This window comes from Streptomyces sp. NPDC031670, from assembly GCF_055580545.1.
The window spans coordinates 55,933-102,940 of the sequence record NZ_JBVILC010000027.1 but is presented as its reverse complement, the minus strand read 5'-3'; the positions used below and the strand labels follow the sequence as shown (position 1 = coordinate 102,940).

Sequence of the window (47,008 nt, the reverse complement as noted above, 5' to 3'; positions counted from 1 at the left end):
CCGAAGGGCCGGCACACCCGCTCCGGGGTGTGCCGGCCCTTCGGCAGGGACGGGTCCGCCGCCCGTGCGGTCCTACGGCGCGGTCACCGTCCGGGACGGTGCCGCGCAATTCATACGCCCCGTCGTGCGGCGGCACAGCGCGCCTCTTGCAGTGTGGGCGACCCGCGGCCAGGGGCAGAAAACGTGAGCGCCGCCCCGGCCATCGGGCCGAAGGCGGCGGACGCGGTGTGCGGCGGCCGGTCGTCAGCTACGGCTCGCGACGAACTCCTTCACCGAGGACACGACGTAGTCGACCATCTCGTCGGTGATGGCAGGGTAGACGCCGACCCAGAAGGTCTGGTCCGTGACGACGTCACTGTTGGCCAGGTCGCCCACGACGCGATGCGGCTGGTCCTGGTAGGCCGGGTGGCGGGTCAGGTTTCCGGCGAACAGGCGGCGTGTGCCGATCTTGCGCCCCTCCAGGTGATCGACGAACTCGGCGCGGCTGAATGGCGCGTCGTAGTCCACGGTGAGGGCGAAGCCGAACCAGCTCGGGTCACTGCGGTCGGTGGCCTCGGGCAACAGCAGGTGCGGGACGCCGTCGAGCCCCTCGCGCAGACGGCGCCAGTTGCGCCGGCGCGCCTCGCAGAAGTCGTCCAGCTTGGCCAACTGGGTCAGACCGAGCGCCGCCTGGAGGTCGGTCGCCTTCAGGTTGTAGCCGACGTGAGAGAAAATGTACTTGTGGTCGTAGCCCTCCGGCAGGTTGCCCATCTGGTACTTGAAGCGCTTGAGACACTTGTCGTTCTCGCCCGGCTCGCACCAGCAGTCACGGCCCCAGTCGCGCAGTGACTCCACGATTCTGGCCAGCGCCAGGTTCGAGGTCAGCACGCAGCCGCCCTCCCCCATCGTGAGGTGATGCGCGGGGTAGAAGCTCACCGTGGCCAGGTCGCCGAAGGTGCCAGTCAGCCGCCCGTCGTAGGTCGAACCGACCGCGTCGCAGTTGTCCTCGATGAGAAACAGGCCCCGGTCGGCGGCCAGCTGGGCGACCTCGGCGACCTCGAAGGGGTTGCCCAGCGCGTGCGCGATGATGATGGCGCGAGTGCGCGGGCCGATCGCCTGCTCGACGCGCGCTGCGGTGGTGTTGTAAGTACCGAGTTCGACGTCGACGAAGACCGGGGTCAGGCCGTTCTGCAGGATCGGGTTGACGGTGGTGGGGAAGCCGGCGGCGACAGTGATCACCTCGTCGCCGGGCCGCAGCCGCTCGTCCTCCAAGACGTGCGAGGTCAGCGCGGACATCGCCAACAGGTTCGCGGAGGAACCGGAGTTCGTCAGATGGGCCTTGCGGCGCTTGAGCTTGCGGGCGAAGGCCGACTCGAACTTGCGGGAACTCACCCCCGCGGCGATCCGCATCTCCAGGGCCGCCTCGACCAGCGCCACACGGTCCTCCTCCCCGAGGACGGCGCCGGAGGGCCAGATCTCGGTGACGCCGGGAACGAAGCCGCCCTGCGACTGCGCGTCCTGGTGGAACTTGCGGACCTCGTCGAGCACGAGGTTCTTGTGAGCGCTCACGTGCGCTTCCTTTCCCGCTCCGGCAGCCGCACGGCCGCGAGCAGATCTGCCAGTGATGTGTCCAGGTCCACGGCTGGCCGCCAGCCCAGAAGGCGCCGCGCGCGAGATATGTCCAACTGCTGCCACGTCAGGTCCGCGCGCAGCCCGCGGGCTTCCTCGCCCGGCCCGTCCCCGCCGGACTCGGGCGCCGGTTGACGCTCCGTCAGCTGTACCGGGACGTCCGCCAGGGCGATGAGCCGCTCGACGACGTGGCGTACGGGCACAGCCTCGCCACGGGCGACGTTGATGACGCGGCCGGTGACCTCGCCGGCCGGGGCCGTCGCCGCGAGCACGGCGCAGGCGGCGACGTCCCGGGCATCCACGAAGTCGCGCCAGGCGCGCAGGGGCGCGAGCCGCAGCTGTGCGGGCGCACCCTCGCCGCGGGGGGCGGCGGTGGCGAGGCGCTGCGCGACGGTTCCCAGCAGGCTGCCGGCGGGGACTCCGGGGCCAGTGGCGTTGGCGACCCGCAGCACCACGGCTGTCAGGCCCGTCTCCCGAGCGGTGCGCAGCACGGCTTCGGTGCCGGACAGTTTGGTTTGCCCGTACACGGAGACAGGCTCACAGAGGGCTTCCTCGGCGGTACTGCTGCGGGGGGCGGCGGCCCCGTACTCGTGCGAGCTGCCCAGCTGGACCAGGCGGGGCGGGCCCGGCAGCGCCGCGGACGCCCGGGCGACCCGCCGGGCGAGGTGGGCGTTGAGGGACCACATCCGGTCCTCGTCGGGCTGCCACACCGCCCCGGCCGCGTTCACCACCACCGTCGGCGCCACGTCCGCGAGCAACGCCTCCATCTCCCCCGCCGCCCCGGTGAGATCGCAGTGGACGTGCCGTACGTCCTCGTCACCCGGTTCCCGCAGGGGCCGGCCGCGGGAGACGCTGACGACGCGGTGTCCCGCGGCGCGCAGTGCGGCGCAGATGTGTCCGCCGAGGAATCCGGTGCCACCCAGCACCATGGCGGTGGGGGTCATCCGCGTCCGTTCCCCTTCAGCGGCTTCCACCAGGCGGGGTTGTCGCGGTACCACGCGAAGGTGTCGGCGAGCCCCTGCTCGAAGGAGACGCGGGGGGCGTAGCCCAGCTCCTGCCGGATCTTGGTGTCATCCAGTGAGTAGCGCAGGTCGTGGCCGAGGCGGTCGGCCACCCGGCGTACCACGGAGGAGTCGGCGCCGGCGAGTTCGACGAGACGGTCGGCGATCTCGCGGTTGGTCCGCTCGTTGCCCCCGCCCACGTTGTAGATCTCACCTGCCCCCCCGTTCAGGAGGACCAGGTGGATGGCCCGGCAGTGGTCGTCGACGTGCAGCCACTCGCGGATGTTCGAGCCGTCACCGTACAGCGGCAGCGGCAGTCCCTCGACGAGATTGGTGACGAACAGCGGGATGAGCTTCTCCGGGTGCTGGTACGGCCCGTAGTTGTTGGAGCACCGGGTGATCGACAGGTTGAGGCCGTGGGTGCGCCAGTAGGCGCGCGCGATCAGGTCGGAGGCGGCCTTGGAGGCGGCGTAGGGGGAGTTGGGCAGCAGCGGTTCCCTCTCCGTCCAGGAGCCGGAGTCGATGGAGCCGTACACCTCGTCGGTGGAGACGTGGACGACCCGCTCCACCGCGGCGCGCCGGCATGCCTCGAAGACGTTCTGGCTGCCCTCGGCGTTGGTGCGGACGAACACGTTCGCATCATTGATGGAGCGGTCCACGTGCGACTCGGCGGCGAAGTGCACCGCCGCGTCGTGCCCGGGCAGCAGGTCGAGCAGGAGCGGCAGGTCGAGGATGTCGCCTTGAACGAAGTCGAGGCGCGGGTGGCTCACGGGCAGGTTGGCGCGGTTGCCGGCGTAGCTGAGCGAGTCGAGGACGGTGACCCGGCTGCCCTCCAGCCCGGGGTAACCGTCCTGGAGCAGCGTGCGCACGAAGTGCGAGCCGATGAAACCGGCGCCGCCGGTGACGAGCAGCCTCACCGCTCCCCCTCCCCCGCGACGGCACAGTATCGGCGTCGGTCTGCGTTCATGACTACACATCTCCTCGTCGTGGATGGACCGTGGGGTGGCGCTGCGGAGCCCTCGGGCCGGCACCGGCGCGGGGTGAGGAGCGCGCCGTGGCGCGCTCCTCACCCCGGTGGGCTCGGTGGCCCGGCTCAGCGTGCGGTGAGCTTCTCCAGGGTGTGCGCGACCTCGGAGGGCGCCGGAAGCGCGCCCATCTCCTGGGAGAGGACGCGTGCCCGCTCGGTGTACTGAGCGTCGAGGAGGATTTCCCCGCAGGCCTCGGCGATCGCCTCCGTCGAGTCCGGCTCCTGCGTCGTCACGGTGAGTCCGGCACCGAAGTCGGTCAGGGCTCCTGCGACGATCTGCATGTAGGAGGCCTCGGGGGTGATCAGCTGCGGCACCCCGGCATTCATGGCGGTCATGGCGGTGACGCCACCGCCGTGGTGCACCAGCAGATCACAGGTGGGGACCACCACGTCCAGCGGGAGCCAGCCGATGCGGACGTCGCCGAGCTCCGGGGCGAACTTCTCGGTGACCTGCTCCGGAGCCGCGATCAGTACCTCCGCCCCAGTCCCGGCCAGCCGCTCCACCAGGCGCCGCATCTCCTGGGCGGACTGGAAGGCGAGGGCCCGGGTGCCCGTCGTGATCACCACGCGCTTGCCCTGCGCAGGGCGGGTGTACATCCACCGCTCCAGGCGGCGCTGGCTGTTGCCGGGCAGCCAGTGCATCGGCTGCGCCCCGTCGACGTGGCCCGACGCGAGGTGCGGGCGCAGCGACGGCGGACATACGTCGATCGTCAGGTCGGCGACCGGCAGCCCCGTCAGCCCCAGCCGTTCCAGCTCGGGCCGGAGCTCCTCCTCGGCGCCGGGGTCCGCCTCCGTGGTGGGCACGACGTCCCAGGCCTGGCGTACGTACGGGACGCCGAGCTCGGTGGCGAACAATCCCGCGCCGTAGGTCATGGACCCGCCCACGACCACGTCGGGCCGCCAGTGGCGGGCGAGGTCGCGCAGCGCGTCCAGGCCGGCGACACCCATCCTGGCGAAGGACCGGCCGGTGTGGAGCATGTTCTCCACGTGCCCCTGGGGCGGAACGATCTGGTTGCCGGCACGGTCGAACCGCATGAAGTGCCAGACCGGCTCGGGATTGATGGAGACCGAAGGGAGACCGACGCTCGACGCCGTGTCGGTCAGCGGTTCGTTGGCGGCCACGAGCACGTCGTGTCCCGCGTTGCGCAGGGCCGTTGCCAATGGAGCGATGGTGAAGACGGTCGCCGAGCTGCCGCCGGCGATGAACAGGAATTTCATGGAGTTTCGACAAGCTTCCCGTGAGACGACGTGAGTTCACGTACGAGGGTCAGGCGGCGTCCTCAAGACGCACCGCGCCGGTGCTGAGGCAGGAAAGAAGCGTCCGGGCCTGGACGTTGACGTAGTGCCCGTGCGCGGTGAGCGCGCTGAGCTGGGCCGGGGTGCACCACTGGAATCCGGCGGGCGGCTCCAGCGGCGCCGTGGCCTCGTCGGCCTCGACGAACAGGTAGCGGCTCTCGGCGTACAGGAAGCGCCCTCCCTCCTCCGAGTGCACCGCCTCGTAGCGGACGCGGTCGCGGGAGGCGGCCAGGACCTCGTCCAGGAAGGGGGGCCGCCGCGCGGGCTCCACCCGGTCCCAGTTCCCGGGGGTGCACTGCACGGTGGGGCCGAGCTCGATGGTGTCCAGGAAGCCCGCCTCCGCCCTGGCCCGCACCAGAAGGTGTATGACGCCGCCGATACGGCGGAACAAGAGCGCCGTGACGCCCGTGCCCCCGGGCTCGAAGAGGGGCTGGGACCAGGCGGGCACCTCGCGGCTCCCCGCCTGTACGCGGACCGCGACCACCCGGAAGAACCGGCCGTCCGGCCTGGCGAGGGCGTCCTCGTCCAGCTCCCAGCCGGCGATGCCCGACAGGGGGACGAGCCGGGCCTGAAGGTCGTGGCCCGAACGTTCGACGGTGATCCATGACTGGAACTCGGCGTCCGTGCGCAGCGCGTCCCCGCCGGGGTCACCGATGGGAAGACCGGCGAGCACCGTCCGGGCATCCATGTTGATCACGTTGTCCCGGTGCAGCAGCTCGCCGATCTGGCCCAGTGTCAGCCAGCAGAAGTCCTCGTGCTCCTCCACCTCGCCGACGGCCTCGACGAGCATGTTGCGGTTGGCTTTGCGGTAGAACCACGAGCCGTGTTCGGACTGGCGCACGTCATACAGGACACGCCCCCGGTCCGGCCGGGTGAAGTGCTCCAGGTACCTGACCTGCGCGCCCTGGTGCACCCGGGAGTAGTTGCTGCGCGTAGCCTGCACGGTGGGCGACAGCTGGAGCAGGTTGCGGTTTCCGGGCTCCAGCTTCGCCTGCATCAAGAAGTGCAGTACGCCGTCGAACTCCTTCACCACGATGCCGAGTATCCCGGCTTCGGGCTGGCGGATGATCGGCTGCTCCCAGTGCCTGAACGGCTCCTCGGAATTGGTGACGGACAGGCCCTCCACCGAGAAGAACCGGCCGCTCTCGTGCACCAGGTTCCCGGTGTCCTCGGCGAAGGACCAGCCGTCCAGCTTGCCGAAGGGGATCCGCTCCACGGCAAAGTGATGGGCCCGCGTACGGCTTTCGAGCCACCCGGCAACATCCCGTGTCCGCATGCCGTGCCCGGCGTCCCGCGCGTTCGCCGACCTCGCCAGCCGGTGTGCCAGGTTCTGTTCCATCCGCGGGCGAAGCCGCGTCGTCGCGCTCATTTCCGTGCCCTCCCCGAGTCCGGTGGACAGCGGCCTCATCCGGAGAGGGCCACTTCCATGACGTACTGGCCGTAGGGCGACTTCGCGAGCCGGCTGCCGAGGCGGTAGCAGGCGTCGCGGTCTATGTACCCCATACGCCAGGCGATTTCTTCGAGGCAGGCGAGCCTCACACCCTGCCTGTGCTCCAGGATCTGCACGTATTGCCCCGCCTCGGTGAGGGCGTCGTGGGTTCCGGTGTCCAGCCAGACGAAACCGCGCCCCAGCGGTATCAGCGTGGCCTTGTCACGTTCCATGTAGATCCGGTTGACATCGGTGATCTCCAGTTCTCCGCGCTCGGAGGGCCGCAGTCCCCTGGCGATGTCCACCACGTCGTTGTCGTAGAGATAGAGGCCCGTGATCGCCGTGTTGGTGCGCGGCGCGGCCGGCTTCTCCTCGATCGAAATCAGCTTTCCCCGCTCGTCCACCTCGCCGACCCCGTAACGCTCGGGGTCGCGGACCGGGTAGCCGAAGAGGACACAGCCGTCCACGTCCTGGACGGCCCGGTGCAGCAGGCTGCCGAAGTTCGGCCCGTGGAAGATGTTGTCGCCCAGAATGAGGGCGACGGAATCGTCCCCTATGTGGTCGGCCGAGACCAGGAACGCGTCCGCGAGCCCCCTGGGCTTGTCCTGCTCGGCGTAGCTGAGGGAGATGCCGAGTTCCGATCCGTCTCCCAGCAGGTTCCGGAAATTATTGAGGTCTTCGGGAGAGGAGATTATTTGTATGTCGGTGATTCCCGCGAGCATCAGAACCGAGAGCGGATAGTAGATCATGGGCTTGTCGTAGACCGGAAGCAGCTGCTTCGACGCGCCGAGCGTGATTGGATGCAGCCGGGTACCATGCCCGCCGGCCAGGATAATTCCCTTCACACCGCATCTCCCTTGCTTTCCGTGTCGATTCAACAGACATCGACCATAAGAATCATCTGCCGGCGATGCACTTTCAAGCGGCGTCAGGTCACATGATCGTCAATTCCGTCAGATCTTTGCAGGTCTGTCATCGGGGTTCATACGCGCAAATCGGCGGGGCTTATCGACCCTCATGGGCGGTCTGACCCCCAGGCCGGCCCCGGATACTGCACCTCACTGGGTGACGTGACGAATTCCCAACCCGGCCGAGCCAGTGAGAAGGCTCCGGTCGCCCTCCGTCCATGCGGCGGAAGAGAACGTCCCGGCCATCGGGGACGGGAAAACCTTGGCCGCGGATTCTAAGATCTCACCTTAATTGCATACGCTACTGAAATCATCCGGAATGTCCCATTTCACATCTTGTCCGCCACTACACCCAACCATTCTCCCGTCGCCGCCAAGAATCTCATACGGAAGCATGTCGGTGCGGAGTGTGTTCAACTGCGAGAAACCGCGCTTGAACACTGGTGACCATGAACCATTGCATGATCGGGCTGCTTGCGATCATAGTCGTGGACATCGGTGGAGGGGCGTCCGTACCGAAAAGGGATTGGGTATCGAGCTATGCCGGATGACGCAGATCGCGATCCCCACCGACCTCGCCGTGATTGCCGCAAACCCATCACCCGCGCCTGTCCGACGCGCGGGCCGAGCACAAGGAGGGCCAGCCCGTGAACAGGCCACTAGTGGCGATCACCGCGGATGCGGCTTCAGCGACTTGGGGTGTCTGGGGCACCATCCCGGCCGCCGTACAGCCATGGGCCTACATGGCCAAGGTGACCGAGGCGGGCGGCGCGCCCCTGCTGCTGCCGCCGGTACCCGAGGCCGTCGAGGACGTGATGGCCGCCGTGGACGCGCTCCTCATCACCGGCGGCGCGGACATCGACCCCGCGCGGTACGGGGCCGAGCGTGACCCGCACACGTTCCCGCCCGACGAGCTGCGCGACACCACCGACTTCGCCGCCCTGGCCATCGCGGAACGGCGTGGTATCCCGGTCCTCGGCATCTGCCGGGGCCTGCAGGTCATCTGTGTCTCCCGGGGCGGGAAGCTCCACCAGCACCTGCCCACACATGGTCCCTCCGTCCCGGGGCGCCACACGGTGCGCGACCTCAGGGTCGCGCCCGACTCCGTCCTAGGGACCGCCGTGGGCTCCTCGACGACCGGGCACTGCCACCACCACCAGGGCGTGGCGGAGCTCGGCGACCGGCTGGTCGCCACCGCCTGGGCACAGGAGGACGGTGTCGTCGAGGCGGTCGAGGACCCGTCCAAGCGCTTCCTGATGGGATTCCAGCCGCACGCCGAGGAGGGCGGCGCCGACATCACGGGCTTGTTCAAGGCTTTCGTCGGCGCGGCGTACTGAGCTACAGCTGCCGCCGGCCACGCGCCTGTGGTGACGATTCGCGCCCGTCCTGGCGATACGGGTGGCCGCCCTGCGGGGGCGCGCTAGGCAGCGAGCCGCTCTCCGTCTGGCGATACGGCTGCGCGACCGGCTTGCCCGGCGTCGACCTGTATGAGCCCGCCGTCGGGGCGAGTGGACGGCCGCCCCCTCCGCCGTGGCCGCCCGTTCATGGCGTCCATCCCGGAGTCGGCCCCGTCACCGGGTCTGTACGACGGCAACTGCGGGGCCTCGCTCACCTCCGGGCCTACTCCGGCCCCCGCCTCTCAGGGCCGGTCCGGTACCGGCACCGAACAGAGCGTCGCGTCCGGTGCGAGGGTTGTGAGCAGGGGGCGGCCGTCCGGGGTCAGGGCGAGCGACGGGCCCGTGACCGTTCGGCTCGGCAGCGTCGACCAGCGGGGTTTCGCCGGGCCGTCGCCCAGGCGTGCCCAGCTGACGGTGCCCGCGTTGTTGCGGCCCGCCAGGAGCACCCCGCCGCCCACCGCAAGCAGCGCGAACGCCCCGTATCCCCGGCCGGGGACGGCGGAGGAGGGCTCGGGCCGCCAGGTGCCGTCGGGGGTGAGCCGGCGCAGGAGCGGGCGGGCGGTGACCGGTTCGCGGAGGACGAGCAGGACCGAGCCGTCCGGCTGGGCCAGCGCGGTCGGCGGGTCCGCCGACGCCGGGAGGCCGGTGGGGAGTTCGGTGAGGGCGTCGCCCGGGGTTTGCTGGGTCCAGTGGTGGACCGTGTCGCGGCCCGTGGCGAAGACATGGACGCGGCCCCCGGTGTCGGTCACCGCTGCCACGCCGTCCTGGAGAGGCGGTACGGGTGCCGTCGTGCCCAGCGGGGTCCAGGGGCTCCAGCTCCCGCCGGGGCGCCGGACGCGGGTGGCGAGGCCGCGCTCCCAGTTCCGGGCGAAGAGGTGCAGGGTTCCGTCGGCGGCCCGGGCCACGGCCGGGGTGCCGACGCGGCGGCCCCGTTCCGGGTCGCGGTCGGGGGTGCCCAGCGACGTCCACGCGCCGAACGCGGTGCCGGGCCGGGTCTGGTGGGTGTACGCGAGGTCGCGCCGGTTGTCGCGGGGGTGCGGCCCGAGCCCCGTGATCCGTGGCGCGAACAGGTGCCAGCAGCCCTGCGGGTCGAGCAGCGCGGTGAGTCCGGGCAGTATCCCGTCCCCGCCGACCGGTATGGGCGCACCCCATGTTCCGCTGCCGCGTGTGGTCTCATGCCACATCACCGCCTGCCCGGAGAGCACTCCGAAGGCGTGGAGCCGCCCCGTCGCGTCCGGTGCGACCCGGGGCGCGGCGAACGGCTGGCGCGGGCTGGTGCGCTGCACCCAGCCGGTGCCCAGGGAGTTGTCGTGGCCCACGTCGTAGTCGCCGCATCCGGCCGCGAAGCCGCACGAGCCCGGGGAGCCGCCGTACACGTTGAGGATGTCCGCCTTGCGGCGGACCAGTTGCTTCGGCAGGTTCTGCGGCCAGCGCTCGTTGTAGTACCCCCGGTACGGCACGACCGCCCAGGGCGGCGCGGACCGGCCTCGGCGGTGGCGTTCCAGCGCGGCGAAGGTGAACAGCGCGGTGGCGGTGTGGTCGGGGTGGTCGGAGTAGCCGGGCTGGTCGTGGTGGAGGCGGTTCACCTGGTCGCGGCGCCCCGCCGCGCCCTCGCGGTCGCTCCCGTCACCGCCGCCGGGCGGGTCGTGGGGCTGCCGGTCCGGATCGGGGTCCATGGTCCGTACGAGGGTCGGCGCGTACCGGTCGAGCAGATGGACCAGGGCGTCGATGAGCCCGGCGCGGGTCACGGCGTACGGGCGGGCCACGGGTGAGCCGGTGCTGACGCGGGTCCGGGTGACGGCCGAGGGGTCGGCCCACAGCCGGGGCAGCACCCAGTCCGGGCCGTACTGCTGTATGCCGAGGAACACCAGCTGGACGTGGTCGTGGCCCTCCAGCGTGTCCAGCTCGGCCTCCAGGCCGCCGGGCAGGGCGAGCGGCCCGGTCCGCCAGGGCGCGTCGGGGCGGCCGGTGACCATGTACGCGTACGCCTGCCGAAGCCCCTGGCGCCGGGCCCCGGCGTAGCGCGGCTCGTCGGGCCGGGAGGCGGCCCCGCGGCCCGGGACCTTGTTGACGCCGTCCTTCTCGCCGCAGTTCAGATAGACGCTGACCAGCCGGTCGCCCACGGTGAGCGACTGCTCCAGGTCCGGGTTCATGAAGTACAGGTCGTCGTCGGGGTGGGCGACGATCTGCAGGACGGTGGCGGCGCCGCGCGGGCCGCCCGTGGGGGAAGCGCCGCCGCCGCGCCCGTCCGGGTCGGAGGCGTTCCGGCGGCCCGGCACACACCCCGCCGCGGCGACGGCGACGGTCCCGGCGAGCACGCTCCGGCGCGCCGGCCCCCGGCTGGGCTGCGGTATCAAGGTCTCCCCCTGGCAAGACGAACATACGGGCGCCCCCGGCCCGGCCCCGGCACACCCGCCCCGGTCAGTGGCGGGCCCATCCGTCGACCCGGCCAAGATACCCGGCGGGGGGTGGGGGGTGCGGGGTGGTTTGGCGGGTGGGGGGGGTTGGCCCCGCGCGCCGCCCGGCCGGCAGCCTGACGCACCGACTTTGGCCGTATCCCCCGCCGACGTTAAGGTGTGGCGCCGTACTCGGCGGATCGCTCCCCTGAGGGAGGTGGGAATGGGGGGCTCATGGCTGCGGACCATGTGGGGCTGGTCGTCGCGGCGCAGGCCGGGGACGAGCGGGCGCGCGAGGAACTCGTCGCCGCCTACCTGCCGTTGCTGTACAACATCGTCGGCCGGGCGCTGAGCGGGCACGCCGATGTCGACGACGTCGTCCAGGAAACCCTGCTGCGGGTGGTGCGCGATCTGCCCGCGCTGCGTGCTCCGGAGAGCTTCCGGTCCTGGCTGGTGTCGATCACGATCCGCCAGATCGGTACCCACCGGGAGCGGCAGCGCGCCGTCACGGGCCGGACCGCGGTTCTCGACGAGGCAGACGCGATAGCGGATCCCTGCGCCGTGCCCGAGGACATGACGATGCTGCGTCTGCACATGTCGGACGAGCGCCGTCAGGTCGTCGAAGCCGGCCGGTGGCTCGACCCGGACCACCGCGTGCTGCTGTCGCTGTGGCTGCAGGAGGGCGCCGGTCTGCTGAGCCGCGACGACATCGCCGCCGCGACGGGGCTCACGGTCGCCCACGTCGGAGTACGGCTGCAACGTATGCGCGAACAGCTGGAGCTGAGCCGGGCCATCGTCACCGCGCTGGCGGCCGACCCGCGCTGCCCGCGGCTGGACGAGACCGTCGCGGGCTGGGACGGCGGGCGTACGTCGGTGTGGCGCAAGCGGATCGCGCGGCACACCCGCGCCTGCCCGGTCTGCGCGGCGACGACCCTCACACGCGTCCCGCCCGAGCTGCTGCTCCTCAGCTTCGCGCCGCTCGCGGTCCCGGCCGGGCTCGTCGCCGCGCTGGCCGCCAAGGGCCTGCTGTCGGGTACGGCCGTGAGCGCCGCCGGACTGGCCGCCGCCCCCGTCGCCGCCGGGACGGCGGGAGCCGGGACGGCCGGGGCCGCGGCCGGGACGGGCGGTCTGCACGCCTCGCTGCTCGGCAAGCTCTCCGCCGTGACCGCGCATCCGCTGCTCGCCCTCGCCACCGGCGCGGTCCTCGTCACCGGGACCGCCGTCTACGTCACCTGGCCCGAACCCGCGCACCGGGCGCCCGGCGTCAGCGCCGCTCCCACGGCCGGCCATCCCGCGCCCGCCTCCCCGCGCCCCGCCCCACCGGCCCCGGCGCACACCACCGCCACGCCCGGACCGTCCCCGGCGAGTCCGTCCGCCCCCGCCGGCACCGTTGCGCTGGGCGCGTGGTCGCTGGAGTCCGTGGACGCCCCCGCCCGCTACCTCACGTACTCCGGCGACTTCGCGACCCTCGGCCGGGTCTCCGCGTCCAGCGACGCCCGGACACGGCGACGGGTCACCTTCACGGTCGTCAGGGGGCTGGCCGACAGCCGGTGCGTCACCTTCCGCGCCGACGACGGCCGCTATCTGCGCCACCGTGAACTGCGGCTGCGGCTGAGCGCCGACGACGGCAGCGCCCTGTTCCGGGAGGACGCCACCTTCTGCGCGAGCCCCGGTTCGGTCGCCGGGTCGGTGACCCTGCACGCGCACAACTACCCGGGATCGGTTCTGCGCCGACGCGACGGCGGTATCTGGCTCGACGGCTCCGACGGCACCCGCGCCTTCGCCGGGCAGGCCTCCTTCGTCCTGCGCCGGGCCTGGGCCTGACAACCACTCCCGGCAACCACTCCTGACAACCGTTCCTGACAACGGTTCCTTGTGCAGGGGCGACGACGGTTGTCCGGCCGTGGCCGCCACCTGCCTGACGGCAACGCGCCCGCGCGGGCCGCACGCGCCCCCTTTTGCCGGGACGACCGGAGCGCACGGCCCCACGTAACGCTTTTCTCCTGCGAGATGCATCACCGGGTCATCGTCCGGGCGGCGCGGAATTTTCGTTACGGGGGTGCGAGTTCGGCGGCCTCCATGTGTGTGGGGTGTTCTTCCCGCCGCTCGCCACGGTGTGCCGGCGGGCCGGATGCCCCGACTCACCGTTGACGTTTCTCCTGAAGAAAGACGCTTCCATGACGCGACACATCCACGACCCGCGAGGCAAGTCATGAAGGGCATGCACCGGCTCAGCCGGCGCCGTCGGGCGGGAGTGATCGGTGTGACGGCCGCGGCGGTGGTCGCCGGTGCCATGACGCTCCTGCCCGGCTCCGCCGGAGCCGCCGCGCTGGGTACGCAGGCAGCCCCCTCGGGCCGGTACTTCGGTACCGCCCTGGCCTCCGGCCGGCTCGGTGACCCGGCGTACACCGCGATCGCGGACCGGGAGTTCACCATGGTGACCCCGGAGAACGAGATGAAGTGGGACGCGATCGAGCCGTCCCGCGGCACGTTCACCTTCGGCGCCGCCGACCGGATCGTCAGCCACGCCCAGGCGCAGGGCCAGCGGCTGCGCGGCCACACCACGGTCTGGCACTCGCAGCTGCCCGCCTGGGTCCGCTCCATCCACGACGCGAACACGCTGCGCGGCGTGATGAAGAACCACATCACCACCGAGATGACCCACTACAAGGGCAAGATCTACGCCTGGGACGTGGTCAACGAGGCGTTCGCCGACGGCTCCGGCCGGCACCGTGGTTCGGTGTTCCAGGACGTGCTGGGCGACGGCTTCATCGAGGAGGCGTTCCGCACCGCCCGTACGGCAGACCCCTCGGCCAAGCTCTGCTACAACGACTACAACATCGAGAACTGGACGGACGCCAAGACCCAGGGCGTCTACCGCATGGTCAAGGACTTCAAGTCCCGCGGCGTGCCGATCGACTGCGTCGGGTTCCAGAGCCACTTCGGCCCCGGCGGGCCGCCGCCCAGCTTCCAAACCACCCTGTCCGGCTTCGCCGCGCTCGGCGTCGACGTACAGCTCACCGAGCTGGACATCGCCGGGGCGTCCCCCACCCACTACGCCACCGCGGTCAACGCCTGCCTGTCGGTGGCCCGGTGCAACGGCATCACGGTGTGGGGCGTCCGTGACCGCGACTCCTGGCGCGGCGGCGAGAAACCCCTGCTGTTCGACGACAACGGCAACCCCAAGCCCGCCTACACCGCCGTCATGAACGCCCTCAAGGCCGCACCGGGCCCCACCCCCGGCGGGTCGGGCACCACGCCGGGCGAGCCCGGCTCCGGCGGTGAGATCAAGGGTGCCGCCTCCGGCCGTTGCATCGACATCAACGGCTTCTCCACCGCCAACGGCACCCAGGCGCAGCTGTGGGACTGCAACGGGCAGACCAACCAGCGCTGGACCCACACCGCCGCCAAACAGCTGATGGTGTACGGCAACAAGTGCCTGGCCGCCGGGAACAAGGGCACCGCCAACGGCACCCCGGCGGTCATCTCGGACTGCGACGGCAGCGCCGACCAGCAGTGGAACGTCAACACCGACGGTACGATCGCCGGCGTCCGCTCCGGGCTCTGCCTCGACGCCGTGGGCGCTGCCACCGCCAACGGCACGAAGATCCAGCTGCACTCCTGCTGGTCCGGCGGCAACCAGAAGTGGACCGGCCCGTCCTCGGCGCCGGCCCCGACCTCGCCCGCGCCGACGGGCGGCACCTGCGCCCTCCCGTCGACGTACCGGTGGTCCTCGACGGGTGCGCTGGCGCAGCCGGCCAACGGATGGACCTCGCTGAAGGACTTCACCACCGTGACGTACCAGGGCAAGCACCTGGTCTACGGGTCGAACGTGTCGGGTTCGTCGTACGGCTCGATGGCCTTCGCGCCCTTCACCAACTGGTCGGACATGTCCTCGGCGCGCCAGACCGGGATGAACCAGAAGGCGGTGGCGCCCACGCTGTTCTACTTCGCGCCCAAGAAGATCTGGGTGCTGGCCTACCAGTGGGGCGCGTGGCCGTTCATCTACCGCACGTCGAGCAACCCCGCCGACCCCAACGGCTGGTCCGCGCCGCAGCCGCTGTTCACCGGGAGCATCCCGGGCGGCGCCCCGATCGACCAGACGCTGATCGGCGACGGCCAGAACATGTACCTGTTCTTCGCCGGTGACAACGGCAAGATCTACCGGGCGAGCATGCCGATCGGGAACTTCCCCGGCAACTTCGGCTCCTCGTACACCACGGTCATGAGCGACACGGTGAAGAACCTGTTCGAGGCGCCGCAGGTCTACAAGGTCAAGGGCCAGAACCAGTACCTCATGATCGTCGAGGCTCGGGGCGCCAACGAGCAGCGCTACTTCCGCTCGTTCACGGCCTCCAGCCTGAGCGGTACGTGGACCCCGCAGGCCGCCAGCGAGAGCAACCCCTTCGCGGGCAAGGCCAACAGCGGTGCCACCTGGACCAACGACATCAGCCACGGTGACCTGGTCCGCGACAACCCCGACCAGACCATGACCGTCGACCCCTGCAACCTGCAGCTCCTCTACCAGGGCAAGTCGCCCACGGCGACCGGCCCCTACGACCAGCTGCCGTACCGACCGGGCGTCCTCACCCTGCGCCGCTGACCCCGGCCCACACCACCACGGGGGAACCCCAGCCGTACGTCCGGCTGGGGTTCCTCCCGTTCAACCCTCAGCGCACCCGCTCCACCCGGCGCTCGTCCCACACCGGTTCCGAGCTCTCGCGGACCACGCCGTCCGAGCCGAAGACCAGGTAGCGGTCGAAGGAGCGGGCGAACCAGCGGTCGTGGGTGACCGCCAGCACCGTGCCCTCGTACGCCTCCAGGCCCTCCTGGAGGGCTTCCGCCGACTCCAGGTCGAGGTTGTCCGTCGGCTCGTCCAGGAGCAGCGCCGTGGTGCCGGCGAGCTCCAGGAGCAGGATCTGGAAGCGGGCCTGCTGGCCGCCGGAGAGTTTGTCGAAGGGCTGGTCGCCCTGGCGTTCCAGCTCGTAGCGGCGCAGGGCCGACATCGCGCCGCCCCGGTCCTTGGCGTGCTCGGTCCACAGGATGTCGACCAGGGTGCGGCCGATGAGTTCGGGGTGGGCGTGGGTCTGGGCGAAGTGGCCGGGGACGACCCGGGCCCCCAGCTTCCAGGTGCCGGTGTGCCGGACGTCCTCGCCCGCGAGGAGCCGCAGGAAGTGCGACTTGCCGGAGCCGTTGGAGCCGAGCACCGCGACCCGTTCCCCGTAGAAGACCTCCAGGGAGAACGGTTTCATCAGGCCCGTGAGCTCCAGGTCCCGGCACACCACGGCCCGTACGCCGGTCCGGCCGCCCGCCAGGCGCATCCGGATGTCCTGCTTGCGCGGCGGCTCGGGGGGCGGGCCCACCTCCTCGAACTTGCGCAGCCGGGTCTTGGCCGCCTGGTAGCGGGAGGCCATGTCGTCGCTGCGCGCGGCGTACTGCTGGAGGTCCTGCACCAGGCGCTTGAGCTGCGCCCGTTTCTCGTCCCAGCGCCTTCGCAGTTCGTCGAAGCGGGCGAACCGCTCCTCGCGCGCCTGGTGGAAGGTGCCGAAGCCGCCGCCGTGCACCCACACATCCGATCCGGCGGGGCCCGGCTCGACCGCGACGATCCGCTGGGCGGCCCGGGCCAGCAGCTCCCGGTCGTGGGAGATGAACAGGACCGTCTTGCGGGTCTCCGCGAGGCGCTCCTCCAGCCACCGCTTGCCGGGGACGTCCAGGTAGTTGTCGGGCTCGTCCAGGAGCAGCACCTCGTCGGGGCCGCGCAGCAGCGCCTCCAGGACCAGGCGCTTCTGCTCGCCGCCGGACAGGGTGCGCACCTCGCGGAACTGGGCCCGGTCGTACGGTGTGCCGAGCGCGGCCATGGTGCACATGTCCCAGACGGTCTCGGCCTCGTATCCGCGCGCCTCGGCCCAGTCGCTCAACGCCTGCGCGTACCGCATCTGCGCGCTCTCGTCGTCCACCGTCAGGATCAGGTGCTCGGCGGCGTCGACGGCCGCCGCGGCCTCTCTGATCCTCGGCTGCGCGACCGACACCAGCAGGTCGCGCACGGTGCGCTCGTCGCGCACCGAGCCGACGAACTGGTGCATGACGCCGACGCCGCCGCTGGAGTTCACGCTCCCGCCGTGCGGGCGCAGCTCGCCGCAGAGCAGCCGCAGCAGGGTGGTCTTCCCGGCGCCGTTGGCACCGACCAGGGCCGCGACCGTGCCCTCGCCCACCCGGAACGAGGCGTCACCGAGCAGCACCCGTCCGTCGGGCAGGTAGTACTCCAGGTGCGAGGCTTCGAGATGTCCCATGGTTCACCATCCTCGGGGCGGCGCGGTGGGGGCACAACGTGTTTTCCGGGGGGCGGCGGGACCTTCCGCGGGCTGCCGCGCGAGGGGTTCCGGACCGCTGGGCCCAGACGCGTGAGTACGTGTCACGGCGCCGGCCGCCGCGCGGGCCGCGCGGGCTGAGTAGGGGCCCGCGCGAGAGATGAGTAGGCGCGCGCATGCCCCGGCGGTGCCCCGGCGCAAGGATCGTCCCGGACCCGGAAACCGAGGCGACGGAAAAGGAAACCCCCGTGAACCCCACCACTTACGCGACCCTGTACGGCCCCTACCGGCCGCCGCGGCCCCGTCCCCGCCCCGGACAGGCCGTCGTCATCGGACTCGCCGCCGCGGTGTGGGGTATGACGCTCGCCTCGCTCGCCCTCGTGACGTTGGTGGTCGGCATGGCGGCGCTCTGGGGCGCCGCGGACGGCGCGCCCGTCCGGGACTTCGTCCTGACCTACTTCGGGACCGTCCTCGGCGCAGCCGCGGCGCTCGGCGCGCTGGCTTTTGCTCCCGGAGTCCGCCGCCTGGCACCGGCGAGCCGCCTGCTCCTGCTCGGCGCCCTCGCCTGCCCCGTACCGGCCCTGTACGCGTTCCGGATCTACGGGATCGCCTGAGAGCCCACGGCCGGGGCCAACGGGCAGCATGGAGAAGGGCCCTGGCCCCGTAGTGACTACGGGGCCAGGGCCCTTCTCGATCGAGCGCTGGGCAGGCCTTGCACCTGCATCTCCCCACAGGAAGTGGGGCGCCTTTCCTTGGACCACCAACGCATGTCCCGCCACCGCTCGTTCGCGGCGCAAGCTCAAGATCTACTATAGCGGACCCCCGACGTGGCTCAGCAAGGGTGGTTGGGTGCTGAAGGACGAGTACCGGGACAACAGCCCGAACAAGAACCTCAATCTCGTCGCGGACAACGACGCCAAGAAGATGAGCGTCTCGATCGTCGCGTACAGCAAGGACGACGTCCCGAGCCTCGGCATCGAAGTCGTCTCGGGCTGCTACCAGGTCCCCGAGGGGCAGACGATCAAGCACTCCTAGCGGGGTCGTGGGGGTGCGCCTCCACGCCGGGCGTCAGTCTCGGCGGTCCCCCGGCGGGCGTGTGCCCAGGAACTCGCGGGCGGCCTGGAGTGTCTCGCGTTCCAGGGACTCGTAGGCGACGCCCCAGTGTTCTTCCCAGCCGTCCAGCTCCAGGGCGCAGCATCCCAGTCGCTCAAGGTCCTGGGGGTAGCCCAGAGCGTAAGCGAGCTCGTACCTGATCAGCCATGCTCCGGCAGTGATGTCGAGTGTGCCGTCCACCATCTGCTGGGCAGCCCAGTAAGCGAGCGCCCACTTCGCCGCGCGAGGGTCGTCCGGCACCTCGACGGCCAGGCCCAGCTCCTCCACCACTTGGTCGAAGAGCTCCGGCGCCTCCGGCTCCTCGCCTCGCAGCAGGCCGGCCAGCATGGCCAGCGATGGGCTTTCCACCCCCGCCAGCAGGGCTTCCAGGCCCAACTGGATGAGATGGTCCGAGCCGACATGCCGACCCAGCGCCCTGCCCAGCGCTACGCGTCCGAGCTGCTCAACGGCCTCGTCCGGCGTCATCTCCCGGCCTCCGTCACCTGCGGATACGAACGGGTCCCTTCCCCACGGCGGATGACCTCGTTCCCGACCAGTGCGGCTTCGGGCGCGGGCGAGTCGGGGCGTCGGTCGAAGGCCCACTGGGCGGCCTCCCCCGCGAGCGCGATCAGGTCGGGGGCCGAGGTGGCCTGGTCCAGGTGGCGGTATTCGACGGCGGTCTGGATCAGCAGGCGTTCCGGCAGGCCCAGGTGGGAGTGGAAGCCCGACTCGATGATGTCCTCGGCGGTCGTCCGCGCGCTCCGGCCGGCGGCATGGCCGGCGTGGATGAGGCTCTCCAGGTCGCGGAGGTAGGTGAGGTGGGCGCGGACCCCCTCCGGGCCGACGACGGGGCCGTGTCCGGGTACGACGGTACGGGGGTTCAGGGCCAGGATGGTCTCGCATGCCCGTGCGACACGGGAGAGCGGGCCCTCCCAGTGCACGGGGTGGTCGCCGACGAAGAGGATGTCGCCGGCGCAGACGGTTGCCTGCTCGGGCAGGTGGACGATCAGGTCGCCGACGGTGTGTGCCGGGCCGACCTCGATGAGCTCCACGGGGATCGTTCCGACGTGGAGCGTGTGCCGGCCGGTGAAGGTGCGGGTGGGCGGGCGCAGTTGGAGGCCGTCGTAACGGTAGTGGCCGAAATGCTTGCGCATGTACCAGCCGAGCGGCTCGTCGGCGGGGGTGGTGTGGGTGAGGAGGTGCATCGCCTCCGGGTCCGGCTCCAGGCAGAGGTGGTCCAGGCTGGCCCGGGTGCTGATGATCTCGGCACCGGGGAAGAAGGCGTTGCCGAAGGTGTGGTCGCCGTTGGCGTGCGTGTTGACGATGGTGCCCACCCGGGCCCCCTCGGGCAGGACGGCCGTGGCCGCCGCCATGAGGCTGCGGGTCAGGGGGCCGTCGTAGGGAGTGTCGACCAGAGCGGCCTCCGTACCGGAGGCGATGACCAGGCAGTTGGCGAAACCCCAGGTTCCGTTCTTCTGCGGAACCCAGGCGTGGATTCCGTCGGCTATGCGGGTGAGTGCAGGGGGCAAGCTCATGAGCGCATTCTTTCCTCGCTCGGCCGGCTGTCCGGCCGGCCGGTGCCCCGGATTAATGGCCACAGGGCACGGGTGTACCGGTTGGATACCGGTCTGCTGAATTACGTCCGAAAACCGTCGTCGGCGCCATGGGCACGCGTCAGTTCACGGTCTCCGCCCGATCGAAGAGCAGGGTCGTATAGCGCGCTCCGGAGGGGTTCGGGAACTGGCTGAGCATCATGGTGACGTGGCCCTCCCCCAGGGTGGCGTGGCGCAGCGGTCGCCGGTCGCCGTCCGGGTGGATCTTGGCGCTGCCGCTCTCCTGGTAGTGGCGGCGCGTCCACGGATCGTCCATCAGCCCCTCGCGGATGCCCAGCAGGACGGGGTCGTCGGGATGGGCGGCCAGCGAGGCCCGCAGCGCCGGGACGAGGGCGGGCAGCCACACGGACCCCCAGTCCATCAGCGAGAACTCGCGCGCCTCGCGGTCCAGCAGCATCCAGGCCATGGTGTTCTCCGGCGGCTCCCCGCGCGGGAACATCTTGGCGAACGGCTCGTTGTGGAAGCACAGGTTGTAGCGGAAGTCCGTGATGTACGCCATCTCCCGCTGGCCGTCCAGTACCTGCTGCCAGGAAGGCAGCAGTTCCGGTTCGGCGGCCGGATGGAGCGGAAGGGACGGTTCCGTGCCGAAGTACTCCAGATGGACATAGATGTACTCGCTGTCCTTGAACCTGAGCACCCTGGCCAGTTCCAGGAGGTAGGCGGGCGTCGGACGCAGGGCGCCCGACTCGACCTTCTGGTAGGTGCCGACGCCCTTGCGCATCAGGATGTCGACGTCCGTCTGACTCAGTCCCCTGACCCTCGGCCCGCGGCGGCCCGCCGAGGGGCGGGGCGGCAGTCCCGCCTCCTCCGGCCGGAGCGCTGCCCTACGGGCCCGCATTAACTGCTGGATGACCTCGTGATTCACGCGCCCTCCCCCAGAGCAATGTAGTTGAATATTAAATATCAGATACGGTAATACGGGAGATTAACTTCCCGTTGTTAAATGATCGCCGGTCCCTCAGGATGAAACACCATCAGGTCACGGAGCTGTCATCCGGGGCTGCGGGAACGCACGGAGAAGGGCTCGGACCGGCGGTGACGAATTCGGGGGCCCGCCAGCCAAGACGGGGAGTGGAGCATGGCACAGACACACGGCCGTCCGGTCCGGGGGACCGGCGGCACCCGGGGCACGAGCATCGGACCGAAGACGCCCCACCGCCATGTCGCGGCAGTCGAGGGCGCACTCCGCACCGCATACCGCATCGCCCACGTACCGGCGCACGATACCGGTGTGATGGATGATCAGCCGTACGTCCGCAGGGCGTCGAGAACGTCCTGCGCGGCGGTGAAAACGTCCTGCGCGGCGAGACGGGGCAGACGCGCCAGACGGTGACCTGGGCACCACGCGCCACGGGACACCGTAACGGCGTGCGGTGTGCGGTCGAGGAGTCGGCCCTCCGACCCCGTGCCATGCTCCCGGCCCGCGTGTCCAGACGGCCGCCGCCCCACCGCCGGGGGTGCTCGCAGGACGCGTCGCGACCGCCTCGCCTCGCGGGGGGCCCTGCCCAGGACGTACGTACGCACGTCCCCCTCGCCTCACGCGGCGGGCCGCACGCGCTGTCGGCGTGCACGGGCTCCCCATGACAGAGGGAAGCCCCTCGTGCACCGCCGTGCACCTTCCCGATCCGGCCCCGAAGACGCGCTGACGCGGGTCCACGCCCCGGCCCGCCGCCGGACCACCCGCTACCACCCCTGAGAGGTCCCGCCGGTACACGTCCCTTCGCCGGCCGGGACCTGCCGAGAGCGTGGCGACGAGCCGCCGTACGCCCGCCGCCCTCCACGGGCGCCTCGGCCCGCCGGGGGGCGCCGCCCATGACCGGCGGCGCCCCTCGCCCCGCCTGTCGGCGGCGGCTTCCCGCAGGCCCGACGCCGAGCCGCCGCCGCACGGACGTCGCCGGGTGCCTCCACGCGCCCGCGCCCGCGCCCGCGCCGACGCCAACTGACCGCCCTTCCCCAGAGCTTCCCCGAGTCAACTCACCTCCAAATCGACTCACCTCACATCGACTCGACTCGCCCTCAGCCCGCACGATTACGCGGGCCTCGTCCGTTCCGGAGCCTCGCCGTGTCCTTCTCCTCGCCCGCCCGGTCACTGTCCCCTTCTTCCGTGACGCCACCGACCGTTGCCGTCATCGCCCCCGGCGGTGACAGCGCCTTTGCCGCCCGGTACACCGGCCCGGAGTGGGCGAGCATCGCCGTCAGCCTGCCCCCCGGGGTCCTGCCCGCGGCGCACCGCGCCCGCCTCCCCGCGGCCGGCCACCGGGAGGAGATCCGGCACGACACCCTGCGCCGCACCGCGTGCGAACTGCGCGCCCGGCAGGTCGGCGCCATCGTGCCGGGCAGCGGGCCAGGTGTCGGCCTGGCCGAGCGGCTGGCCCATATGCTGGGAATCGCGGGCAACTTGGCCTCGACGTCCGTGCTGCGGACCGACCGGGCCGTCCAGGCCGCGGCACTGCGGGACCGCGGGCTTTCCGCCCCGCGCGGCCTGCACACCGGCAGCCTGACGGCGGCGCTGCGCTGGGCGGAACTGCGCGATCTGCCCGCCTGTGTGCTCGCCGCGGCGGACAGCGCGGTGACCGCGCCTCCCGCCATGTGCACCAGCGATGCCGAGATCCGCTCCGCCTGGCCGCGGCTGCGCGAGGCCGCCCTCCACGAGAGCGGCAGCGCCGACCTCGTCATCCAGGAAGTGGTGCCGGGCCAGCAGTTCGTCGCCCAGAGCGTCTCCGTCCCCGGTTCCGGGCAGCGCGCGGTCGTGGCGCTCTGGTCCGAACTGCGCACCGGCCAGGGCGTACACGGCCGTTCCGACCTCGTGGATACGCACAGCGTGCTCGGCCGCGCTCTGCTGCGGTACGCGGGGCGGGCCCTGGACGTACTGGGCGTACGGGCCGGCGCGGCCCGCTGCCGGATCACCTTCTCCGCCGAGCACGGCCCGACCCTGCTGTCGGCGCAGGCGTTCGCGCGCACGACACCGGTGGAGGAGCTGGTGGCGCGGGCCACGGGCATCGACCATGTGCGGGCCACCGTCCACGCCGCGGCCACCGGGCGGCTCGCGCCCTCGACGGGCGCGTACCGGCATGTGTCCCGGGTATCGCTGGTGGCCCCGCGCGACGGGTTCCTCGACGGCCGCCTGCTGGGCGTCCTCACCTCCCTGCCGACGGTGGTCGCCAAGGAGGGGTCACTGACGCCGGGTGCCCCCGTACGGCGCACGGTCGACCGCGCCACGTGCCCCGGCCTGCTCGTCCTGGCCGCGGCCTCCCGGGAGGCGATCGAGAGGGACTACCGGGCGATCCGCGCACTGGAGCGGCTCGGTCTGTACGGGGACGCCGACCGGTGAGCCGACCGGCCGGTGAGCCGACCGGCCGGTGAGCCGTCGGGTGGGTGAGCCGTCCGGTGGGCGTCAGGGGCGCCGTACCGGGCGGATCATCGTCGTGTACACCGTGGCCTCACGCGACTCCCTGCGGTCGGCGACTCTTCGGTACCCCCACGCCTCGCACGCGGACTGGAGCGCCCCGCCGCCCGCCGCTGAGTCCACGAGGAGCGTCACGCGCTCCTCCGGGCGCAGCGACAGCCACACCTCGTGGAGTTGCGCGGCCACGCCGGTGCCGCGCCAGGGCTCGCGTACCGCGATCTCGTCCAGGACCGCCGTCCGCCGCCCGGTCTCCCACGTGACGTACTCCGGCAGCGGCACGATCAGGCCGGACCACCAGTCGGTGTCCGCGGCCAGCGAGAAGCCGTGGCAGTAGCCGACGGCCTCGCCGTTCTCGTAGCCGATGGCCGCCGTCCAGCCCGGCGCGGCGGCGGCCTCGGCCAGCCGCTCCTCGAACCCGGCGTCGCCGCCGCTCTCGCGGTGCACCTGGAGCAGACCGTGCTTGACGTACGGAAGGTGTTCGGCGTCGGTCAGGCTGTACTCGACCGTCACGGATCTGCCGTCCTCTCCCTCGGTGCTCGGTGCCGACCGCACGGCAGCCCGGAAGCCCGGAAGCCGACGCGTCGAAACCGCCCGCCCCGGGAACCGGGACAGCAAGCCTAAACCAAGAAACCGACCCGATCGGCTGTTTCGCCGCGTCCCGTCGGCGGGCCTCCGGCCTGCGCCGACCCGCCCCCTTCCCCAAACGAATGTGCGGTTGTCAGACCGCCGTGATACTCACTTACCTCAACGGGGGCGGTGTCCCGGCCCGCTGACGGTGTGCCGGGCGTAGGTGACTGGGGGTGGGGTATGGCGTTGCTCCGTGGGGTGGGGCTCTCTTGGAAGCGGATGGTCGGGAGACCCGGGGCGCAGGTGCGGCTGGGGTCGGGGGACCCCGATGTGCCGCTGGTCAAGGAGGCGGCCGGGGCCGGGGACTGGCCCGGTGTGCGGGCGTTGCTGGAGTCGCGGCCCGAGGGGGAGAACCGGATCGATCTGCTGTGGGCGGTCGCCGACACCGCCGGGGTGGAGAAGTGGATCGGCAAGGCGGCCGAGGCCGAGCCGCACTCGGCGCTGCCGCTGCTGGTCGCCGGGGCGCGGCAGATCAGCTGGGCGTGGGAGGCGCGCACCTCCGCGCGGGCGCAGCACGTCTCGCGCGAACAGTTCGAGGTCTTCCACGACCGGCTGCGTACCGCCGAGAAGATGCTGTACGAGGTGGCCGAGCGGGAGCCGGGCTGGACCTCTCCCTGGTACGGCCTCCTCGTCACCGGGCGCGGTCTTCAGGTCGGCGAGCCGGCCGCGCGGCGGCGGTTCGAGGCCGCGGTGCGCCGCGACCCGTACCACCTCGGGGTCCACCGCCAGCGGTTGCAGCAGGTGTGCCACAAGTGGGGCGGCTCCCACGAGGAGATGCACGCCTTCGCGCGGCGGGCCGCGCTCGCCGCGCCCGAGGGGAGCCTGCTCGGTGAGCTCGTCGCCCTCGCCCACCTGGAGCACTGGCTCGACCTGGAGGACGGGGAGGACACGGCCTACCTGCGCCGCCCCGATGTGCGCACCTCCCTGCGGGACGCCGCCGAACGCTCCGTGCTGCACCCGGATTTCGTTCCCCGGCTGGGGTCGGTGCAGGTCAACAACTCCTTCGCGATGGCGTTCTCGCTGGTCGGGGACACGGCGTCGGCGCGGGCGTGCTTCGAGGCGACCGGGGGGTACGTCACCGAGTCGCCCTGGCACTACCTGAACCACGGCGATCCGACCGTGCCGTACCGCAAGTACCGCGCGGCGGCCGGGGCCTGAGCCCACGGCCGACGGGCCACGGACGAAGGGCCACGGCCTTGTGGCCCATGGTCGGGTGACCCGTGACCCGGTGGCCTCCGGCTGCCGGTCCCCGGCCGCGGGCGCGAGCCCGCGCGGTCGGCCCAGCCTGATCGGGCCCGCGCGGTCGGCCACGGCCCCCGGCCACGGCATCCCGCACCCGCACTCTCACCCTCGCCCTCACACTCACCCTCTGCCCGCCTCGCGCCCCCGCCGTACCACCACGGCACAGGCGCACCCACCGAAAGACTCCCTCCGGTGTCCCAGCACTCCTCGTCCTCCTCGTCCTCGTCGTCGTCCTCTGCCGAGACCGCCCACACCTTCCAGGTCGACCTGCGCGGCCTCGTGGACCTGCTCTCCCACCACCTCTACTCCAGCCCCCGCGTCTATCTGCGCGAACTGCTGCAGAACGCCGTGGACGCCATCACCGCGCGCCAGGCCGCCGAGCCGGGCTGCGCCGCCGCCATCACCGTGCGCACCGGTGACACCCTCAGCGTCACGGACACCGGTATCGGTCTGTCCGAGGCGGATGTGCACCGCTTCCTCGCCACCATCGGCCGCAGCTCCAAGCGCACCGCCGACGGCCGCTTCGACGGGGCCGGGCTGGACGCGGCCCGGGGCGAGTTCATCGGCCAGTTCGGCATCGGGCTGCTCGCCTGCTTCGTTGTCGCCGACGAGATCACCGTGCTGAGCCGGCGCGCGGACGACCCGGCGGCGCCCGCCGTCGAGTGGCGCGGCCACAGCGACGGCCGCTACACCCTGCGCACCCTGCCCGCCTCCGCCGCGCCCGAGCCGGGCACCACGGTCACGCTGATCCCCCGCGCGGACAACGCCGAGTGGACCCGCCCGGACCAGGTCGTGGCGCTGGCCCGGCACTACGGGGCGCTGCTCCGGCACGACGTCACCGTCGTCGGGCCGCGCGGCGAGACCACCCGCGTCAACGACACACCCCCGTGGGAGCAGTCGCACGCCTCGCCGCTCGCCCGGCGAGAGGCGATGACCGCGTACTGCCGCGGCCTGTTCGACTTCACCCCGCTCGACACCATCGAGCTCGACCTGCCCGCCGCGGGGCTGCGCGGCGTCGCCTATGTGCTGCCCGCCGCCGTCAGCCCCGCGCAGCGCGCCGGGCACCGGGTGCACCTCAAGGGCATGCTCCTCACCGACCAGGCCCCGGAGCTGCTGCCCGACTGGGCGTTCTTCGTGCGCTGCGTCGTCGACACCACCAGCCTGCGCCCGACCGCCTCCCGCGAGGCGCTGTACGAGGACGGCACCCTCGCGGCGGTACGCGACGCCCTGGCCACCCGTATCCGCGACTGGCTCACGGGCCTGGCCGCGAGCGATCCGGTGCTGCTGCACCGTTTCATCGACACCCACCACCTCGCGGTCAAGGCGCTCGCCCGCTACGACGACGAGCTGCTGCGGATCGTGCTGCCATGGCTGCCGTTCGAGACGACGGACGGCAACGTCACGCTGGAGGAGTTCGCCCGGGGGCACGCCACCATCCTGGTCAGCCGCAGCGTCGAGGAGTTCCGCCAGGTCGCCCCGATCGCCGCCGCCGCGGGTCTGGGCGTGGTCAATGGCGGCTACACCTACGACCGCGACCTCGTGCACCGGCTGCCCGAGCTGCGGCCGGGCACCGCCGTCACCGATCTCGACCCGGCCACCGTGACCGCCCATCTCGACGCGGTGGAGCCCGCGGCCGAGCTCCGCGCGGCGGCGTTCCTCGCCATCGCCCGAGAGACGATCGGCGCGCACGACTGCGACGTGGTGCTGCGCGACTTCCAGCCCGTCACCGCCCCGGCGCTGCTCCTGGACAACCGCGAGGCCCGCCACGAGCGCACCCGCTCCACGCTGAGCGCCGAGAGCGACGGGCTGTGGGCCGACATCCTGGGCTCCCTGCGCAGTGAGACCCCGCGCGCGCAGCTCGTCCTCAACCATCTCAACCCGCTGGTGCGCCAGGCCCTCACGGTCACCGAGCGGGGGCTCGCCGTCACCACCACCGAGGCGCTGTACGGGCAGGCCCTGCTGCTCAGCCGCCGTCCCCTCAAGGCCGGTGAGAGCGCCCTGCTGAACCGGGCCTTCATCGGTCTGCTCACCCACGCCATGCACCACAACGGCACCGCCGCGCCCGACGCCGCGACGGACTCCGCACCCGGGAAGGAACTGTAGATGCTGGACACTCCGGAGGCCGTGTTCGAAGGGCTGCGGGACAACCACGACCGCCCGCACGGCCTGCACCGTACCGTCACCGCCGAGGAACTCGTCGACGCCGCCGAGGCGTTCGACAAGCCGGACGTCCTGGTGACGGCGCTGCACGAGCTGATGGCGGCGTACGAGTTCACCGGCGAGCACCGCAAGTCCCCCGTCGCCTTCGCCCGGCTGCTGAAGCTGTGGGAGAGCTCCCCGGACGCGTTCAGCGACTGGGAGGCGCACCAGCTGTTCTGGCGCTTCAAGTGGGTGACGACGTCCCTGCTCCAGGTCCCGGAGGTGCCGCTGAGCGCCGTCGAGGACTGGATCGCCCATATGCGGGCCCGTTACGAGAGCGCGGGCCACGGCATGCAGCCGGTGGCCGCGATGGGCTACCACCTGGCGGCCCACACGGGCGCCGGGGTGGCGGACGCGTACGACCTGTGGGCGACCCGGCCGCGTACGGACCTGAGCGACTGCGAGGCCTGCGAGACCCGCCACTTCGCCGCGCACCAGGTGGCGGCGGGCGACGACCGCGCGGCGCTGGACCTGTGGCGGCCCGTCCTGGACGGGGCCGCCGCGTGCAGCGAGGAGCCGCAGATGAGCCAGGCCAGGGCGCTGCTCCCGCTGCTGCGCCTGGGCGAGACGGACCGGGCCCGCTCGCACCACCTCGCCGGGTACCGGCGGGTGCGCGGCAAGGCCGGGATGCAGCACGAGGTGGGGCTGCACCTGGAGTTCTGCGCGCACTCGCGCAACGAGGGACGCGGTCTGGAGATCCTCGCCGAGAACCGGCCGCTGTTCGAGGCGACCGGCGCGCCGCTGGACCACCTCGGCTTCCTCACCGGCGTCGAGGTCCTCCTCGCCCGTCTCGTCGAGGACGGGCACGCCGCCACCGCCGTCGCCGGGCCGCCCGGCCGCGCCTGGACGGCCGGTGAACTCCTGGCCACGGTACGGGCCGACGCGGACCGCCTCGCCGCGGCGTTCGACGCGCGCAACGCCACCGCGCACGTCGGCGACGCGCGCCGGGCCCGTCTGGACCGGCGCCCGCTGCTGGCGGAGCCGCTGCCGCTGGGGCTGCGCACGGCGGTGGCCCGGCCGGCGGCGCCGAGCGCCCCCGCCGCCCCCGCCGCCCCCGCCGCACGCGCGCTCCCCGAGGACTTCGTGTCCCTGGTGGAGGAGGCCCGCCGTATGGAGGCCGTGGGCCACCCCGGCGACGCCGCGCTGTGGACCGCGATAGCCGAACGGGCCGCGGACGGGGCGTACGTCCACGACGACCGGCTCGGCCCCGAGGACCGGCTGCGCGCCGAGCTCGCCGAGCAGCGGGCGTACGCGCTGGCCGTGGCCGAGGACCTGGCGGGCAGCCGCGCCGTACTGGAGGAGGCCGCCGGGCTGTTCGAGCGTGCCGGGATGCCGTGGCAGGCGCTGGCGGCGCGGGCCCGGGGCCTGGCGTGGACCGCCGTCCCGGGCAACGACGAGGGCGCCGGGGCGGACGGCCTCGCCGGCAGCGCGGCGCGGTGGGAGGGCCTGGACGCGGTGCTGCGCGAGGCGGAGCGCCTGCTGGCCGCCGAGGAGGAGCCCGCGCCGGGTACGGCGACGCCCGCCGCCCGCGAGTACCTCGGCATCCTGCACTCCCGTACCTTCGCCGCCTTCCACGAGGCCTCGGCCACTCTCCCCGCCGTCGCGGCGTCCGCGCGGGAGCGGTTCGAGGCGGCCGACGCGTCGCTGCGCGCCGGGGCGGAGCGGTACGGGCTGCCCCATCAGCGGGCGCAGGCCCGGCTGCTCCGGGCCGACCTCGCCGCCCGCGCCGGGCGGGCCGCGGAGGCCGAGGCGGAGCTGCGGGACGCGCTCAAGGACGTCGAGGCCGCCGACCGCCCCTGGTACGCCCCGCGCGTCCGCGTCCGGCTCGCCCAACTGCTGCTGATCGGGGAGCGGTTCGAGGAGGCGGTGGAGCTGCTGCACCGGGCGGTCTCGGAGGCGGTCCGCCACGACGACACCACCTTCCCGATGGCCCCCGCGTACGCGATGCTCGGCCATGCCGCCACGCACCTGGGCGACGAGGGCGGCGCCGTACGCCACCTCTCGGAGGCCGCCGCACGCCACGACCGCGACGGCAAGCACGACGAGGCGGCCGAGATACGGCTCCAGCTCGCGGACGTCCTGGCGGGCTCGGGGCAGCAGGCCGACGCCGTGGCCGTCCTGGAGTCCGTCCTCGCCGAGGACCCGGCGGGCTCGCGGGACGTACGCCCGCTGGCCCAGGCCCGGCTGACCCTGGCCCGGGGCCTGCGGGCGCTGGAGGAGTACCGGGAGGCCGCCGAGGAGTTCCTGCGGCTGGCGGACATCGTGGCAGGGTGGGAGGGCGAGGACCGGCCGCTGCACACCCTGGTGGCGGCCGAGGCGGCCACGGCCCTGGCGCTGGCGGGGCTCTGGGACGCGGCGGGCACGGCGTACGAGCGCGCCACCGCCGCGCACGCCGAGGCACCCAATCCCGGGCCGGTGGTCACCATGATGTGCGAGTTCGCCCGCCTCACCATGGTGTCGGAGGGCGCGGAGGGTCTGGAGACGGCCCAGCTGTTCCTGACCGACGCCGACGAGGTGCGCGCCGCGGTCGCCCCGGACCGGGAGGACTTCGCGGCCTGGTACGCGGCGGGCTCCGTCCACTACCGCCGTGCCCGCGTCCTCGCGGAGGCGGAGCGGTTCACGCAGGCGCTGGCCGAGATGGAGCGGGCGGTCGCCGCCTACGAGCAGGGCGGCGAGCACGGCGAGGCCTCCCGGGCGGAGGCGGTCCGTATCGCGGCCCTGATCGAGGGCAACGGCCTGCACCGCCACGAGGCGGCGACGGCCCGCCTGACGGAGGCGGCGAGCCGCTGCGACCGGGCGGGCCTGCCGGAGGCGGCACGCATCCTGCGGGACCTGCGGGGGGAGTTCGGGGCACGGCCCGCGGGTGCGGGCGGACCGGGGTAGGTGCTGGTCTTCCGTCTGCGCGGCAGGGCGGCCGGTTCGCCTCGTAAGGTGGTCGGCCTCCTCCTGCCCGCATCCGCTCGCAAGACCGGGCGCGGCGGATCAGGACAAAGTCGTGGGTCCGGGGTGCCGGCGCGCCCTCCGCAGCGCAGGATTCACCTGTCGCCCGTACCAGCCGGCCGGGCGCCCCGTCGGGAGGGAACCCCCGTGCGTATCGCGAGACCCCTGTCCATGTTGGCCCTGACCATCACAGCCGCCGCTCTGACCGCAGGGGCAGCGCCGACGGGGGGAGCCCCTCGCGTGCCCACTGTCGGCGAGGACGGCTCCGTCGTCGTGCACTGGGGCGCGGACGCATCCGGCAAGCAGTGGCACAGCGACCCGCTCGACGCCTCGGTGCCGGAGAACAACGACCCGGCCAACTTCGCACCCGCGGAGGTGCGGTCGCCGTAACGCTCCCGCACCTCGGGCCCGGCCCCGGCGTGGGCATACGGCGACGTCCGACCCGGGAAAACGGACCCCGGGCCGGACTTCACGGCTGCGAGCGGCGGTGGCGGGCCCTCTACCCCGGGGGCCAGTCCTCCGGCCCCATGGGGCGCGCCGTCGGAGTCGGCAGCTCCCGGGTGCGGTGTTCGTCTCTCCGCTCGAACCCGTCGCGGTAGCGCCGCGCCCACCGACGAGCCCAGGACGCACGCGGCCCCGGGTCGCGGAACGTGCCGCCGGAGGACCTTCCGTCCACGCGACACGCGATGCGATTCACCAGGCGGTCCATCAAAGCGAACATGCTGCTGTCCCACCCGTTCCGGTCATGTTCCGCAGGCGGCACGCACGTACTTGCCGACCTCGTAGGGTCCCGCGTGGTCACCACGCGCGTCCACCAGATGCGTACGCACTTGGAGGCTGTAGTTGTAAGTGCCGCCGCCCGAACATCCGATCGTCCAAATGGTGTCGTTGACCTGCTGCGGAGAATAGACGAACCGCGAGTTCGTCCAGCGCGTGAACGCGCGTGGCCCCGACCATGACGAGCGCAGGAATTGTCCGCGCGTGTAGTGGTAGAGGAAGTTGCCGGAGCAGATCTCGTGGCTCGACGATCCCAGCGATCGGTAACTCTTTTTCGTCGGTCGCGCCCAGGTCGAACACACCCACCCGGCCGCAGCAGCGTTCTGGCCGGCGGTGGCGGGCAGAGAGGCGCGCGAGGGGGCGAAATTCGCCGGGTCATTGTTCCCGGTGACGGAGGCGTCGAGCACGTCGCTCTTCCATTCAGCGCCATTCGCGTCCACGCCCCAGTGGGTGACGACGGCGTCGCCGGTGTCGAAGCCCGAGTCCTCCGCCTCCTGGACATGGGCATCACTCACCCCCGCCTCGGGCAACTGGTCCTCCGCCACGGGCGGTTCGTCGTCGGCGGGGCGGGAGGGGACCGGCCCGCCCGGATCCTGCGTACTGCCCGCAGGCACATCATCCGCCCAGGCCGCGCCCGGTGCGGCGAGAGAGGCGGCAGCCAATACCACGGCTAATGCCGATAAGGATCTGGTGGTTCGCATGGTGAATTACCTCCCCGTATTCACGCCTACTGCTGTCGGCGCCAGGGGAAGACTTTCATGCCGAACACGCGCCCGGAAGCACCTTCGTCGGTGTTGTCCGGATAACGTCGGCCGGGACGCAGGACCATACGGCGAATACGCAACGCCCCTTCCGGTAAGCGGAATTGAGTGTCACCTGTTTCGGATACTCGAAAAGCCGCACTCCATCGGGCGCGAAACCGGCGACCCTGGTCCACCGGGCCCCGGTCACCCCCGCACAGCCCCCACCAGCATCCCCACCGTCATCACTGTCCCCACGACCATGAACCACCACCCCACGATCTTCTGGATCGTCGCGGTGGTCCGGTCCCTGTTCTCCGTCCCGGTGGGGGTGGGCCGGAGGGTTGTCGGCGCGTCCTGCCGGGACCGGTGTCGGTGCCAGGTCGCGAAGCCGCGGTAGTCCGTGACGAGCGCCGCGCCCAGGACCGCCACCGCCAGCGGGAAGGCCACCGCCACGATCTTGCCGCCGGTGCTCAGCTCCCCCACCGGCGTGCCCTCCGACGCGAGCACCGCTGCCAGCTCCCGCACTGCGCCTCCCCCGGTACCCACGACGGATACGCGTGCATCGTAGGCCCGGGGCGGCCCTCCGTTCCCCCTCCGGGCCCCCGGGAATCACGCGTTGGCGAGCGCCACCAGTTCGAAGGCCGTCCTGCCGTCCAGGGACTCCCGGATGATGTCCGCGTGGCCCGCGTGGCGGCCGATCTCCTCGATCAGGTGGAGCAGCAGCCAGCGCATCGAGACGCGGCCGTCCTTGGGGAACCACGGCGCCGGCGGGAGCGGGAACGTGTCGTCCAGGGACGGTACGCCGTGGATGAACTCCCGCGTCTGGGCGGCGACCGCGTCCCAGAACGCCAGCATCTGCGGCACCGTCTCCTCGCCGACCAGCACGAAGCTCTCCTGCCACGTCGACTCGTCGCGCTGCTTCTCGTTCGGGCGCTGCTGGGCCATGCGGAGCCAGTTGAGCTCGACCTCCGCCACGTGCTTGAGCAGGCCGGACAGGGACAGTTCGCTGGCGCTGGGGCGGCTCGCGGCCTGCTCCTCGGTCAGGCCGAGCAGGGTGCGGCGCAGGGCGCCGCGCTGGGCCTCGACGAAGGCCAGGAGCGCGCCGCGCTCGTCGCCAGGAGCCTCTGCCGGAACGTGAGTGACCATGATGTCCGCCCTCGGTACGTGCGAAGAGGCCCGCTGCCTCCCCGCCCTGCCTTACGGCATCCAAGTTACGGGCGAACGAGGCCAGTTCCTGTCCTAATCGGCCCGGGGAGCGTGCTAATTCTGTGCCGTGGGGCGTACGACGATGTCACCCACGTCCACCCCCGCGGGCTGCTCCACCGCGAACGCGACCGCCCGCGCGACCGCCTCCGGCGCGAGCCCGATCTCCTCCATCCCGGGGGCGATCCTGGCCTTCATCTCCGGTGCCATCGGCTCCGCGAACTCCGTACGCGTCACCCCCGGCGAGACCATCGTCACCCGCAGGCCCGCGCCCGCCTCTTGGCGCAGGCCCTCGGAGAGGGTGCGTACGGCGTTCTTGGTGGCCGCGTACACCCCTTGCAACGGCACCACGCGCAGCCCGGCCGTGGAGACGGTGTTCACGAAGTGGCCGCTGCCCTGGGCGCGGAAGACGGGCAGCGCCGCGGCGATCCCGTACAGGACGCCCTTGACGTTGACGTCGATCATCTCCTCCCAGTCCTCGACGCGCAGGTCGTCGAAGGGGGAGATCAGGCCCACGCCCGCGTTGCTGACCAGGACGTCGAGCCGTCCGTGGCGGGTGCGGGCCAGGTCGACCAGGGCGGTCAGGTCCGAGCGGCGCCGCACGTCCGTACGCACCCAGTCGGCCTCGCCGCCCGCCTCCCGTACCCGTTCGGCCAGCGCCTCCAGCCGCTCCGTGCGGCGCGCGCCGAGCACGACCTTCGCCCCGCGCCCGGCCAGCAGCAGCGCGGTGGCCTCGCCGATCCCGCTCCCGGCGCCGGTGACGGCCACGACCTTGCCCCGGATGCCGTCGTCGCTCTCGTCTGCGGGCATGGTGATCCTTCCGAAAGGGCGGGCTACCGTATAAGCGGAGACGCCGCCGGTTAGAGCACCAGCGTAAGTAGAGGCGCCTCCACTTAGCAACGCGAAGTTATCCGGAAGAAACGCCAAGAAAGGTATGAACCGCCCCATGGACCGAGAGACCGGGCAGAGCCCGCGTCCCCTGCGCGCCGACGCCCAGCGCAACCGGGACAAGATCCTCGCCGCCGCCGTGCGCGTGTTCAGCGAGGACGGTCTCGACGCCCACTTCGAGCGGGTCGCGAAGGTGGCGGGCGTGGGGACCGGCACCCTCTACCGCAACTTCCCCACCCGCGAGGCCCTCATCGAGGCGGCCTACCGCAACGAGGTGGCGCGGCTGTGCGACGCCGTCCCCGGGCTGCTCGCGGAGCTGCCCCCGCGCGAGGCCCTGCGCACCTGGACGGGCCGCTTCGTCGACTACGCCACCGCCAAGCTCGGCATGGCCGACGCGCTGCGCGCGGTCGTCGCCTCCGGCGGCGATCCCTACGGCCGCAGCCGCGACCTGATCCAGGAGGCCCTGACCACGCTCCTGGAGGCCGGCCGGGACGCCGGGGTCTTCCGGACCGACATCCGCCCCGCCGACCTGTTCGCCGCGCTCGCCGGAATCGCCCTCACCTCGGCCGCCCCCGAGCAGCGCGACCAGGCCGAGCGCCTCCTCGACCTCCTCCTGGACGGCCTGACCCGTCTGCCGTCCGCCCCGCCCGCCGGACGGGAGTGATCAGCGCAGCACTCCCTCGATGAAGTCGCTCCCCAGCCGGGCCACCACCGTCAGGTCCAACTGGTGGTGGACGTACCGGCCGCGCCGGCGCGTGGTGATCAGGCCCGCCTTCCGCAGCGCCGCGATGTGCCGGGAGACCTCCGGCGCGCTGATGTCGTGCGCGGCGGCGAGTTCCGTCGTGGTGTACGCCGAGCGCGCCAGATAGCGGCACATCCGGATACGCATCGGGTGGGCCAGGGCCTCCATGCGCAGTTCGAGGAGGTCCAGCGAGCCGGGGCCCGGCAGGGACGGCGCCGCCGCCGGATAGTGGATCACCGGCCGCCAGCCGGGCGCGTGCAGCACCCACAGATGGGGCCACCCGAAGGACGAGGGCACGAAGGTGACGCCCGCGCCGACGGCCGCGTCCAGCGCGCTCGTCCGGCCGCTGGTCAGCTTGTCCACGCTGATCCGTGTCCCCTCGCCCTCCAGCGTCAGCGCGGGCGAGACCTCCGCCAGCGCCTGGGCCAGGCCCTTGTGGAGCAGCACCTGTGTCTTGTGCCGGGCGTCGGCGGCGAGCTCACCCCGTACGCGCTGCCACACGTCGTCGAAGAACGCCTCCGCGCAGTCCTCGAACAACCGGCGTATCCAGGCCCGTACGGCGGGCGGGTCCTCCAGGAGGCGGGTGGCGAACTCGACCTGGTGCGGGCCGCGCGCCGCGGCGCGTTCCAGCGCGTGGGCGCGGGCCCGGGGGTCGCTGAGCGGGGAGGGGCCGCCCCGGCCGTACTGGCTGGTGCAGGAGATCTCCAGGGCCGCGTCGACGAACACGTCGTCGTCCAGGCGGTCGAGCTGGTCCAGGTCCTCGGCGAGGGTGGCGCCGGGGCGCCCGTGGGTGCCGGGCAGCGCGGCGAACGGCAGCGAGATGTCGGAGAAGGACGACGTCCACAGGAAGTCCGCCTCGCACAGCCGGTCCGCCAGGTCCGGCTTGAGAGCGGCGTTGGTCGCGGTCGTCCACCCGTGCAGCCCGGGGTGGTGCCCCGGCTCGGCCAGCGCGTGCAGCGCCGCGAACAGCTCGGCCAGCGGCGCGGGGCCGAAGACCAGGCGCTCGGGCGGCAGTCCGGCTATGTCGATGATCACGCTCATGGGGCCATCCTGCCGGACTTCGCGCAGGTGGGAGCCGATATGTGACGCTCGCCGCCCCCGGGTTCGCACGAGGGTGGCGCCGCCGGGAACTCCCTGGCGGTCCGGCGCGACTACTGGCAACGGGCGGCGGAGGTCCGTCCGCGTACCGAGTGGATCTGGAGAGTTTCGATGCGTTCTCGCGTGTGGTGGCCTACGACGGCCGTGGTGCTCGGCCTCCTCGCGGCGGGCTGCGGTGACGGGGACGGCAAGGGCGCGGGCTCGGGAAAGGACGCCGCCGGCGGCGCCGCCGTCTCCGCCTCCGGCGGCTTCCCCGTCTCCGTCACCGACTGCGCGGGCGCCAAGACCACCTTCGCCGCCGCCCCGAAGAGGATCGTCACCGCCAACGCGGCCGGGCTCGAACTGCTGCTGCGCCTCGGCGCCGGCGACCGGGTGGTGGGCACCGGCTTCCCGCCCGGCAAGGGCACCCTGCCCGCCGGACTCGACGAGCGGGCCCAGCGGGTGAAGGTCCTCGGCAGGACGGTCATCGCCAAGGAGAAGCTGCTCGGCTCCGGCGCCGATCTCTACCTCGACGCCTTCGCCTCGATGAGCGGCATGGGCGGCGGTGCGGGCGGTATGGGGGACGCGCCGACCGAGGCCGAGTTCAGGGCCGCCGGGATCAGGCATGTGTTCCTGAAGTCCACCGCCTGCGCGGCCGACCGCAGGAGCCCCGTGACCGACCTGTCCGCCGTCGAGGACGACATCACCTCCCTCGGCGCCGTCACCGGCACCTCCGCGCGGGCGAAGGAGCTGGTCGCGGGCATGAGGAAGACCGTGGACGCCGTGCGGGGCGCGGTCGGCTCCACCGCCCCCGACGCCCGGCCCACGTACTTCTTCTTCGACTACGACGCCGGCACCAAGCAGCCCGTGGCCGTCTGCAACCGGCAGGTCGCCCACGCGGTGATCACCCTGGCGGGCGCCCGCAACGTCTTCGCCGGCTGCGACGGCGACTTCAAGCAGGTCGGCTGGGAGGACGTCATCGCCAAGGACCCCGACTGGATCCAGCTCGGTGTACGCGACCGGGGCAGCGAGGCCGCGAACGACGCCGCGTTCGACGAGGCGCGCAGGTGGCTCCGGGACAACCCGGCCACCAAGGGCCTCAAGGCCGTCAGGGAAGGCCACTTCGTCCGGATCGGCTCCGAGCGGACCACCATCGCCGGTGTCTCCAACGCCGACACCGTCCGGGACATCGCCAAGATCCTTTACCCCGGCAAGGTGGGCTGACCCGCCGTGGTGCCGCTCGTCTCCTCGCGGAGGAACACACCGGACCCGGGTCCGGACACGGACACGGCCCCGGACCCGGGGGCCCGTACGCGCGCCCTGTCCGCCCCCGCCCTCGCCGCCGTCCTCGCCCTCGCGCTCCTCGCCGCCCTCACCGCCGCCGTGTCCCTCGGCTCCACCTCCATCCCGCCCGGCGAGGTGTGGGGTGTGGTGGGGCGCAGGCTGTCCGGCGACGCGCCCCGGCCCGGCACGGACGACCTGATCGTGTGGCAGTTGCGGGTGCCGCGCGCCCTGCTCGCCGCGTTCGTCGGCGCCGGGCTCGGCGTCGTCGGCACGGCCGTGCAGGCGCTGGTGCGCAACCCGCTCGCCGACCCGTATCTGCTGGGCATCTCCAACGGCGCCTCGCTGGGCGCCGTCGCCGCCCTCGTGCTCGGCGCCGGTGCGGGCGGCGCGCTCGGGCTCGGGCTGTCGGGCGCCGCGTTCGCGGGGGCGCTGGCCACCTTCGCGCTGGTGTGGGCGGTGGCCCGGCGCGGCGGCGGCTTCGCGCCGCTCAGACTCGTCCTGGCGGGAGTGGCCATCGGCCAGTTCCTGTCCGGCTTCACCAGCTACCTCGTCCTGGGGGCCGGTGACGAACAGCAGACGCACAGCGTGCTGTTCTGGCTGATGGGCAGCCTCGGCGGCGCCACCTGGCCGCTGCTGGCCGCCCCCGCGCTCGCCGTCCCGCTCGCGCTGCTGGTCCTCCAGGCCCGCGCCCGGGGCCTGAACGCGCTGCTCATGGGCGATGAGACGGCGGCCGGGCTCGGCATCGACGTCGTACGGCTGCGGCGCGAACTGTTCCTGGTCACCAGTCTGCTCACCGGGGTCCTGGTGGCCGTGTCGGGGGCCATCGCCTTCGTCGGGCTGATGGTCCCGCACGTGTGCCGCCTCCTGGCCGGCGGCGACCACCGCAGGCTGCTGCCGCTGTCGGCGCTGCTGGGCGCGCTGCTGCTGGTGGTCGTGGACACGGTGTGCCGTACGGCCATGGACGCGCAGGAGCTGCCGGTCGGGGTGGTCACCTCGCTGATCGGCGCCCCGGCGCTGCTGTATCTGCTGGACCGGCGGCTGGGGAGCGGCAGTTGAGGATCGACATCGAGGACCTGCACGTCGCCTACGGCGGCCGTACCGTCGTCGCCGGGGCGCGGCTGTTCGCCGCCGAGGGCGAGATCACCGGGCTGGTCGGGCCGAACGGCAGCGGCAAGTCGACGCTGCTGCGGACCGTCTACCGGCATCTGAGACCGGTGGCCGGGCGGGTGCTGCTGTCCGGCACCGACCTGCGCGAGCTCACCGCCGTCCGGGCGGCCCGGCATGTGGCCGCGCTGCCGCAGGAGCGCGGCGGCGACTTCGAGCTGAGCGTGCGCGAGGTCGTCGCCATGGGCCGCACCCCCTACAAGCGGGCCTTCGCCGCCGAGGACGCCACCGACGCCCGGATCGTGGCGCGCGCCCTCGCCGACACCGGTATGGCCGGGCACGCCCACCGCCGCTTCACCGAGCTGTCCGGCGGCGAACGCCAGCGGGTCCTGCTGGCGCGCGCCTTCGCCCAGCAGCCGGACGTCCTGGTCCTGGACGAGCCGACCAACCACCTCGACGTACGCCACCAGGTGGAACTGCTCGCCCTGCTGCGTGCCCAGGCCCGTACCACCCTGGTCTCGCTGCACGACCTCAACGCCGCCGCCTCCGTCTGCGACCGGCTGCACGTCCTGCACCGGGGCCGCGTCGTCGCCTCCGGCACCCCCCGCGAGGTGCTCACCCCGGCGCTGATGGCGGAGGTGTTCGGGGTCCGGGCGGCGGTCGTGGACCACCCCCTGACCGGCGACCCGCTGATCGCCTTCGACCACCGGGCCCCGGCGGGGCCGGTCGCGGATCCGGCGACGGCTTCGGATGCGGCCTCGGCATCGGGTTCCGCCCCGGACACCGCCCCGGACGCGGAGGTACGCGCATGAGCCGCACCCCGGACGTGGTCGCCCCCTCCGTCGACCGCTGGTCCCTCGTCGCCGTCGCCGGAATGCTCTCCTTCGTCGCGATGCTCGACATGAACATCGTGAACGTGGCGCTCGCGGACATCTCCAGCGATCTGCACGTCTCGGCCGCCACCGCCCAGTGGGCCGTCCTCGGCTACCAACTCCCCGTCGTCGCCCTGCTGCTGCCCGTCGGCCGCTGGCTCGACGGCGTCGGCCCGCGCCCCGCGCTGCTGGCCGCCACCACCGGGTTCGCGGTGTGCGGCGCGCTCGCCGCGCTCGCGCCCTGGGCGGCCTGGCTGATCGCCGCCCGGATCGGGCAGGGCGCGTTCGCAGCGGTGCTGTTCGTCCTGATGCCCCTCCTGGCGATGCGGTCGGTACGGCCCGGGCTGCGCGGCCGGGCAATGAGCGTGCCCGCCACGCTCGGCCCGCTCGGCGCGGTGACCGGGCCCGCGCTCGGCGGGCTGCTCCTGGACCAGCTGGGCTGGCGTGCGGTGTTCCTCGTCAAACTCCCCGTCTGCGCGGCGGCCCTGGCCGTGGCGTGGAAGGCGATGCCCGGGAGCGGGCGCCTCCGCGCCCCCGACCGGCGCTCGGCCGCCGACGCGCTGCTCGTCGGCACCGGTGTGAGCCTGCTGCTGGTGACGCTCACCCTGACCGCCTCGCACGGCTCGTGGTGGCTGCTGGCCGCGCCCGCCGCCGTGCCGCCGCTGTGGTGGTGGCTGCGCGGGCCCGGCGGGCGCCCGGTGACCGGCGCCCTGCGCGCTTCGGGCCTGTACCGGGCGCACGGCGCGGTCCTGGCGCTCGCGGCCTCGTTCGCCGCCATGCACTACGTGGTCGCCCTCCACCTCCAGCGCGACGACGGCCGCACCGCCACCGCCACCGGCCTGACCGTGCTCGCCTTCCCGCTCGGCATGGGCCTTGCCGGGCCGCTCGGCGGACGCCTCGCCGACAAGTACGGCGGACGGCCGGTCGCCACCGCGGGCGCGGTGCTCACCGCGGCCGGGCTGCTGCTGCTCGTCCCTCTCGGCGACACCTGGTCCCCGCCCGACGTGGCCTGGCGTCTGGCGCTCGCGGGCCTCGGCATGGGTCTGAACGGCGGCCCCACCCAGGCGCTCGTGATGGGCGCCGCCGCCCCCGAGCGGGCCGCCACCGTCGGCTCGGCCGTCCAGCTCGCCCGCAGCCTCGGCTTCACTCTGGGGCCCGCCCTCGCCACGGCCGTCTGGGGCCTCGCGGGCGACGGCGACGGCGTACGGGCCGGGCTGGTGCTCGCCGCCTTCGCCGCCTGCCTCGCCGTCCCCCTGCTCGCGCTCCCCGTCCGGCCCGTACCCCGTCCGGCGGCGAGCACCGGTCCGGTGCCCGCCGCCCGCCCCTGACCCCCCGACCCCGGAGCTGCCCCCATGTGCGGAATCACCGGCTGGGTGTCCTTCCACGGCGACACCCGAGCCACCCACGACCCTCACGACCCCTACCGAGCCCGCACCACCCACGAAGCCCGCGAAGCCCAAGCAGCCCGCGACCGTACGCGTACGCCGGTCATCGAAGCCATGACCGCCGCCCTCGCCCCGCGCGGCCCCGACGCCGGCGGTGTCTGGCTCGACGAGCACGCCGCGCTCGGCCACCGGCGCCTCGCCGTCATCGACCCGGCGGGCGGTGTCCAGCCCATGCCCGACCGCCCCGACGCCCCCAGCGCCGTCCTCTGCTACAGCGGCGAGATCTACAACCACCACCGACTGCGCGCCGAACTGCGCCGGCTGGGGCACGTCTTCCACACCCGCAGCGACACCGAGGTGGTGCTGCGCGCCTACGCCCAGTGGGGCGCCTCGCTCGCCGAGCACCTCGACGGCATGTTCGCGTTCGCCGTCTGGGACGCCCGCGAGCGGCGCCTCCTCCTCGTCCGCGACCGGCTCGGTGTCAAACCGCTGTACTGGGCGGCCGTGGACGGCGGAATCGCCTTCGCCTCCGAACCCAAGGCCCTCTTCCGCCACCCGGAGATACGCCCCCGGGTGGACGCCAACGGCCTGCGCGAGGCATACAGCCTGCTCTTCAACACCGGCCCCACCCTCTGGTCGGGCGTACGGGAGGTCGAGCCCGGCGGTCTGCTGGTCCTGGACCAGGGCGGCGTCCGCGAGCACCGCTACTGGCAGCTGGAGGCGGGGGTGCACACCGACGACCGGGACACCGCCGTCGACCGTGTCCGCCACCTGCTCGACACCGCCGCCCGCGCGCAGCTGGAGGCCGACGTCCCGCTCTGCGCGCTGCTCTCCGGCGGTATCGACTCCACCGTCCTGACCGCGCTGCTCGCCGACGAACTGCGCCTGCGCGAGGGCCCGGACGCGCGGCTGCGCAGTTACGCCGTCGACTACAGCGACCAGGCCGAGCGTTTCACCGGCGACGTGCTGCGCACCGGCCACGACACCCCGTACGCCATCGAGGCGGGCGCCCACATCGGCACCGACCACAGCACCGTCGTCCTCGATCCGCGCACCCTGCTCGACCCCGGGCACCGCGCGGCGGTCGTGGCGGCCCGCGACTCCCCCATCGGCGTCGGCGACATGGACACCTCGCTGTATCTGCTGTTCGGCGAGATCCGCCGCCACTCCACCGTGGCCCTCTCCGGCGAGGCGGCGGACGAGGTGTTCGGCGGCTACCCCTGGTTCCACACCCCGAAGGCGCTGGCCGCCGACACCTTCCCCTGGCTCCTGGTCACCGGCGACGAGGCCGCGATGCCGCTCAACCCGGATCTGGACCTGCGGATCGGTGAGTTCCGCGACGACACCTACCGCGCCGCGCTCGCCGCCGTGCCGCACGCCGACGGCGAGAGCCCCGACGAGCACCGGCAGCGCGAGATGCAGCACCTGTCGCTGACCCGCTGGCTGCGCCAGCTCCTGCACCGCAAGGACCGGCTCAGCATGGCGCAGGGCCTGGAGGTCCGCGTCCCGTACTGCGACCACCGGCTCGTCGAGTACGCCTTCGCCACCCCCTGGGCCCTCAAGAGCTTCGACGGCCGCGAGAAGAGCCTGCTGCGCGCGGCCGGGGCGGGACTGGCGCCCGAGTCGGTGCTGTGGCGGCCCAAGAACCACTACCCGGCCACCCACCACCCCGACTACAACCGGGGCCTTCAGGACATGGCCCGCGACGCCCTCGACGCGTGCGGCGGCCGGGTCCGCGACCTCGCCGACGAGAGCCGCCTCAAGCCGTGCCTCGACACCCCGCCGGACCGGCTCCCGTGGGGCCACCGCCTCCGCCTCGAACGCGTCGTCGACCTCGCCCTGTGGCTGGACCACCACCAGCCCGAACTCGCCCTCTGAGGAGCACCCTTCATGACCATCCAGGAACCGCTGCCGGTCACTGGTTCGGACGCCGAGCCCGTCCCGCTGATGGGCTGCCCGTACAAGCGCGCCCCGTACCCGCTGTACGAGAAGATGCGCGAGGCGGGACCCGTCCACCGGGTGGTGTTCCCCAGCGGGGTGAACGCCTGGCTCGTCACCGGGTACGAGGCCGCGCACGCGGCCCTCAACGACGAGCGGCTGGGCAAGAACCACGACCGGGGCAACGACCGCTGGCGCGAGCGCGCCTCGATCATGCCCGAGCCGCAGCACTCCCAGCTCCAGGTGCATCTGCTGCACCAGGACCCGCCCCGGCACACCCGGATGCGGCGGTTCGTGACGGACGCGTTCACCCCGCGCCGGGTGGACGAGCTGCTCCCCCGCTTCCAGGAACTGGCCGACGCCCTCGTCGACGCCCTGCCCGATTCCGGGCCCGCCGACCTGGTCGCCGCCTTCGCCGCCCGCTTCCCCTTCCAGGTCCTCGCGGAGACGATCGGCCTCCCGCCCGCCCTGGCCGACCGCTTCGACCGCGACTGGGGCAAGGTCGTCCAGCCCGTCGGCCCCACCGACCCCGGGCGTCCGGCGTACGAGGCACGGCTGCACGGCCTCCAGAGCTATATAGCCGAGGTCGTCGCCGACCGGCGCGCGCACCCGGGCGAGGACCTCCTGAGCCGGCTCGTGGCCGCCCGCGACCGGGGTGAACTGACCCCCGAAGAGCTCGACTCCATGATCTTCCAGCTTCTGGTCGCGGGCCAGGAGCCGGTCACCAACCAGATCACCACCGCGCTGATCGCACTGCTGCGCCACCCCGGCCAGCTGGCCCGGCTGCGCGACGACCCGGCGCTGCTGCCCCGCGCGGTCGAGGAACTCCTGCGCTACGACAGCGCCTTCGAGCTCACCACCTGGCGTTTCCTCGCCGAGGACGACGAGCTGTACGGCACGCGCGTCCCCGCCGGGGACTCGGTGATCGTCTCGCTGTGCGCCGCCAACCGCGACCCGCGCCGCTTCGAGAACCCCGACGCGCTGGTCCTCGACCGCTCCCCCAACCCTCATCTGGCGTTCGGCCACGGCATCCACTTCTGCCCCGGGGCCGCGCTCGCCCGGGCCGAGCTCCGGATCGCGCTGGGCACGCTCCTGTCCCGGCTGCCCGGGCTGCGGCTCGCCGTCGCGGACGGGGAACTGGAGTGGACGGGGGCGGTGCTGGGGCGCGGGACGACGCGGCTGCCGGTCGCGTACGACCACCGCGTCTGACACCGGGCCCGCCGCCCTCCCCTTCCGCACGACAGCCCCAGCGACAGCGCCAACCGGCTACGCGGCGCCCGGCACACGGCCGAGGCGCCATGCCGCCATGCCGCCACGCCCCCTGACACCCCACGTCCCGTGCCCCGCCCCTCCCCCGCAAGGAGAACTGCTCCATGCAGCTGACGACCGCCCCGGACCTGGCCTCCACGGCCCCGAGCACCACGTCCCGCGACACCATGAGCCCCGGCACCACGACCCCGGGCGCCACGCCCCCCGGCACCACGACCCCCGACACCACGGCCGCCCTGAGCGCCGCGATCCTGAACCTCCTGCTCCCGCACCACCGCACCACCGACCCCGACGAGGGGCCCCTCGACGCGTCCGCCTTCCCGCGCCAACTGCGCCGTATATCCGCCTTCGTACGCGCCGGAGCACCCGTCGTCCTCACCCTCCCCGGCTTCCCCTGCAAGTCCCCCAACCCGGCCAAGGTGCTCGGTCACCTCCCCGACCAGGGCGAACGCCTCTCCCTGCGGTTCCTGGACTCCCTGTGCAGAGACATCGGCCGGATACACCCACCGGGCGCCCGGATCGTCATCTGCTCCGACGGCCATGTCTTCGGGGACCTCGTCCGCGTCCCGGACCACCACATCGACGCCTACGCCGACGAGCTGCGCGCCCTCATCGCCGCCTCCCACCTGGACCGGCTCTCCGTCTTCGACCTGCGCGACGCCCTGGGCGACCTGCCGTACGAGGCCCGGCGCGCCCATGTCCACGACCACTACGCCCCGAGCCTGGACGCCCTGCGGGCCGAGGTCCGTACCGACGCACAGACCCTCGCCCTCTACCGGGGCATCACCCGCTTCCTGGTGGAGGACAGCGCCGGTTTCCCGGGCACCCGCTCGGCCCTCCAGCGCGAATGCCGGCTGCGCGCGTACGGCGTCATCCAGCGCAGCCGCGCCTGGGGCGCGCTGATCGCCGAGCATCATGCCGACGCGGTGCGCCTGTCCATCCACCCGCAGCCGGCGGGCGCCGCCAAGTTCGGCATCCGCCTCCTGGACGCGCCCGACGCCTGGACCACGCCGTGGCACTCCAGCGCCCTGCGCCGCGCCGACGGCACCTGGACGCTGCTGCCCCGGGCGGCGGCGGCGCGCCTGGGCCGCGAGGTCCACCGGGACGGCCGCCCCAGCCACTTCGAACAGCACGAACAGCACGAACAGCACGAACAGGTCGACCGGAGCGACCGGAGCGACCGGAGCGACCGGAGCGACCCGCCCCGGGAACGGATTGCCCCGGATCCGTATCTCACTGTCCGACACTGGACGTCCGGCCGTCCGCGCACGCGGGACACCCGGACCCCTTCGGCTTCGGCAGAGAGTTCGCGCGGTTCATGGGCCTGACGAGTACCACCGTTCTGTTGCTGGCCGTGGTCTGCACGGTCCTGCTGTTCGCCGCCACGGTCTGGCTGTGGCCGTTCCTGGCCCGGCGGGGGTGGATGCCGGTGCTGGGCAGGGTGGGCCTGGTCCTGACGATCCAGGTGCTGCTGTTCTCCTCGGTCGGCCTCGCCGCCAACAGGACGTTCCTCTTCTACGGCTCCTGGGCGGACCTGTTCGGGCGCCAGAGCGGGGTGGGGGTGCTGGGCACGCAGGCCATCGGCAACCCGGGCGTGAAGCTGGTGGCCCGGCAGGAGGTCGGTGTCCCCGGGGCGGGGTCGCCGCACCTGAGCGGCGAGGTGCAGAAGATCTCGGTGCAGGGTGAGCGGTCGCGGATCGTCAGCCCGGCGTATGTGTATCTGCCGCCGGAGTACTTCCAGAAGGAGTACGAGCACACGAAGTTCCCGGCGGCCGTCGTCCTCACCGGCTTCCCCGGCACCGCCGAGAACCTGCTGAAGGGGCTGCGGTACCCCAAGACGGCGTGGATGCAGGTCAAGCAGAAGAAGATGCGGCCGATGATCCTGGTGATGATGCGGCCCACGGTGGCGCCGCCACGCAACACGCAGTGCATCGACATCCCCGGCGGTCCGCAGACGGAGACGTTCTTCGCCAAGGACCTGCCCCAGGCCATCGCGGGGACGTTCCGGGTGGGCACCGCGCCGCGCAACTGGGGCTTCATGGGTGATTCGACGGGCGGCTACTGCGCGCTCAAGCTCGCCCTCCAGCACCCCGAGGCGTACGCGGCCGGGGTGGGCCTGTCCGCCGACTACAAGGCGGAGGTCGACGGCGACTCCGGGGACCTCTTCCACGGCGACAAGCAGGCGCAGAAGCGCGCCGACCTGCTGTGGAGCCTGGACCATCTGCCGCAGGGCCGCTCCTCGTTCCTGGTCACGACGTCCAGGCGCGGCGAGACCAACTACCGGGCCACCCAGCGGTTCATCGCCAAGGTGCGGGCCCCCGCCCATGTCTCGTCGATCACGCTCGACACGGGCGGGCACAACTTCAACACCTGGCGGCGGGAGATCCCGCCGGCGCTGGCGTGGCTGAGCGGGAGACTGCGGGGCGAGTGAGGGCCGCGGGCCGAAGACCGTCCGCTCAACCGCGGCCCCGCTGCCCGACCCGCTCGGCAAGGAAGTCCTCCCAGGTCCGGGTGGCCGTCACGGCGTGCTCCAGGGAGAGGTTGAGACCGGCGCGGTAGGCGCGCCCGGCCTTGCCCGGCACCCGTACCGGCAGCATCGGGCGCCGCTTGCCCCGGGCGCTGAGATACGTACGGGTCAGGTCCCGCATGCCGTACACCTCCGGCCCCGCGAGATCGCCCACGAGCCCGGCGGGCTCACCCAGGGTCAGTTCGACGAGCCGGGCGGCGACCTCGCGCGAGTCGACGGGCTGGAGGCGCATGCCGGGGACGGGGACCACCGGCAGCTTGGCCATCTTCTCCATCATGGTCAGCACCAGGTCGTGGAACTGGGCCGCCCGCAGCGTCGTCCACGGAACGCCGGACTCCTCGACGGCCCGCTCCGCGCCGAGCTTGGCCCGGAAGTAGCCGAGCGGGACGGTGTCGGCGCCGATGACGGAGATGTACACGAGGTGCTTGACCCCGGCGCGGGCGGCGGCCGACGCCAGGTTGCGGGTCGCCCGGTCGTCGCCCTTGGGCCCGCCCGCGAGATGCAGCACGGTCCCGGCCCCCGCCACGGCGGCCCCGATGCCGTCCCCCGCGAGCAGGTCGCAGGCCACGTACTCGACGCCGGGGTCGTCACCGGCACGCGGATTCCGGCTCAGCACCCGCACCTCGCGCCCGGCCTGCCGCAACAGCGGGACGACATGCCGCCCGAGGGTGCCGGTACCACCGGTGACCAGGATGGGAGACGCCATGACC

Annotated in this window: 36 protein-coding genes and 1 pseudogene; 19 read left to right on the top strand and 18 right to left on the bottom strand. The window is 72.7% G+C overall.

Features of this window, described 5'->3' with window-relative positions; all coding sequences use genetic code 11:
- Positions 1–243: 243 nt before the first annotated feature.
- The 6 genes from rfbH to rfbA all read right to left on the bottom strand — a co-directional run bounded on the left by rfbH (position 244) and on the right by rfbA (position 7,206).
- Positions 244–1,548 (bottom strand): lipopolysaccharide biosynthesis protein RfbH, encoded by a 1,305-nt coding sequence (rfbH, locus tag ACZ5ID_RS32960; RefSeq protein ID WP_468905375.1) that lies wholly within the window; start codon positions 1,546–1,548, stop codon positions 244–246.
- Entirely contained in the window at positions 1,545–2,552 is a 1,008-nt protein-coding gene (locus tag ACZ5ID_RS32955) for an NAD-dependent epimerase/dehydratase family protein (RefSeq protein WP_468905372.1), read from the bottom strand. Before ACZ5ID_RS32955 ends, rfbH begins: the two co-directional genes overlap by 4 nt.
- On the bottom strand, positions 2,549–3,526 hold the full coding sequence (rfbB, locus tag ACZ5ID_RS32950) for a dTDP-glucose 4,6-dehydratase (RefSeq protein ID WP_468905370.1): 978 nt from the start codon (positions 3,524–3,526) through the stop codon (positions 2,549–2,551). The genes ACZ5ID_RS32955 and rfbB overlap by 4 nt, the downstream gene beginning before the upstream one ends.
- Positions 3,527–3,702: 176 nt before the next feature.
- Positions 3,703–4,854 (bottom strand): nucleotide disphospho-sugar-binding domain-containing protein, encoded by a 1,152-nt coding sequence (locus ACZ5ID_RS32945; RefSeq protein WP_468905367.1) that lies wholly within the window; start codon positions 4,852–4,854, stop codon positions 3,703–3,705.
- 49 nt (positions 4,855–4,903) lie between these two features.
- Entirely contained in the window at positions 4,904–6,301 is a 1,398-nt protein-coding gene (locus ACZ5ID_RS32940; RefSeq protein WP_468905364.1) for an NDP-hexose 2,3-dehydratase family protein, read from the bottom strand.
- Between the two features lie 35 nt (positions 6,302–6,336).
- Complete coding sequence (gene rfbA, locus ACZ5ID_RS32935; protein ID WP_468905361.1) at positions 6,337–7,206, bottom strand: glucose-1-phosphate thymidylyltransferase RfbA; 870 nt, start codon at positions 7,204–7,206, stop codon at positions 6,337–6,339.
- Positions 7,207–7,916: 710 nt separating this feature from the next.
- On the opposite strand from rfbA, the gene ACZ5ID_RS32930 reads away from it, so the two are divergent.
- Entirely contained in the window at positions 7,917–8,606 is a 690-nt protein-coding gene (locus tag ACZ5ID_RS32930; RefSeq protein ID WP_468905358.1) for a gamma-glutamyl-gamma-aminobutyrate hydrolase family protein, read from the top strand.
- 302 nt (positions 8,607–8,908) lie between these two features.
- Here the strand turns inward: ACZ5ID_RS32930 and ACZ5ID_RS32925 are convergent, their stop codons facing one another.
- A complete protein-coding gene (locus ACZ5ID_RS32925) occupies positions 8,909–11,023 on the bottom strand; it encodes a PIG-L family deacetylase (RefSeq protein ID WP_468905355.1) in 2,115 nt (704 codons plus the stop codon).
- Positions 11,024–11,296: 273 nt separating this feature from the next.
- Between ACZ5ID_RS32925 and ACZ5ID_RS32920 the strand changes: the two genes are divergently transcribed.
- Together ACZ5ID_RS32920 and ACZ5ID_RS32915 are read left to right on the top strand one after the other, a co-directional pair.
- On the top strand, positions 11,297–12,886 hold the full coding sequence (locus ACZ5ID_RS32920; protein ID WP_468905352.1) for a sigma-70 family RNA polymerase sigma factor: 1,590 nt from the start codon (positions 11,297–11,299) through the stop codon (positions 12,884–12,886).
- A gap of 388 nt (positions 12,887–13,274) precedes the next feature.
- On the top strand, positions 13,275–15,665 hold the full coding sequence (locus ACZ5ID_RS32915; RefSeq protein ID WP_468905349.1) for a non-reducing end alpha-L-arabinofuranosidase family hydrolase: 2,391 nt from the start codon (positions 13,275–13,277) through the stop codon (positions 15,663–15,665).
- 67 nt (positions 15,666–15,732) lie between these two features.
- Here the strand turns inward: ACZ5ID_RS32915 and ACZ5ID_RS32910 are convergent, their stop codons facing one another.
- Positions 15,733–17,352 (bottom strand): ABC-F family ATP-binding cassette domain-containing protein, encoded by a 1,620-nt coding sequence (locus ACZ5ID_RS32910; protein ID WP_468905346.1) that lies wholly within the window; start codon positions 17,350–17,352, stop codon positions 15,733–15,735.
- A gap of 266 nt (positions 17,353–17,618) precedes the next feature.
- On the opposite strand from ACZ5ID_RS32910, the gene ACZ5ID_RS32905 reads away from it, so the two are divergent.
- Both ACZ5ID_RS32905 and ACZ5ID_RS32900 read left to right on the top strand, forming a co-directional pair.
- Complete coding sequence (locus ACZ5ID_RS32905; RefSeq protein WP_468905344.1) at positions 17,619–17,984, top strand: hypothetical protein; 366 nt, start codon at positions 17,619–17,621, stop codon at positions 17,982–17,984.
- A 235-nt stretch (positions 17,985–18,219) separates the two neighbouring features.
- On the top strand, positions 18,220–18,405 hold the full coding sequence (locus ACZ5ID_RS32900; protein WP_468905341.1) for a hypothetical protein: 186 nt from the start codon (positions 18,220–18,222) through the stop codon (positions 18,403–18,405).
- A gap of 33 nt (positions 18,406–18,438) precedes the next feature.
- Here ACZ5ID_RS32900 and ACZ5ID_RS32895 read toward each other — a convergent pair whose 3' ends face one another.
- The 3 genes from ACZ5ID_RS32895 to ACZ5ID_RS32885 all read right to left on the bottom strand — a co-directional run bounded on the left by ACZ5ID_RS32895 (position 18,439) and on the right by ACZ5ID_RS32885 (position 20,940).
- Positions 18,439–18,948: a hypothetical protein gene (locus ACZ5ID_RS32895; RefSeq protein ID WP_468905339.1), complete on the bottom strand. Its 510-nt coding sequence runs from the start codon at positions 18,946–18,948 to the stop codon at positions 18,439–18,441.
- Positions 18,945–19,997: an MBL fold metallo-hydrolase gene (locus tag ACZ5ID_RS32890; RefSeq protein ID WP_468905336.1), complete on the bottom strand. Its 1,053-nt coding sequence runs from the start codon at positions 19,995–19,997 to the stop codon at positions 18,945–18,947. Before ACZ5ID_RS32890 ends, ACZ5ID_RS32895 begins: the two co-directional genes overlap by 4 nt.
- A 139-nt stretch (positions 19,998–20,136) precedes the next feature.
- Positions 20,137–20,940, bottom strand: coding sequence for an MmyB family transcriptional regulator (locus ACZ5ID_RS32885; protein WP_468905333.1), 804 nt, complete (start codon positions 20,938–20,940; stop codon positions 20,137–20,139).
- Positions 20,941–22,179: 1,239 nt separating this feature from the next.
- Between ACZ5ID_RS32885 and ACZ5ID_RS32880 the strand changes: the two genes are divergently transcribed.
- Positions 22,180–23,406, top strand: a complete 1,227-nt coding sequence (locus ACZ5ID_RS32880) for a hypothetical protein (protein WP_468905330.1) — start codon at positions 22,180–22,182, stop codon at positions 23,404–23,406.
- 63 nt (positions 23,407–23,469) lie between these two features.
- Here ACZ5ID_RS32880 and ACZ5ID_RS32875 read toward each other — a convergent pair whose 3' ends face one another.
- Positions 23,470–23,991, bottom strand: coding sequence for an N-acetyltransferase (locus tag ACZ5ID_RS32875; RefSeq protein WP_468905328.1), 522 nt, complete (start codon positions 23,989–23,991; stop codon positions 23,470–23,472).
- A 336-nt stretch (positions 23,992–24,327) separates the two neighbouring features.
- Between ACZ5ID_RS32875 and ACZ5ID_RS32870 the strand changes: the two genes are divergently transcribed.
- The 4 genes from ACZ5ID_RS32870 to ACZ5ID_RS32855 all read left to right on the top strand — a co-directional run bounded on the left by ACZ5ID_RS32870 (position 24,328) and on the right by ACZ5ID_RS32855 (position 30,879).
- Positions 24,328–25,266: a hypothetical protein gene (locus ACZ5ID_RS32870; protein WP_468905325.1), complete on the top strand. Its 939-nt coding sequence runs from the start codon at positions 24,328–24,330 to the stop codon at positions 25,264–25,266.
- A gap of 276 nt (positions 25,267–25,542) precedes the next feature.
- A complete protein-coding gene (locus ACZ5ID_RS32865; RefSeq protein ID WP_468905322.1) occupies positions 25,543–27,453 on the top strand; it encodes an HSP90 family protein in 1,911 nt (636 codons plus the stop codon).
- On the top strand, positions 27,454–30,432 hold the full coding sequence (locus ACZ5ID_RS32860) for a tetratricopeptide repeat protein (RefSeq protein WP_468905319.1): 2,979 nt from the start codon (positions 27,454–27,456) through the stop codon (positions 30,430–30,432).
- Positions 30,433–30,729: 297 nt separating this feature from the next.
- Positions 30,730–30,879 (top strand): hypothetical protein, encoded by a 150-nt coding sequence (locus tag ACZ5ID_RS32855; RefSeq protein WP_468905316.1) that lies wholly within the window; start codon positions 30,730–30,732, stop codon positions 30,877–30,879.
- Between the two features lie 353 nt (positions 30,880–31,232).
- Here ACZ5ID_RS32855 and ACZ5ID_RS32850 read toward each other — a convergent pair whose 3' ends face one another.
- From ACZ5ID_RS32850 to ACZ5ID_RS32835, 4 genes are all read right to left on the bottom strand, one after another.
- Positions 31,233–31,967, bottom strand: coding sequence for a hypothetical protein (locus ACZ5ID_RS32850; RefSeq protein WP_468905313.1), 735 nt, complete (start codon positions 31,965–31,967; stop codon positions 31,233–31,235).
- A 246-nt stretch (positions 31,968–32,213) separates the two neighbouring features.
- On the bottom strand, positions 32,214–32,534 hold the full coding sequence (locus ACZ5ID_RS32845; protein ID WP_468905311.1) for a hypothetical protein: 321 nt from the start codon (positions 32,532–32,534) through the stop codon (positions 32,214–32,216).
- A gap of 84 nt (positions 32,535–32,618) precedes the next feature.
- Complete coding sequence (locus ACZ5ID_RS32840) at positions 32,619–33,155, bottom strand: DinB family protein (RefSeq protein WP_468905308.1); 537 nt, start codon at positions 33,153–33,155, stop codon at positions 32,619–32,621.
- 114 nt (positions 33,156–33,269) lie between these two features.
- On the bottom strand, positions 33,270–34,022 hold the full coding sequence (locus tag ACZ5ID_RS32835) for an SDR family oxidoreductase (protein WP_468905305.1): 753 nt from the start codon (positions 34,020–34,022) through the stop codon (positions 33,270–33,272).
- A 136-nt stretch (positions 34,023–34,158) separates the two neighbouring features.
- Between ACZ5ID_RS32835 and ACZ5ID_RS32830 the strand changes: the two genes are divergently transcribed.
- A complete protein-coding gene (locus ACZ5ID_RS32830) occupies positions 34,159–34,764 on the top strand; it encodes a TetR/AcrR family transcriptional regulator (RefSeq protein ID WP_468905302.1) in 606 nt (201 codons plus the stop codon).
- Here ACZ5ID_RS32830 and ACZ5ID_RS32825 read toward each other — a convergent pair whose 3' ends face one another.
- Positions 34,765–35,883: a DUF5937 family protein gene (locus tag ACZ5ID_RS32825; RefSeq protein ID WP_468905300.1), complete on the bottom strand. Its 1,119-nt coding sequence runs from the start codon at positions 35,881–35,883 to the stop codon at positions 34,765–34,767.
- A gap of 168 nt (positions 35,884–36,051) precedes the next feature.
- On the opposite strand from ACZ5ID_RS32825, the gene ACZ5ID_RS32820 reads away from it, so the two are divergent.
- The 8 genes and pseudogenes from ACZ5ID_RS32820 to ACZ5ID_RS32785 all read left to right on the top strand — a co-directional run bounded on the left by ACZ5ID_RS32820 (position 36,052) and on the right by ACZ5ID_RS32785 (position 46,202).
- Complete coding sequence (locus ACZ5ID_RS32820; protein ID WP_468905298.1) at positions 36,052–37,143, top strand: ABC transporter substrate-binding protein; 1,092 nt, start codon at positions 36,052–36,054, stop codon at positions 37,141–37,143.
- A gap of 96 nt (positions 37,144–37,239) precedes the next feature.
- A complete protein-coding gene (locus tag ACZ5ID_RS32815) occupies positions 37,240–38,259 on the top strand; it encodes a FecCD family ABC transporter permease (RefSeq protein ID WP_468905385.1) in 1,020 nt (339 codons plus the stop codon).
- A complete protein-coding gene (locus tag ACZ5ID_RS32810; RefSeq protein ID WP_468905296.1) occupies positions 38,256–39,119 on the top strand; it encodes an ABC transporter ATP-binding protein in 864 nt (287 codons plus the stop codon). The genes ACZ5ID_RS32815 and ACZ5ID_RS32810 overlap by 4 nt, the downstream gene beginning before the upstream one ends.
- Positions 39,116–40,507: an MFS transporter gene (locus tag ACZ5ID_RS32805; RefSeq protein WP_468905293.1), complete on the top strand. Its 1,392-nt coding sequence runs from the start codon at positions 39,116–39,118 to the stop codon at positions 40,505–40,507. Before ACZ5ID_RS32810 ends, ACZ5ID_RS32805 begins: the two co-directional genes overlap by 4 nt.
- Before the next feature lie 24 nt (positions 40,508–40,531).
- On the top strand, positions 40,532–42,442 hold the full coding sequence (asnB, locus tag ACZ5ID_RS32800; RefSeq protein ID WP_468905290.1) for an asparagine synthase (glutamine-hydrolyzing): 1,911 nt from the start codon (positions 40,532–40,534) through the stop codon (positions 42,440–42,442).
- 12 nt (positions 42,443–42,454) lie between these two features.
- Positions 42,455–43,711 (top strand): cytochrome P450 family protein, encoded by a 1,257-nt coding sequence (locus tag ACZ5ID_RS32795; protein WP_468905287.1) that lies wholly within the window; start codon positions 42,455–42,457, stop codon positions 43,709–43,711.
- A 227-nt stretch (positions 43,712–43,938) separates the two neighbouring features.
- Positions 43,939–44,901: pseudogene (locus tag ACZ5ID_RS32790) on the top strand (L-tyrosine/L-tryptophan isonitrile synthase family protein); the annotation flags it as partial.
- Between the two features lie 188 nt (positions 44,902–45,089).
- Positions 45,090–46,202, top strand: coding sequence for an alpha/beta hydrolase (locus ACZ5ID_RS32785; RefSeq protein ID WP_468905284.1), 1,113 nt, complete (start codon positions 45,090–45,092; stop codon positions 46,200–46,202).
- A gap of 25 nt (positions 46,203–46,227) precedes the next feature.
- Here ACZ5ID_RS32785 and ACZ5ID_RS32780 read toward each other — a convergent pair whose 3' ends face one another.
- The gene (locus ACZ5ID_RS32780; protein ID WP_468905282.1) at positions 46,228–47,004 is read right to left on the bottom strand and encodes an SDR family oxidoreductase; all 777 of its coding nucleotides are present in this window, start codon (positions 47,002–47,004) and stop codon (positions 46,228–46,230) included.
- Positions 47,005–47,008: the final 4 nt, after the last annotated feature.

What these genes read in the sequence shown, in the direction of transcription:
- ACZ5ID_RS32955 (WP_468905372.1), bottom strand. Translation starts at nt 2,552, where the DNA reads ATGACCCCCACCGCCATGGTGCTGGGTGGCACCGGATTCCTCGGCGGA.
- ACZ5ID_RS32945 (WP_468905367.1), bottom strand. Translation starts at nt 4,854, where the DNA reads ATGAAATTCCTGTTCATCGCCGGCGGCAGCTCGGCGACCGTCTTCACC.
- ACZ5ID_RS32940 (WP_468905364.1), bottom strand. Translation starts at nt 6,301, where the DNA reads ATGAGCGCGACGACGCGGCTTCGCCCGCGGATGGAACAGAACCTGGCA.
- ACZ5ID_RS32920 (WP_468905352.1), top strand. Translation starts at nt 11,297, where the DNA reads ATGGCTGCGGACCATGTGGGGCTGGTCGTCGCGGCGCAGGCCGGGGAC.
- ACZ5ID_RS32915 (WP_468905349.1), top strand. Translation starts at nt 13,275, where the DNA reads ATGAAGGGCATGCACCGGCTCAGCCGGCGCCGTCGGGCGGGAGTGATC.
- ACZ5ID_RS32910 (WP_468905346.1), bottom strand. Translation starts at nt 17,352, where the DNA reads ATGGGACATCTCGAAGCCTCGCACCTGGAGTACTACCTGCCCGACGGA.
- ACZ5ID_RS32895 (WP_468905339.1), bottom strand. Translation starts at nt 18,948, where the DNA reads ATGACGCCGGACGAGGCCGTTGAGCAGCTCGGACGCGTAGCGCTGGGC.
- ACZ5ID_RS32890 (WP_468905336.1), bottom strand. Translation starts at nt 19,997, where the DNA reads ATGAGCTTGCCCCCTGCACTCACCCGCATAGCCGACGGAATCCACGCC.
- ACZ5ID_RS32870 (WP_468905325.1), top strand. Translation starts at nt 24,328, where the DNA reads ATGGTCGGGAGACCCGGGGCGCAGGTGCGGCTGGGGTCGGGGGACCCC.
- ACZ5ID_RS32860 (WP_468905319.1), top strand. Translation starts at nt 27,454, where the DNA reads ATGCTGGACACTCCGGAGGCCGTGTTCGAAGGGCTGCGGGACAACCAC.
- ACZ5ID_RS32850 (WP_468905313.1), bottom strand. Translation starts at nt 31,967, where the DNA reads ATGCGAACCACCAGATCCTTATCGGCATTAGCCGTGGTATTGGCTGCC.
- ACZ5ID_RS32840 (WP_468905308.1), bottom strand. Translation starts at nt 33,155, where the DNA reads ATGGTCACTCACGTTCCGGCAGAGGCTCCTGGCGACGAGCGCGGCGCG.
- ACZ5ID_RS32835 (WP_468905305.1), bottom strand. Translation starts at nt 34,022, where the DNA reads ATGCCCGCAGACGAGAGCGACGACGGCATCCGGGGCAAGGTCGTGGCC.
- ACZ5ID_RS32830 (WP_468905302.1), top strand. Translation starts at nt 34,159, where the DNA reads ATGGACCGAGAGACCGGGCAGAGCCCGCGTCCCCTGCGCGCCGACGCC.
- ACZ5ID_RS32825 (WP_468905300.1), bottom strand. Translation starts at nt 35,883, where the DNA reads ATGAGCGTGATCATCGACATAGCCGGACTGCCGCCCGAGCGCCTGGTC.
- ACZ5ID_RS32820 (WP_468905298.1), top strand. Translation starts at nt 36,052, where the DNA reads ATGCGTTCTCGCGTGTGGTGGCCTACGACGGCCGTGGTGCTCGGCCTC.
- ACZ5ID_RS32805 (WP_468905293.1), top strand. Translation starts at nt 39,116, where the DNA reads ATGAGCCGCACCCCGGACGTGGTCGCCCCCTCCGTCGACCGCTGGTCC.
- asnB (WP_468905290.1), top strand. Translation starts at nt 40,532, where the DNA reads ATGTGCGGAATCACCGGCTGGGTGTCCTTCCACGGCGACACCCGAGCC.
- ACZ5ID_RS32795 (WP_468905287.1), top strand. Translation starts at nt 42,455, where the DNA reads ATGACCATCCAGGAACCGCTGCCGGTCACTGGTTCGGACGCCGAGCCC.
- ACZ5ID_RS32785 (WP_468905284.1), top strand. Translation starts at nt 45,090, where the DNA reads ATGGGCCTGACGAGTACCACCGTTCTGTTGCTGGCCGTGGTCTGCACG.
- ACZ5ID_RS32780 (WP_468905282.1), bottom strand. Translation starts at nt 47,004, where the DNA reads ATGGCGTCTCCCATCCTGGTCACCGGTGGTACCGGCACCCTCGGGCGG.